General features: G+C 68.6%; 62 protein-coding genes (2 of these 62 running past the window's edge). 33 read left to right on the top strand and 29 right to left on the bottom strand.

Annotated elements, in window-relative coordinates; translation table 11 throughout:
- The 4 genes from ASD62_RS03220 to ASD62_RS03205 form a co-directional block, all read left to right on the top strand.
- Nucleotides 1–374: the end of a hypothetical protein gene (locus ASD62_RS03220; protein ID WP_157581279.1), read on the top strand. The gene continues 565 nt to the left of window position 1, outside the view; 374 of the gene's 939 nt are visible here — the last part of the coding sequence; its start codon lies off the left edge, out of view; its stop codon occupies nt 372–374.
- A gap of 388 nt (nt 375–762) precedes the next feature.
- Complete coding sequence (locus tag ASD62_RS19585; RefSeq protein WP_162246818.1) at nt 763–1,206, top strand: thioredoxin domain-containing protein; 444 nt, start codon at nt 763–765, stop codon at nt 1,204–1,206.
- A gap of 333 nt (nt 1,207–1,539) precedes the next feature.
- A complete protein-coding gene (locus tag ASD62_RS03210; RefSeq protein ID WP_157581277.1) occupies nt 1,540–2,421 on the top strand; it encodes a cytochrome c biogenesis CcdA family protein in 882 nt (293 codons plus the stop codon).
- A 426-nt stretch (nt 2,422–2,847) separates the two neighbouring features.
- Complete coding sequence (locus ASD62_RS03205; RefSeq protein ID WP_157581275.1) at nt 2,848–4,026, top strand: IS110 family transposase; 1,179 nt, start codon at nt 2,848–2,850, stop codon at nt 4,024–4,026.
- 434 nt (nt 4,027–4,460) lie between these two features.
- Here ASD62_RS03205 and ASD62_RS03200 read toward each other — a convergent pair whose 3' ends face one another.
- Nucleotides 4,461–4,664: a hypothetical protein gene (locus tag ASD62_RS03200; protein ID WP_056914727.1), complete on the bottom strand. Its 204-nt coding sequence runs from the start codon at nt 4,662–4,664 to the stop codon at nt 4,461–4,463.
- A gap of 56 nt (nt 4,665–4,720) precedes the next feature.
- On the opposite strand from ASD62_RS03200, the gene ASD62_RS03195 reads away from it, so the two are divergent.
- The 4 genes from ASD62_RS03195 to ASD62_RS03180 all read left to right on the top strand — a co-directional run bounded on the left by ASD62_RS03195 (nt 4,721) and on the right by ASD62_RS03180 (nt 9,346).
- Complete coding sequence (locus ASD62_RS03195) at nt 4,721–5,176, top strand: DUF6153 family protein (protein WP_056914726.1); 456 nt, start codon at nt 4,721–4,723, stop codon at nt 5,174–5,176.
- Nucleotides 5,177–5,264: 88 nt separating this feature from the next.
- Entirely contained in the window at nt 5,265–5,867 is a 603-nt protein-coding gene (locus ASD62_RS03190) for a DUF305 domain-containing protein (protein ID WP_056914725.1), read from the top strand.
- 183 nt (nt 5,868–6,050) lie between these two features.
- Nucleotides 6,051–8,429, top strand: coding sequence for a heavy metal translocating P-type ATPase (locus ASD62_RS03185; protein WP_056914724.1), 2,379 nt, complete (start codon nt 6,051–6,053; stop codon nt 8,427–8,429).
- Nucleotides 8,430–8,515: 86 nt separating this feature from the next.
- Nucleotides 8,516–9,346, top strand: coding sequence for a F510_1955 family glycosylhydrolase (locus tag ASD62_RS03180; RefSeq protein ID WP_056914723.1), 831 nt, complete (start codon nt 8,516–8,518; stop codon nt 9,344–9,346).
- 783 nt (nt 9,347–10,129) lie between these two features.
- On the opposite strand, the gene ASD62_RS03175 is transcribed toward ASD62_RS03180, so the two are convergent.
- From ASD62_RS03175 to ASD62_RS03150, 6 genes are all read right to left on the bottom strand, one after another.
- Nucleotides 10,130–11,368 (bottom strand): ATP-binding protein, encoded by a 1,239-nt coding sequence (locus ASD62_RS03175; RefSeq protein ID WP_082580945.1) that lies wholly within the window; start codon nt 11,366–11,368, stop codon nt 10,130–10,132.
- Nucleotides 11,369–11,613: 245 nt separating this feature from the next.
- Entirely contained in the window at nt 11,614–13,062 is a 1,449-nt protein-coding gene (locus tag ASD62_RS03170) for an SCO6880 family protein (protein WP_056914721.1), read from the bottom strand.
- 21 nt (nt 13,063–13,083) lie between these two features.
- Nucleotides 13,084–14,385: a type IV secretion system protein gene (locus tag ASD62_RS03165; RefSeq protein ID WP_056914720.1), complete on the bottom strand. Its 1,302-nt coding sequence runs from the start codon at nt 14,383–14,385 to the stop codon at nt 13,084–13,086.
- Nucleotides 14,382–15,185: a hypothetical protein gene (locus ASD62_RS03160; protein ID WP_056914719.1), complete on the bottom strand. Its 804-nt coding sequence runs from the start codon at nt 15,183–15,185 to the stop codon at nt 14,382–14,384. Before ASD62_RS03160 ends, ASD62_RS03165 begins: the two co-directional genes overlap by 4 nt.
- Complete coding sequence (locus ASD62_RS03155) at nt 15,182–15,466, bottom strand: DUF6112 family protein (RefSeq protein WP_056917129.1); 285 nt, start codon at nt 15,464–15,466, stop codon at nt 15,182–15,184. The genes ASD62_RS03160 and ASD62_RS03155 overlap by 4 nt, the downstream gene beginning before the upstream one ends.
- Nucleotides 15,467–15,550: 84 nt before the next feature.
- Nucleotides 15,551–16,381, bottom strand: coding sequence for a C40 family peptidase (locus ASD62_RS03150; RefSeq protein WP_235530612.1), 831 nt, complete (start codon nt 16,379–16,381; stop codon nt 15,551–15,553).
- A 342-nt stretch (nt 16,382–16,723) separates the two neighbouring features.
- Between ASD62_RS03150 and ASD62_RS03145 the strand changes: the two genes are divergently transcribed.
- Nucleotides 16,724–17,197 carry a hypothetical protein gene (locus ASD62_RS03145; protein ID WP_157581273.1) on the top strand — a complete coding sequence of 158 codons (474 nt, stop codon included), beginning with the start codon at nt 16,724–16,726 and terminating at the stop codon, nt 17,195–17,197.
- A 351-nt stretch (nt 17,198–17,548) separates the two neighbouring features.
- Here ASD62_RS03145 and ASD62_RS03140 read toward each other — a convergent pair whose 3' ends face one another.
- Nucleotides 17,549–17,965 carry a hypothetical protein gene (locus ASD62_RS03140; protein ID WP_056914717.1) on the bottom strand — a complete coding sequence of 139 codons (417 nt, stop codon included), beginning with the start codon at nt 17,963–17,965 and terminating at the stop codon, nt 17,549–17,551.
- Nucleotides 17,966–18,352: 387 nt separating this feature from the next.
- Here ASD62_RS03140 and ASD62_RS03135 point away from each other — a divergent pair, with 387 nt between their 5' ends.
- Together ASD62_RS03135 and ASD62_RS03130 are read left to right on the top strand one after the other, a co-directional pair.
- Nucleotides 18,353–19,126, top strand: a complete 774-nt coding sequence (locus tag ASD62_RS03135) for a helix-turn-helix domain-containing protein (RefSeq protein ID WP_056914716.1) — start codon at nt 18,353–18,355, stop codon at nt 19,124–19,126.
- Nucleotides 19,127–19,143: 17 nt separating this feature from the next.
- Entirely contained in the window at nt 19,144–19,611 is a 468-nt protein-coding gene (locus ASD62_RS03130; protein WP_056914715.1) for an NUDIX hydrolase, read from the top strand.
- On the opposite strand, the gene ASD62_RS03125 is transcribed toward ASD62_RS03130, so the two are convergent.
- The gene (locus tag ASD62_RS03125; protein ID WP_082580944.1) at nt 19,608–20,159 is read right to left on the bottom strand and encodes an HD domain-containing protein; all 552 of its coding nucleotides are present in this window, start codon (nt 20,157–20,159) and stop codon (nt 19,608–19,610) included. The genes ASD62_RS03130 and ASD62_RS03125 overlap by 4 nt on opposite strands.
- 729 nt (nt 20,160–20,888) lie before the next feature.
- Between ASD62_RS03125 and mobF the strand changes: the two genes are divergently transcribed.
- Nucleotides 20,889–23,798 (top strand): MobF family relaxase, encoded by a 2,910-nt coding sequence (mobF, locus tag ASD62_RS03115; RefSeq protein WP_056914713.1) that lies wholly within the window; start codon nt 20,889–20,891, stop codon nt 23,796–23,798.
- Nucleotides 23,799–23,837: 39 nt separating this feature from the next.
- On the opposite strand, the gene ASD62_RS20430 is transcribed toward mobF, so the two are convergent.
- Nucleotides 23,838–24,128 (bottom strand): hypothetical protein, encoded by a 291-nt coding sequence (locus ASD62_RS20430; protein ID WP_200956845.1) that lies wholly within the window; start codon nt 24,126–24,128, stop codon nt 23,838–23,840.
- Between the two features lie 83 nt (nt 24,129–24,211).
- Here ASD62_RS20430 and ASD62_RS03105 point away from each other — a divergent pair, with 83 nt between their 5' ends.
- The 3 genes from ASD62_RS03105 to ASD62_RS03095 are packed head-to-tail and all read left to right on the top strand — an operon-like array spanning nt 24,212 to nt 26,267.
- A complete protein-coding gene (locus ASD62_RS03105) occupies nt 24,212–24,589 on the top strand; it encodes a helix-turn-helix transcriptional regulator (RefSeq protein WP_056914711.1) in 378 nt (125 codons plus the stop codon).
- Nucleotides 24,586–25,491, top strand: coding sequence for a cation diffusion facilitator family transporter (locus ASD62_RS03100; RefSeq protein ID WP_056914710.1), 906 nt, complete (start codon nt 24,586–24,588; stop codon nt 25,489–25,491). The genes ASD62_RS03105 and ASD62_RS03100 overlap by 4 nt, the downstream gene beginning before the upstream one ends.
- Entirely contained in the window at nt 25,488–26,267 is a 780-nt protein-coding gene (locus ASD62_RS03095) for a cation diffusion facilitator family transporter (RefSeq protein WP_056914709.1), read from the top strand. Before ASD62_RS03100 ends, ASD62_RS03095 begins: the two co-directional genes overlap by 4 nt.
- Before the next feature lie 349 nt (nt 26,268–26,616).
- On the opposite strand, the gene ASD62_RS03090 is transcribed toward ASD62_RS03095, so the two are convergent.
- A complete protein-coding gene (locus ASD62_RS03090) occupies nt 26,617–26,940 on the bottom strand; it encodes a helix-turn-helix transcriptional regulator (RefSeq protein WP_082580942.1) in 324 nt (107 codons plus the stop codon).
- Nucleotides 26,941–26,960: 20 nt separating this feature from the next.
- Entirely contained in the window at nt 26,961–27,893 is a 933-nt protein-coding gene (locus tag ASD62_RS03085; RefSeq protein WP_369818745.1) for a cation diffusion facilitator family transporter, read from the bottom strand.
- 207 nt (nt 27,894–28,100) lie between these two features.
- Here ASD62_RS03085 and ASD62_RS03080 point away from each other — a divergent pair, with 207 nt between their 5' ends.
- Nucleotides 28,101–28,493, top strand: a complete 393-nt coding sequence (locus ASD62_RS03080; protein WP_056914706.1) for a metalloregulator ArsR/SmtB family transcription factor — start codon at nt 28,101–28,103, stop codon at nt 28,491–28,493.
- 65 nt (nt 28,494–28,558) lie between these two features.
- On the opposite strand, the gene ASD62_RS03075 is transcribed toward ASD62_RS03080, so the two are convergent.
- The 3 genes from ASD62_RS03075 to ASD62_RS03065 all read right to left on the bottom strand — a co-directional run bounded on the left by ASD62_RS03075 (nt 28,559) and on the right by ASD62_RS03065 (nt 31,283).
- Entirely contained in the window at nt 28,559–29,179 is a 621-nt protein-coding gene (locus ASD62_RS03075) for a DUF305 domain-containing protein (RefSeq protein WP_056914705.1), read from the bottom strand.
- A 224-nt stretch (nt 29,180–29,403) separates the two neighbouring features.
- Nucleotides 29,404–30,984 carry a multicopper oxidase family protein gene (locus ASD62_RS03070; protein ID WP_056914704.1) on the bottom strand — a complete coding sequence of 527 codons (1,581 nt, stop codon included), beginning with the start codon at nt 30,982–30,984 and terminating at the stop codon, nt 29,404–29,406.
- Nucleotides 30,981–31,283, bottom strand: coding sequence for an SHOCT domain-containing protein (locus tag ASD62_RS03065; RefSeq protein WP_056914703.1), 303 nt, complete (start codon nt 31,281–31,283; stop codon nt 30,981–30,983). Before ASD62_RS03065 ends, ASD62_RS03070 begins: the two co-directional genes overlap by 4 nt.
- Before the next feature lie 138 nt (nt 31,284–31,421).
- On the opposite strand from ASD62_RS03065, the gene ASD62_RS03060 reads away from it, so the two are divergent.
- The 3 genes from ASD62_RS03060 to ASD62_RS03050 all read left to right on the top strand — a co-directional run bounded on the left by ASD62_RS03060 (nt 31,422) and on the right by ASD62_RS03050 (nt 35,831).
- Nucleotides 31,422–32,159, top strand: coding sequence for a response regulator transcription factor (locus ASD62_RS03060; RefSeq protein ID WP_056914702.1), 738 nt, complete (start codon nt 31,422–31,424; stop codon nt 32,157–32,159).
- Nucleotides 32,156–33,364 (top strand): cell wall metabolism sensor histidine kinase WalK, encoded by a 1,209-nt coding sequence (locus ASD62_RS03055; protein WP_082580543.1) that lies wholly within the window; start codon nt 32,156–32,158, stop codon nt 33,362–33,364. Before ASD62_RS03060 ends, ASD62_RS03055 begins: the two co-directional genes overlap by 4 nt.
- A gap of 73 nt (nt 33,365–33,437) precedes the next feature.
- Entirely contained in the window at nt 33,438–35,831 is a 2,394-nt protein-coding gene (locus ASD62_RS03050) for a heavy metal translocating P-type ATPase (protein WP_082580939.1), read from the top strand.
- A gap of 50 nt (nt 35,832–35,881) precedes the next feature.
- On the opposite strand, the gene ASD62_RS03045 is transcribed toward ASD62_RS03050, so the two are convergent.
- The 4 genes from ASD62_RS03045 to trxA are packed head-to-tail and all read right to left on the bottom strand — an operon-like array spanning nt 35,882 to nt 38,314.
- On the bottom strand, nt 35,882–37,168 hold the full coding sequence (locus ASD62_RS03045; protein ID WP_056914701.1) for an MFS transporter: 1,287 nt from the start codon (nt 37,166–37,168) through the stop codon (nt 35,882–35,884).
- A 1-nt stretch (nt 37,169) separates the two neighbouring features.
- The gene (locus tag ASD62_RS03040) at nt 37,170–37,436 is read right to left on the bottom strand and encodes a metal-sensitive transcriptional regulator (RefSeq protein WP_056914700.1); all 267 of its coding nucleotides are present in this window, start codon (nt 37,434–37,436) and stop codon (nt 37,170–37,172) included.
- A 59-nt stretch (nt 37,437–37,495) separates the two neighbouring features.
- A complete protein-coding gene (locus ASD62_RS03035) occupies nt 37,496–37,888 on the bottom strand; it encodes a DUF302 domain-containing protein (RefSeq protein ID WP_056914699.1) in 393 nt (130 codons plus the stop codon).
- 57 nt (nt 37,889–37,945) lie between these two features.
- Nucleotides 37,946–38,314: a thioredoxin gene (trxA, locus tag ASD62_RS03030; RefSeq protein ID WP_056914698.1), complete on the bottom strand. Its 369-nt coding sequence runs from the start codon at nt 38,312–38,314 to the stop codon at nt 37,946–37,948.
- Nucleotides 38,315–38,525: 211 nt separating this feature from the next.
- On the opposite strand from trxA, the gene ASD62_RS03025 reads away from it, so the two are divergent.
- The 5 genes from ASD62_RS03025 (at nt 38,526) to ASD62_RS03005 (ending at nt 42,271) form a co-directional block, all read left to right on the top strand.
- The gene (locus ASD62_RS03025; protein ID WP_056914697.1) at nt 38,526–38,846 is read left to right on the top strand and encodes a rhodanese-like domain-containing protein; all 321 of its coding nucleotides are present in this window, start codon (nt 38,526–38,528) and stop codon (nt 38,844–38,846) included.
- A gap of 43 nt (nt 38,847–38,889) precedes the next feature.
- Nucleotides 38,890–40,302 carry an MBL fold metallo-hydrolase gene (locus ASD62_RS03020; RefSeq protein ID WP_056914696.1) on the top strand — a complete coding sequence of 471 codons (1,413 nt, stop codon included), beginning with the start codon at nt 38,890–38,892 and terminating at the stop codon, nt 40,300–40,302.
- Nucleotides 40,303–40,371: 69 nt separating this feature from the next.
- Entirely contained in the window at nt 40,372–40,551 is a 180-nt protein-coding gene (locus ASD62_RS03015) for a hypothetical protein (protein WP_056914695.1), read from the top strand.
- 168 nt (nt 40,552–40,719) lie between these two features.
- Nucleotides 40,720–41,532, top strand: a complete 813-nt coding sequence (locus ASD62_RS03010) for a sulfite exporter TauE/SafE family protein (protein WP_056914694.1) — start codon at nt 40,720–40,722, stop codon at nt 41,530–41,532.
- Nucleotides 41,533–41,641: 109 nt separating this feature from the next.
- The gene (locus ASD62_RS03005; protein WP_082580542.1) at nt 41,642–42,271 is read left to right on the top strand and encodes a rhodanese-like domain-containing protein; all 630 of its coding nucleotides are present in this window, start codon (nt 41,642–41,644) and stop codon (nt 42,269–42,271) included.
- A 100-nt stretch (nt 42,272–42,371) separates the two neighbouring features.
- Here ASD62_RS03005 and ASD62_RS03000 read toward each other — a convergent pair whose 3' ends face one another.
- The 5 genes from ASD62_RS03000 to ASD62_RS02980 all read right to left on the bottom strand — a co-directional run bounded on the left by ASD62_RS03000 (nt 42,372) and on the right by ASD62_RS02980 (nt 45,280).
- Nucleotides 42,372–42,779, bottom strand: coding sequence for a hypothetical protein (locus ASD62_RS03000; protein ID WP_056914693.1), 408 nt, complete (start codon nt 42,777–42,779; stop codon nt 42,372–42,374).
- Nucleotides 42,780–43,166: 387 nt separating this feature from the next.
- Entirely contained in the window at nt 43,167–43,424 is a 258-nt protein-coding gene (locus ASD62_RS02995) for a hypothetical protein (RefSeq protein WP_056914692.1), read from the bottom strand.
- 66 nt (nt 43,425–43,490) lie between these two features.
- Entirely contained in the window at nt 43,491–43,853 is a 363-nt protein-coding gene (locus ASD62_RS20010) for a hypothetical protein (protein WP_157581267.1), read from the bottom strand.
- 199 nt (nt 43,854–44,052) lie between these two features.
- Complete coding sequence (locus ASD62_RS02985; protein ID WP_056914690.1) at nt 44,053–44,547, bottom strand: RNA polymerase sigma factor; 495 nt, start codon at nt 44,545–44,547, stop codon at nt 44,053–44,055.
- Between the two features lie 67 nt (nt 44,548–44,614).
- Nucleotides 44,615–45,280 carry a hypothetical protein gene (locus ASD62_RS02980; RefSeq protein ID WP_056914689.1) on the bottom strand — a complete coding sequence of 222 codons (666 nt, stop codon included), beginning with the start codon at nt 45,278–45,280 and terminating at the stop codon, nt 44,615–44,617.
- Nucleotides 45,281–45,790: 510 nt separating this feature from the next.
- On the opposite strand from ASD62_RS02980, the gene ASD62_RS20005 reads away from it, so the two are divergent.
- The gene (locus tag ASD62_RS20005; RefSeq protein ID WP_157581264.1) at nt 45,791–46,078 is read left to right on the top strand and encodes a hypothetical protein; all 288 of its coding nucleotides are present in this window, start codon (nt 45,791–45,793) and stop codon (nt 46,076–46,078) included.
- A gap of 19 nt (nt 46,079–46,097) precedes the next feature.
- On the opposite strand, the gene ASD62_RS02975 is transcribed toward ASD62_RS20005, so the two are convergent.
- Nucleotides 46,098–46,724 (bottom strand): ATP-binding protein, encoded by a 627-nt coding sequence (locus tag ASD62_RS02975; RefSeq protein ID WP_157581261.1) that lies wholly within the window; start codon nt 46,722–46,724, stop codon nt 46,098–46,100.
- Nucleotides 46,725–47,156: 432 nt separating this feature from the next.
- Between ASD62_RS02975 and ASD62_RS02970 the strand changes: the two genes are divergently transcribed.
- Nucleotides 47,157–47,486, top strand: a complete 330-nt coding sequence (locus ASD62_RS02970; protein ID WP_157581258.1) for a hypothetical protein — start codon at nt 47,157–47,159, stop codon at nt 47,484–47,486.
- A 104-nt stretch (nt 47,487–47,590) separates the two neighbouring features.
- Nucleotides 47,591–48,259, top strand: coding sequence for a hypothetical protein (locus ASD62_RS02965; RefSeq protein WP_056914686.1), 669 nt, complete (start codon nt 47,591–47,593; stop codon nt 48,257–48,259).
- Between the two features lie 27 nt (nt 48,260–48,286).
- Here the strand turns inward: ASD62_RS02965 and ASD62_RS20000 are convergent, their stop codons facing one another.
- Nucleotides 48,287–48,427 carry a hypothetical protein gene (locus ASD62_RS20000; RefSeq protein ID WP_157581255.1) on the bottom strand — a complete coding sequence of 47 codons (141 nt, stop codon included), beginning with the start codon at nt 48,425–48,427 and terminating at the stop codon, nt 48,287–48,289.
- A 425-nt stretch (nt 48,428–48,852) separates the two neighbouring features.
- The gene (locus ASD62_RS02960; RefSeq protein WP_082580540.1) at nt 48,853–49,194 is read right to left on the bottom strand and encodes a metalloregulator ArsR/SmtB family transcription factor; all 342 of its coding nucleotides are present in this window, start codon (nt 49,192–49,194) and stop codon (nt 48,853–48,855) included.
- A gap of 61 nt (nt 49,195–49,255) precedes the next feature.
- Between ASD62_RS02960 and arsB the strand changes: the two genes are divergently transcribed.
- The 5 genes from arsB to ASD62_RS02935 all read left to right on the top strand — a co-directional run bounded on the left by arsB (nt 49,256) and on the right by ASD62_RS02935 (nt 53,007).
- Nucleotides 49,256–50,428, top strand: coding sequence for an ACR3 family arsenite efflux transporter (gene arsB / locus ASD62_RS02955; protein ID WP_369818743.1), 1,173 nt, complete (start codon nt 49,256–49,258; stop codon nt 50,426–50,428).
- Nucleotides 50,429–50,464: 36 nt separating this feature from the next.
- Nucleotides 50,465–51,109, top strand: coding sequence for an arsenate reductase ArsC (locus tag ASD62_RS02950; protein ID WP_056914685.1), 645 nt, complete (start codon nt 50,465–50,467; stop codon nt 51,107–51,109).
- Nucleotides 51,110–51,142: 33 nt separating this feature from the next.
- Nucleotides 51,143–51,559, top strand: coding sequence for an arsenate reductase ArsC (locus tag ASD62_RS02945; protein ID WP_056914684.1), 417 nt, complete (start codon nt 51,143–51,145; stop codon nt 51,557–51,559).
- Nucleotides 51,560–51,595: 36 nt separating this feature from the next.
- Nucleotides 51,596–52,568 (top strand): thioredoxin-disulfide reductase (gene trxB, locus ASD62_RS02940; RefSeq protein WP_235530611.1); only part of this gene is annotated, 973 nt, incomplete at its 5' end.
- Nucleotides 52,561–53,007, top strand: a complete 447-nt coding sequence (locus ASD62_RS02935) for a low molecular weight phosphatase family protein (protein WP_056914683.1) — start codon at nt 52,561–52,563, stop codon at nt 53,005–53,007. The genes trxB and ASD62_RS02935, both read left to right, overlap by 8 nt.
- Here the strand turns inward: ASD62_RS02935 and ASD62_RS02930 are convergent.
- Both ASD62_RS02930 and ASD62_RS02925 read right to left on the bottom strand, forming a co-directional pair.
- The gene (locus tag ASD62_RS02930; protein WP_235530610.1) at nt 52,993–54,123 is read right to left on the bottom strand and encodes an ArsO family NAD(P)H-dependent flavin-containing monooxygenase; all 1,131 of its coding nucleotides are present in this window, start codon (nt 54,121–54,123) and stop codon (nt 52,993–52,995) included. The genes ASD62_RS02935 and ASD62_RS02930 overlap by 15 nt on opposite strands.
- The gene (locus ASD62_RS02925; protein WP_082580538.1) at nt 54,120–54,485 is read right to left on the bottom strand and encodes a helix-turn-helix transcriptional regulator; all 366 of its coding nucleotides are present in this window, start codon (nt 54,483–54,485) and stop codon (nt 54,120–54,122) included. The genes ASD62_RS02930 and ASD62_RS02925 overlap by 4 nt, the downstream gene beginning before the upstream one ends.
- A gap of 159 nt (nt 54,486–54,644) precedes the next feature.
- On the opposite strand from ASD62_RS02925, the gene ASD62_RS02920 reads away from it, so the two are divergent.
- On the top strand, nt 54,645–54,878 hold the beginning of the coding sequence (locus ASD62_RS02920) for an FAD-dependent oxidoreductase (RefSeq protein WP_082580537.1). The gene runs 1,311 nt beyond the window's last position; only the first 234 of its 1,545 coding nucleotides appear in the window; its start codon is at nt 54,645–54,647; its stop codon lies off the right edge, out of view.

The raw sequence follows: 54,878 nt of genomic DNA, 5'->3' as shown, positions 1-54,878 counted from the left end.
CTTCCTTCGACCGGAAGTCTTCGGCACGGGCGGCCATCATCCCCATCGTGAATGGCCCGCAAGGCGCGAACAACCCGCAGCGGCAGGGACTGCAGTCGGCCGTCGCCGGCCAAGGTGACCCGCTCAACATCACCCAGGTCGTGCCGGGCGACAACGACTACTCGCCCGTTTGGGACGTGACCCCGGCCGTTTGGACCGAGGCTGCGATCACGGCAGGTCAGCGAGTCCGGCTGACCGATCATGATGACGTCGCCAAGCTGTTCTCCGACGGACTGCTCGTCAGCGCTGGTGGTGGACCGGCCAACGCGAGCCTCGACGGTCTACGCGCACTGCCGGGCATCTCGAATTGCCCTGTGGTGGTCGAACTTGGCTGATGTAGCACTCGTCTGGAAGGGCTCGACTCGCGTCGGGCCCTTCCACAGCGCATCGCCTTGACGGACAACTACCCCAGCCCTTGAGGAATCAGCCTGGGTGCCGCCTCCAGCTAGTACCCCCAGAGGCCCGAAAGGCAGGCGACTGAAGAAGCCAGCACACCAGCGACCGGCCCAGCCCTGGACGATGGGGTAGGACCACCACCGCGAGCACCACACCACGGGGCCGGGCTCTACGCCCGCCGCCTTCCTGCTCATTGACAGGACTGTCGTTGAGCGCACCCGGAGGCGGAGGAGGACAATGAATCCTTGGAACGCGGGACCGGCAATGTTGGAAGCCTCGGGCCGGGTCTTTCTGCCGCAATATCTGTGTGCCCCACCGGGAGGTCCCATGGTCACCGACGACCAGCGCTCGTGCGAAGCATTGCCTGGACAGCCCCACAGGGCGCGCAACATGGTCGCCATGACCCGGCGCCGGGCGGTTGCGACGGCATTGTTGCTGCTGCTGACCCTTGTGGCGGTGGGTGGGTGCTCCGTTCCCACGCCGACCACGGGCGGCGGCGGCAGCACCGGTGCGGTGTCACCGTTCGCACACGTCGGCGCCATCCCGGACACGGTGTCCGGTGCCGCGTTCGATGCGGCGACCTTGACCGGCAGACCGGTCGTCCTCTGGTTCTGGGCTCCGTGGTGCACCATCTGCCGCAGCGAAGCACCAGCGGTCACCAAAGTCGCCGCCGAGTTCGCGGGGCAGGTCGACATCATCGGGGTTGCGGGTCAGGGGGGGGCAAGGGCGCCATGGTCGACTTCGTCAAGCAGACCGGCACGTCCGCTCTGACCCATCTCGCTGACACCAACGGCACCGTCTGGCGCGAGTACGGAGTCACCGTCCAGCCCACCTTTGCGTTCATCACCGCCGATGGTCGAGCGGACCTGCGGGTGGGCAGCCTTGACGAGGCGACGTTGCGCGCTCGGGTGGCTGAGGTCGCCGCAGGAGCTGCGACGTCCACGGTGAGCCTGCCGCCGGGACCTACGTGCAGCAAGGCCGCTGACGGCACTCTCCTGTGTGGGTCAGCTGGCCCGGGCCAGCCCACGGGAGCCATCCCCGACCCGTCCTCGACGACGACATTGTGAGCCGTGCCGGGAGTGCCAAGGTGCCGGCGGTGGCTTGGTGACTGCCGCTGTCGCGTTGGCGGTCACGGCCGGCATGCTGGCCGCGTTCAACCCCTGCGGGTTCGCCCTCCTGCCCGGATACCTGGCCTTGTTCGTGGGACAGCCGCACTCGAGGAGCGGGGTCGTGGCTCGCGCCCTGGTCGTCGGAGTGTCGGTGACCGTCGGTTTCGTGGCCGTGTTCGGGGCTGTGGGTGTGGGCATCTCAGCCCTGTCCCTGACGTTGGGCCCGTGGCTGTTCGTGGCGACGTTGGTCGCCGGCGCTGCGCTGCTGGTCGTCGGAGTGCTGCTTCTCCTCGGTCACGACGTGACCGTTCGGACGCCGCGTGCCCGGTCCCGGGTCGATGGTTCGGTGCGCGGCATGGTGGCCTACGGCGTGGTGTACGCGACGGTGTCACTGTCGTGCACGCTGCCGGTGTTCCTGTCGGCGGTGGCGTCGGTGTTCACCAGCGGCGCCGGGGCGTCGTTCGTGGTGGGCGTGTCTGCTGCGGTCGCGTACGCCCTGGCAATGGGACTGGTCATGACCGTGCTGGCAGTCGTCGTCGGACTCCTCGGGCGGGCTGCGATGGCGCGGGCCCGCCCGTGGACCCGCCATGTCGGGCGCGCCTCGGGGGTGGTCGTGACCGTCGCGGCCGGCTACGTCCTCTGGTACGGGTGGGTCGAGCTACAGCTCTACAACGGCAACACGGTCGCATCCGGACCGGTCACGGCTGTCGCCGAGGCTTCCGGTGCCGTGAGCCGAACCTTGACAGCGCTGGGTGCCGGGCGCTTGCTGATCGTTGTGGTGGTCGGGCTGGTCCTGTTCGTGGTGGCGTCCGTGGCGGTGCGGCGGCGCAGTGGGTTACCAGCCCGCTCTGCGGCGTCACGGCGCCGAACTCACTGAGGGTGGTGCGCGAGCAAGGCCTGGCTGTACCCGGCCGCTAGGTTCGCAGCACAGTGCACGTCCCTATCCGGTCCCGGGACTGCGGGCCAAGGTAGCCGATGCCTTCAAATTGGCTGTGAAATGTGACCGGTTCCCCACATCGGCGCTGTCTGCTCCCGACCAGCGCCGACGGCATGACTCGACCTCACGTCCGCTCATCGGCTACTTGTTTCATTGACGTCATGGCCGGGATCTGACGAGGCTCGGTCTAGGCGTTCGGGGTTGTCGCTCTCATTTCGGCTGCTCACCTCGGTGTGGCTCTCATTTGGCCTGCGCATCCCCGGACGTCGCCAGAGCGGAAGTGGCTCAAGAGGGGTTTGCCCTAGCTCGAAGTAGCGTTGCCCTCCCCGCTCGACAACCCCATCAGGTTCGAGTTCGGAGGACAACATGGAAGGCACGCCAGCACGAGTGGTCATAGGGATGGACGCGCACAAACGCTCGGTCACGATCGAAGTCATGACCGGTGGCGAATCCATCGTCGGGAAAGGACGACTCGCGACCGACCGTGACGGTCTTGCCGCGATGCGCCGGTACGTGCAGGCGTGGCCGGAGCATGTCTGGGCGACCGAGGGATGCCAAGGCATCGGCCGGCACGTGGCCAACCGGCTACTGGCCGAAGGCGAGCAGGTCCTCGACGTCCCGCCGAAGCTGTCCGCGCGGGCGCGGGTGTTCGCCACCGGTCAGGGCCGCAAGACCGATGCCACCGATGCGCACTCGGTGGCGCTGGTGGGCACCCGGATGAGTGGGCTGCGCCCGGTCGTCAACGACGAGCAGCTGGCGGTGCTGCGGATTCTGGTCGACCGGCGCCGATCCCTGGGCGAGGAGCACACCCGCAAGATGTCCCAGGTCCACCACCTGCTCCTGGAGTTGATCCCGGGCGGGGCGAAGAAGGAACTGTCCGCGGCACAGGCCAAGGCGCTGCTGGCAACCGTCCGCCCCCGTGACGCTGCGGGCAAGACCCGGCGTCGCGTCGCGGCCGAACTGGTCGTGGACCTCGAGCGGATCTATCAGCGCAAGAAGGCCGCGAACAAGGAACTGACCGCTCTGGTCGCCGCGACCGGCACCACCCTGATGGACCTGAACGGGATCGGCCCGTCCAGCGCGGCCCGGCTGCTGGTCGAGGTCGGTGACATCACCCGGTTCCCGGACAACAACCACTTCGGCTCCTGGACAGGCACCGCAGCCATCGATGCCTCCTCGGGGGACAACGTCCGCCACCGTTTGTCCCGAGGCGGCAACCGTCAGATCAACCGGGTGCTGCACATCATGGCTACCGTGCAGCTGCGTAATCCCACCGAGGGCCGCGCGTACTTCGACCGCTGCAAGGCTCGAGGGAAGACCTCGAACGAGTCGATGCGGCCGCTCAAACGCCGACTGTCCGACATCGTGTATCGGACCATGGTCAACGACGCTGCACGACACATGGCGACGGGCCCGGGAGGGCAACGAGGCAACGACTCTGACTCCAGCGCGGTCGGCTCACAACCTCACACCAACTCTTCGGACAAGCCACTTCCCGGACCCGCCACCACCCACCGTAGAACCCGACTTGCCGCCGCGTCTTGACACAGAGAGGAGCCAAAGTCGGACGGATCGTCGGCCGCAGGACCTGCGTCACATCGCCGCCTGGCGCTCACCTCGGTTGCGACTCCGGCCCTTGGCGGCAATGCCGGTGGCAGCGCAGCGTCCCTGTGTGATGCCGCCCCGGGCTCGGGCGGGTAGGGGCGCGCCTTGGCGTGACTTTCGCGGGACGTTGCCAGCGGCTTGGGAGCGCTCCGGAGGGTCCGTTGTTGATGCGCCGCGACGGATCAAGGGGGCCCCTGGAGGAGGGACGCACTGTTGCATTCAGTTAGTCGATCGCGGGCGAGGTGGTGCCGCTCTGCAAGCTGACGCGGACGGAATGTACGAGGAGCTCGCCGTGCCCTTCGTCAGAGCCGCGGGCAACGATTGCTACGCACAGCCGTCGCTCGGGCGGCGGCACGCGCCACCCCGATGCACGCTCAGCCGGACTTCCTCCACTGCTCGATGGCCGCGCGGCACTTGGCGGCCTGTTCTGGATCGTCGGGCAGGTGGAGGTTGATGGTCATGGAGTCTGGGACGGAGACCCATTCAGCGAACGTGAGCGTTGCGCCGTTGCGACGAAGCGCGTGGATGAGCGGCCCCAGGTCTCGGCCGGGCTCGGGTGCGAACTCTTCGACGGTCATGGTCGGGACGATAGCCCCGGGGTGCGCCTTGGAGCAGCGACGTAGACTCGGGAGTGATGAGCATCCAAGACCGGTCCGGGACCACGGCGCGACGCGCCTTGTGGTTCGGCGGGCTGCTCATCCTCCTCGCGGGGATCGTCGGAATGCATGGCCTGAACAGCCACAACGGTGGCATGGCCCATGACATGGAAGTGGTGTTCCACGAGCCGGTCGACGCGTCGATGCCTACGGCGCCGCTACCCGGGGCCCACGAGGCGATGGTTGCGGCCGCCCACGATGTCGGAGCTGTTGGTGCCACGGTGGTCGACGCCACGACCGGCTGGGACATGGACATGACGGCTATGTGCATGGCTGTGCTGACGATGGCTCTGCTCGTGCTGCTCCGCATGCTGAGTGGCGCCCCCGCGCTGCCCTTGTATCAGCGTGTGGCGGCCCCAGCGAGGGCACCCGGTCCGCACGGGCGTGACCCTGATCCTCCGTCTTTGATTGTTCTGTCGATTCGGCGCTGCTGACCGGCTGCGGAGCCCGTGTGTGACGCGTGGCCGATCCGCGGCTTCAGCATGCCCCCTCTACCCGACAGACCTGATTGGACGACCCGTGATGAAACGACTCTTCAGTGCCCTCGCGCTTGCCGTGGTGGCAGCGCTCGCCTTGACCGGTTGCGGCAACGCCGCAGACACCACCGCCAGTGGCAGCAACAACAGCAGTTCCAGCAGCTCAAAGGCCGACTTCAACGACGCGGACGTCAAGTTCACGCAGTCGATGATTCCTCACCATGAGCAGGCTGTGGTGATGGCGAAGATGGCCGCGACTCATGCTCAGTCAGCCCAGGTGAAGGATCTGGCCGCCAAGATCGAAGCAGCCCAGCGCCCCGAGATCGACACCATGTCCGGCTGGCTCAAGGCCTGGGGGCAGGAGCAGCCCTCCCGCGGCGGCATGGGTATGAGCGGCATGGACCACGGCTCAGATGGCATGGCAGGGATGATGAGCGACGACGACATGAGGTCGCTCGACTCGGCCAAGGGAACGAGCTTCGACCAGATGTTCCTGACGATGATGATCTCGCATCACGAGGGCGCGATCGAGATGGCCAAGACCCAACAGGCGGACGGCAAGAACGCCGACGCGGTCGCACTGGCGAAGAAGATCGAGGCCGACCAGACGGCCGAGCTCGCGCAGATGAAGGACATGTTGAAGTCATGACCCCGGCCGCCCAGGTCGACCGCACGGCCAAATCCACGTCGCGGTCGACCTGGGCCCCTCGGTAGCGCCCGCCTTGACTGGGCGTGCACCACTCTCCGAGTCGAATCCCGCCTGTCAACGCATGCAACGACCCTGTCGTTCGTTGGTTGACCAGATACCCCCAGGGGGTACACGATGAATGACATGAGCGAGCACAGCGAACACGCGCGGGTTGCGACCACGGTGAAGGACCCCGTCTGTGGGATGGACGTCGACCCCGCCTCCAGCGAGCACCACGCGTTGCACGACGGGCGCACTCATTGGTTCTGCTCCAGTCGGTGCCGTAGACGCTTCGAGGAGAACCCTGACGCCTTTCTGCATGCGGTGCCCGCTGACGCGAACGCTGATCACGGCCACGGCCCTATGGAAGGTGCGCCGGGGCAGGAAGCCAGCAGCGGTTCGGCCGGGGACTTACAGGAGTGGACGTGCCCCATGCACCCAGAGATCCGGCGCCCCGGCCCAGGCTCCTGCCCGATCTGTGGGATGGCCCTCGAACCCCTCATGGTGACCGCGGAGAGCGGACCCAGCCCGGAGCTGGCCGACATGACTCGCCGATTCTGGACCGGTGTGGCCCTATCCTTCCCTGTTGTCGTCCTTGGCATGGGCGGCGACTTGATCCCAGCGATCCACGACCTGATCTCTCCACGAGCGTCGACCTGGGTCCAGCTGGTCCTGGCCACCCCGGTGGTGCTGTGGGCGGGGGCCCCTTTCTTCCAGCGCGGCTGGACCTCGGTGCGGACCATGAAGCTGAACATGTTCACCCTCATCGCGATGGGCACGGGCGTCGCTTGGTTGTTCAGCGTGGTCGCCACCGTGGCGCCGGGTATCTTCCCGGAGGCGTTCCGGATGGACGGTGCGGTCGACGTCTACTTCGAAGCCGCCTCGGTCATCACCACACTCGTGCTGCTCGGGCAGGTCCTTGAGCTCCAGGCCCGGGAGCAGACGTCCGGCGCGATCCGGGCGCTGCTCGATCTGACCCCCGACACCGCGCGCCGGATCAACGCGGACGGCACCGAGCATGAGGTGACCCTGGACCAGGTCACGGTGGGTGACCGGTTCCGGGTCCGTCCGGGCGAGAAGGTCCCCGTCGACGGCGTGGTCGAGGATGGTCGTTCCACTCTCGACGAGTCCCTGGTTACCGGTGAGTCGATGCCGGTGACCAAGACCGTTGACGACTCGGTCATCGGCGGCACCATCAACCAGACCGGGTCGCTGGTCGTCCGCGCGGACAAGGTCGGCCGGGACACCATGCTGGCCCGGATCGTGCAGATGGTCGCCGAAGCTCAGCGTTCCCGTGCACCGATCCAGCGAGTGGCGGACAAGGTCGCCGCCTGGTTCGTGCCCATAGTCATCCTCATCGCGATCGTCGCGTTCGTGGTCTGGGCCGTTGCGGGACCAGACCCGCGCCTGGCTCACGCGCTCGTCGTGGCGGTTTCCGTCCTGATCATCGCCTGCCCCTGTGCGCTTGGTCTGGCCACACCGATGTCGATCATGGTCGGTGTCGGACGTGGCGCTGGGCTCGGCGTGCTGATCAAGAACGCCGAGGCCCTCGAACGGATGGAGAAGGTCGACACGGTCGTCGTGGACAAGACCGGGACGCTGACGGAGGGCAAGCCGTCCGTGACGCAGATCGTCACCGCGGCGGGGTTCGAGCAGGACGACCTGTTGCGGCTCGTGGCCGGGGTTGAACGTGCCTCCGAGCACCCACTGGCCACAGCCATCGTCAACGCCGCCACGGACGCTGGTCTGACCATCTCGGCCGCGACCGACTTCGACGCGCCGGTCGGCAAGGGCGTCATTGGCAGCGTCGATCAGCGCAAGGTCCGGGTGGGCAGCGCCTCATTCCTGACCGGTGAAGGACTCGACCCGAGCGCACTGACCGCGCAGGCCGACCGTTTGCGCGCCGACGGGGCCACCGTGATCTTCGCCGGTGTCGACGGCCAGGTCGCGGGGATCATCGCGATTGCCGACCAGGTCAAGGGAACAACCCCTGCGGCCGTGGTAGCCCTGCGCGCCGAAGGGGTTGAGGTTGTCATGCTCACCGGTGACGACCGCCTCACCGCAGAAGCCGTCGCTCGCCGACTTGGCATCGACCGGGTCGAGGCCGAGGTCATGCCGGACCACAAGGCCGACGTCGTCAAGCGACTACGCAGCGAGGGACGCGTCGTGGCAATGGCTGGCGACGGCGTGAACGACGCACCCGCCCTCGCTGCAGCCGACGTGGGCCTGGCCATGGGGTCGGGCACCGACGTCGCCATTGAAAGCGCGGGCATAACCCTCCTTGGCGGTGACCTGACCGGCATCTTGCGTGCACGGAAGCTCTCCGAGGCGACCATGTCGAACATCCGCCAGAACCTCGTGTTCGCGTTCGTGTACAACGTCGGGGGAATCCCCATCGCAGCCGGGGTGCTCTACCCGACCTTCGGGCTCCTGCTCTCTCCCGTCATCGCCGCAGCCGCCATGGCCCTGTCGTCCGTCAGCGTCATCGGCAACGCCCTGCGCCTGCGCGCCCGCCACATATGACCCGGACGGCACGAATGGCCGCATCAGGCCTTGACCTCGTAGGAGCCAACTTGTTCCGCCGCGCAATCACATTGGCAGCATCCTCGATGCTGGTCGCCGCCGTCGCAGCGTGCTCCTCTGGGTCGCCGGAAGGCGTGACCACTGCGCCTCCGGGATCTTCGGCACCCGCGCTGGGCCATGTCCACGGGCTAGGGGTAGACCCCGCCGACGGCACCCTGTACGTCGCCTCCCACACCGGGGTCTACCGGCTGGCAGCCAATGGCAGCGCCGACCGGGTCGCCGACCGGTACCAGGACACCATGGGGTTTGCTGTCGTCGGTCCCGGCAACTTCCTTGCCAGCGGTCACCCGGACCTGCGCGAAGACCTGCCGGGCCAACTGGGGCTGATCGAGTCCAAGGACAGCGCGAAGACGTGGACCGCGGTCTCCCTGCAGGGCAAGGCAGACTTCCACGCCATCGAACCTGCCGGGAGACGAACCTACGCATACGACTCCGTCAACGGAGCACTGATCACCTCAACCAACCGGCGGGACTGGACCGTGATGGAGAACCAAGAGCTGCTGGACCTCGCCGCCGACCCCTCCCACCCCCGCGTCCTGTTCGCCACCACGCCGGAGGGACAGGTACTCCGCTCCGAGGACGGGTCCAAACTGACGCCAGTGACTGGGGCGCCTAGGCTCGGACCGCTGGACTGGCAGACCGACGGGCCGCTCGTGGGCGTCGGTGCCGACGGGACCGTGAGCGTCAGCAGCGACGAAGGCGCCACATGGGCCAAGAAGGGCACGGTGGAGGGTCAGGTCGAGGCGCTTGACGTCATTCCGGGTCGGTGGCACGTGGCAACAGACCGCGGCATCTACGAGTCCACCGACGACGGTCAGACTTGGATGCCAGTGCTTGTGGCCACCACGAACCACTGACCCCGGCAAGCCAGATGATCGGGCTGACTCTCCCGTGCCGGTGGCGGCGGTGTCCTTGCTCCATCCCGGGTTCTACGCCCCGGGATTCCGGATTCTGGTACCTGCCGCAAGAGGTCCAACCGGGACGAAGAGGCCATCCGACCGTTTGACGCAGTGTCTTTGACCTGCTCGCGGACGGCAGCAGCGTTGCAAGCGAGGCGCATGACTTCCACATCAGCGACCAGGCGGGGTACCGGTGGCGTCGCCAGACCGGATCGACCCCGGCCTGCAGCGTGACCTGAACCCTAGAAGGCGAACCGCCACGTGAAGGAGCGGGTCGCGGAGCTGCAGCCTGAGCTTGAGCCTGAGATCGAATCGTCGCACGAGCAGTTTGCTCATACAGGCCAGCCTCGAAGGGCGGTAAGCGGCCGCCGAGGGTCACCGCACACCCTCCCTCTCGACGTCGCGTTCAGGGTTATCGTCTCTGAGTCGGGTACCACCAGCACATCAGGCGCCATCGGAGCGCTCCACTACGAGGGCTCACCCAATCGCGTTTGAACGCAAGGGCAGCAACACCTTGGTATGAGGATCGAACGAAACGCGACTCCTCCGAAACCGGGACAACTGTGGCCGATGACTGGTCCCGGGGCGCGGGATCTGCCATGGCTGGAAGACGATCATGCAACGCCAAAGGCGGCTAGCGGTCTTTCAGGTCCAGCGCGGGAGGCGCGATCCTGACCTGCGTCTTAACGCCGTGAAGATCGGCGGATCCGCCTGGTTCGGTGCCGATTACAGCCGCGTATGTCATGTTTCCGGGAATCCATTGAGCTGAACTGTCATGCGCGATGACGTGTCGAAGAGCCGGAGTTCGTTCTCGGTCGCGACGTGACGGACGACAAAGGCGCGATTGCCAACGCGCCAAAGTCCCTCTCCGACCTGCAGATCCGGGAGTTGTGCTTGCTCAGCACTCGAGAGCCCGAGTTCGAGCGCGGTCCGGGGGCCTTCGGAGATCTCCTGTTGGTAAATGATCTTGGTCGAGCAATCCGCGAGCAGTCCTCGGGCCAAGGCTCGGGCTTCGGAGTTGCTGTTGCCGACGGCGTCGAGGTCGGACAGACGGTGGACGATGAGCAAGTTGGCGATGCCCAGCCCTCGGCAGAGCTTCCACTGTGACTGCATGCGGGCGAGCAACGCCGGCTGCCGCATGAGTCTCCAGGCCTCGTCGTAGACGACCCAGCGTTGTCCACCGTCTGGTGCGGCGAGCGCTGCCTCCATCCAGGCGGAGGCGCAGGTCATGACCATGGCGATGAGCTGGTCGGCGCCTTGGATCTGGGAGAGGTCCAGCGACACCATGGGCAGTGAGGGGTCGAAGACAATCGTCGAGGGCCCGTCGAAGAGTCCTGCAAGATCCCCGGAGACGAGGCGTCGCATGGCGTGGCCGAGGTCGCGCCCGTCACGCGCGAGTTCGGCGCAGGTGGCCCCGGGACGCGAGGACTTGGGCTCCAGGAGCGCGTCAACGACCGATGGCAGTGTCGGCGTGGGGGATTCGGCAATCGTCTCGTCCAGTGCCACGTCAAGCGCGGTGTGCTCCACCGAGCTGAGCGGGCGTCCAAGCGCCGACTCAGACAACGAGCCGAGCAGGGTTCGGCGACGGATTCGGAGCAGGGTCGCCCACTGCAGGTTGTCCATGGTGCCGATTCGCGGACCGGGGTCCATGGGGTTGAGCCGGTTGGCGCTGCCGCCCCCCAGCTGGATGGCCGCCCCACCGACGGTTCGGGCGACGGCGGACCACTCGCCCTTGGGGTCGCCGGGGACGTAGACCCGTCGGCCGAAGGCGATGGAGCGGGTGGCCAGCGACTTGGCCAGGCAGGACTTGCCTTTGCCGACGACGCCAGCGAGGAGGCAGTTCGGGTTGGTGAGAACTCCCTGCCTATAGAGGGCCCAAGGGTCGAAGCAGAAGCCTCCGCCGGACCAGGCGTCCTGCCCGACGTAGACGCCTTCGCCGCCGAGCCCAGCCTCGGCCAGGAACGGGTAGGCGCCGGCCACAGTGTCCGAGGTGGCGCGGTGGGTGGGAACCCGCAGGGGACGGAGAGACCGCAATGCCTCTGGCCCGGTCTCGCCGTGGGCTGGGACCAGGGTGGCCTGGGGCGCCTGCTCCTCACGTCGGTCAACCAACGTGTCGTGCTGCAAGGAGGTGGCCGATCGGCCTCGCCTCTGCGCGCGGCGGCGGCTTCGCGATGCGGCGGCCTCAAGGTAGAACCCTGCTGGTGAGGCCTGTCGGCGGCGCCCTCTCATGCGGAAACTCGCCTGGCCAGGGGGAGTGAGGTTGCCGCGAAAGCCCGCGCCTGCCGACCGTACAGTCGCCTGGTCTCGCAGCCGCTCTGGATGGCGGCGCGTGAGATCTCGGCGACCGCTGCCTCCAGCCCGTCGCGCGTGGCTGCAGTGATGGAAAGCATCCCGGTGAAGCGGATGTCGGCGTGTCCGCTGATGAGTGCGCGTTCGCGTTCGAGGACGTCGTCGCGCTCCACCGAGTCGGACAGGTCGGCGATGGTGCCGAGCTTGGCCTTTTGCGCGGCGTCGGTGGCGTACTCGACCTTGGCCTTGCGGATGTCGCGCAGTGCTGCGTCGGCGGACACTGGCTCGAGGGTGAGGGACAGCGTCTTGCGGATTCCCGGCTGGAACACCAGTGCGTGCAGGAAGAACGGCGGGACGGCGACACGTGGCCACTCGCTGACCCACAGCACTGCGGAGAACCCGGTGTCGTGCCGCAAGTAGTCCCAGTGCTCGTCGACGGCGACCGGGCCGGCAGTGGAGAGGGTGCAGGTGCCAAGATCTTCGCGGTCTACCACCGGGTCGTAGGCCGCCCGCAGCGTCGCAGCGAGTTCCGACTCACCGAGCCATCCGGTCAGCTGCAAGTCGGCCGCGCGCAGGCCCGCCTCGAGCGAAGTCATCTCCTGACGCAGGAACGCGGACGCCCCGGCCGTCCCACGACCCGCCTGCCTGATGTGACGTCTGGCCTTTCGGAGGTCGAGCGAGATCGCGATGAGCGTGCGATGGGTAGAGGCTGCCGGAGCACACGTGCGCATCAGCTCCTCGTACTCTCGTACCGCCCACTGTCGTGGATCCTTGACCCCGTGGGTGTCCCACCACCCGGTGATTCCTCGACCGGAGTCCGGCAGGGACACCTCAAGCACCTGCACCCGCGCACAGGTACCGGTCGCGGAGAGGCCGGCAAGGGCGCGTCCCCAGCCGTGGACGCGGCGCGCCTGCTCCTCCGGTGAGAGGAGCACGTATGCCGGGTGGCGAACGAGCGCCACGGCGGTCAGGGTCTGCGCGTGCGGGTCGTGGAGCATCGCAGCCCCGCTCTCTTCATCGATGTGGAGGCGCAGCGACGCGGTGTCCCCAGGGAGGGCCAGCGTGCCGGCTGGGCGCGGACGGTCTGGCCGCGCGCGGTACCTCGTTTGACCGTGCGCCTTCCGGAACAAGAAGTGACCTGCCGTTGGCGCGAGCTCGGCGGCGGGCTGTCCGCCCCAACGTGCAAAGGCGAGAACGAGGAAGGTGAGCCAGAGCGGCGACGAGGCGGCCGCGCCCGGGGCGCCGGCCACGAACATCATCGGGACGAAGGTCGCGGCCGCGCACGCGATGCAGGCGACTCGGAAGGCGGACAGCCCTAAGAGCAGGCCACGTCGGGGGCGTCGGCCGAAGCGGACGGTGAACTGGGACTGTGCGGCGTCAGTCATGGATGTGATCTCTCGGACTCATCAGGTGCTCCTGGGTGGCTGAGTTGTAACTGGTGGGTCGCCGCGGCCGACGGTCGCAGTGTCGGACGAGGGTGCGGCGGTCTCGACTGCGCCGATGGCCTTCTGCCCGGCGGCCTTCGTGGCTTGTGCCGTGGTGGCTGCGGCGATGGCGGGAGCTGCGGCTGCTGAGATGGCTGCGGCGCCTCCGCTTCCTGCGGCAGCTCCCGCCGCCTCCCGACCGCCTGCAGCCGGGATCGCTGACGGTGCGGGTGTCGCCGGCCGGGTGGTGTTGATGAGTTCCGCCTCGCGGTCCTTCGGCCAGGTAGGCACCGAGGAGCTGCGTGCTGGGGCGCTGGGCATGAGTGCGCGCGCTTGGTACTGCAGGGCGTTGACCTTCTGGGGTGCGCTGATGACGGTCCGGGCTCCCGCGGACGCCTGTCCGGCAGTGGCGTGCGCGGCATACAGGGTGTCGCCCGCGAAGCTGAACATCTTGATGGCGACCCAGGGCGCGAACCCGCCCATGAGCAGGATCAGCGCGCCGCCGGCGAGTTGCGTGCCGGTCTGCGTGGGGCCGCCGCCTTCTTGACCGGCACCGTTGAAGACGGTGATTCCGATGCTGAGGATGATGACGAGCAGGAGCTTCGAGACGATCATCGCGCAGACGAACTCGACCCACTTGCGCACCCAGCCGCGGGTGATGTCGGCAGTTGCGCCGGCGAACGCCAGCGGCGCCAGCACTGCGGCGATCAGGAGCATGACCTTGCGGATCATCATCGCGGCCCACACGACGACTACTGCCGCGAGGATGACGATTGAGAAGATGAGTGTCACCGCGGGGTTCTGCACGTTGGCGAGGCTGGTGAAGGCGAGCTTGGAGCCCAGGCCGTTGATGTTGGTGCCCATCGTGTACTGCACGAGGCCGGCACTGAGCGAGTCCACCGCCCCGAGGAGTACTCGTGTGGCGGTGAGCGCGAGTGCCGACCCGACGAAGCTGATCAGGAGTCCCTGCAAGCCGCGTCCGAGTGCTGCCGGTTCGCGTCGCAGGACGGAGGCGATCATCTGGATGACGAACAGGCCTAGGCAGAGGACCGCGGCGACGCTAGCGGTGGCGGCCATCTCTTTGGCCAGCCGCGGCGAGCTCAGGTCGAGGGTGGTGGCGGTGTCGATCTCCTTCCAGAGCCAACTCGTGGCGTTGGTCGCCGCGAGGCCGAAGTAGCCGGCCATGCGGCTGAAGGCGCTGTCAACGGCTCCGGTCGTCGCGCCCTGTGCGGCTTGCCCGGCCAGGCACATCGGGTTGAGGGCGAAGATGCCAGTGCAGCTCATGGCGCACCAATCGGGATGGACGCGTAGGTCACAGCCGCGACGAAGCCCCACGTTGCCCGATCGGGCGGGCCTTCGAGGTTGAGTGTCATGGCGATGCCGAACCTCTGCGCATGCTCACCGCGCGAGCCCTTGGTATGCCGCGTGACCAGGGCGGCAACCTCGCGCCCGGTGATGCCCGGGTCCGTGATTCGACCGTCGGCGACGGCGTTGGTCCAGGCCAGTGGCTCCGTGACGTGCTGGATCTGGACGGAGGTGTACGAACCGGCAGCGGCTAGTTGCCTCCATTCCTGCTCGGTGGGCACGGGGGATGCTCCGTCGGCAGCGTCGCTGACCGAGTACACGGCGAGCCGATCGCGCAGCTCGGGCGGCACCAGTCCGACCACTAGCGGTTCCTTCGTCTGTGCTGACTCGGTCTGCACCCACGCGAGGTGCGTCTGGCGTGGTGAGCGGTAGTCCTGGGTAAGCAACCGGCGGACGAACTCGGCGGCATACAGGTCGGGCTGTTGCGCTTGCTCGCCCGCGATCCGGCGCGCAGCGCCGTTGGCCTGCTCGGGCTCGACGGCGCGCAGACGCTTCAGGTCCTGCTCTGCCGCCAGCGCGTCGGACGCCGGAGCGATGGACTCGTGCGGTGACACCGACGCTGTGGCGCGGGCCCGCTGATGCGTCTGCAGTCCTTCGCTGCCGACCGTCGTTGGTGAGGTGTGATGCAGAACTGTCCAGCCGGCAAGGGCCAGCAGCCCGATAGCTGCGCAGACCGCGATGGTCACCCTGGTGCGGCCGCTGGCGTGCATCCCGTTCATCGCAGCGAGGAGCCGGCGTTGTTGAAGAAGGTGACCAACGTGTTGGCGGCCCCGATGAGCATCGCCGCAGCACCGGCGACGAGGACGCCGTTCTTGCCCTTGCCGGCGACGTGCGGGTTGGAGGAGTTGGCACCGACGGCCCAGGCGATCGATGAGATGGCGACCCCGGCGACGGCGGCGATCAGACCGAACGTGAGCACGGCACCGACGATGTTCTCGACCGCGCCGATGCCGGGCAGACCAGTGGTGTTGGGCTTGATGTCGATTGCTGGTACGGACATGGTGGACCCCTTCGCAGCACGCGGGCCACTCCCGCGCATGTCCTGGCTACGTCACGCCGGGGGCACCATGCGTCGGGGCGCAGGTCAACCGATGTGCCGCAGCCCCGACACGCCGCTGGTGGTGAAGGCGCTCAGGGTGGTCACCTTGACCACGTCGCCGGTCCTTGGTGCGTGGATGACGAGACCGTGCCCGAGGTACATGCCCATGTGCCCCGGCGCGGCAAGGCTGCCCTGGCTGCCGGGGATCAGGACCAGATCGCCGGGCGCGAGGGCTGCCTCGATGGTCGGCGCACCGTCGCGCAGCTGGTCCCAGGTGGTTCGGCCGATTGGTATGCCGGCCCGCTGCCACGCCGCCTGGGTCAGGCCCGAACAGTCGAAACGGTCTGGCCCGGTCCCTCCCCACAGGTACGGCTTGCCCAGTTGGGCCAGGGCAAAGGCGACCGCGATTGCCGCCTGCTGGCTGGTGTCGGGCGGGAGCGCGTAGCCCTCGGGGAGGCCGTGCGATGCCGGATCGCCGCGAGGCATGACGTCGGAGGCCCCGCAGTCCAGTCTCGATGCGTCGCGTTCGACGACTGCCAGGACTCCTGCGGCGCGGTCTGTCTGGCGTAGATAGTTCTCGCCGACCTCGGCCGAGTAACCGTTGGCGGATGTGGGTCGGCCGTCAAAGGCCGACTTCTGCACCAGTTGTGCAGCGCGCCAGGGCGGTTGCCCTGCCCAGTTGGGGATCGTCAGCAGGGCGTCGACGAAGAGTGTCGTGGATTCGGTGGCGCTCATCCGTTGCGCCGCGCTGCCCCAGTTTCGTCGCTGCTGGAAGAGGCCGAGCGAGTCGTGGTCGTAGCCTGTGCCTTGCGAGGGCAGACCAGCGCCGCTGGGGTCGTTGGGGTTGGCGAGGATTCGCAGGTCCGACTCGGCCATGGCCGTCATCAACGCGATCAGCGCTGCTCCGTGACCCCCGCGTCCCGATGCTGTGCTCACCACGACTCTCGCGTTTTGGGCCTGGACAGCTGAAAGGCCGACGATGGGACCGGAAGTCGTGCAACCCGGCATACGAGGCGCGCTGGGTGAGTCAATGGCGACCGCGGTCGCCAATCCCAGCCCGCCGCAGCCCAACACCGTGGCCGCGACTGCGGCGGCGGCCATCCCGGTCAGCCCCATGGTTGCCAGACGCGCAGCGGGGGGCACCATGCGTCAGGTCGTTGCGCTGTCGGTGCCTGGGGCGACAGTGTGGTGATGATGCGGCAGCTCAAGGAGGGACCCGTGAAGGTGAACAGTCGTCGTGCACCTCGGACCCTGACCGGTCCGGAAGTCGCGGACGCCCGCGCCCTTGCGCTCGAGCTGGTCGGGATGCGTGAGGCTGCACGGATCGACGCCATGGTCCAAGGGCTTGTTCTTGAGCCGGACGAGGTAGGCCGACGAGTTTCGGCGCTGTGGTTGCGAATCCGTGTTGGTGGGCAATGGAGCCCGGCGAGCTGGTCACAGGTTCTCATCAGCGATCATCGGCTGTTGGTTCGACTCAGCGGCGGGGAGCTGGTGTCACTGTGGTGGGGGTCGCTGGTCGGGTTCGAGGTGAACCTGGGCGAGCACTTCGTCATCCTGGATTTCGGCGACGGTCGGCCGCGGGCGCTATCCGGTCCGGGGGTGTCCCTGGTCGCCGTCGCTGGAGTGGCTCGGCTCTACGGTGTGGGGGCTCTGACGACGCATCCGGCGCTGGAGCCGTTGCGCGCCGGATGATGAGGAGCTGACGCCGGACGTAGAGGCGCTCGGCAGGGGTGAGGTCTCGGCTCTGCCCATAGATCGCGAACAGGCCGGCCCAGGTGGACGTGCCAGTCAGCAGTCGATGGACCGCTCGACGCTTGTTTGGGGGAAACCGCAGCTGGTCCAGCATCCGCCGAGTCACGGTTCGGGAGTGCCCGCCTGCCTGCTTGCTCGACGCGGTCACCAGGGGTTGGGCGGCGCCGTACCGACTTGCCATCAGTGCCCTCGAGACCAGGAGGTCCGCTGCGGCCGAAAGGCCCATCTCCTCGAACTCCTCGCAGGACAGCTCCAGACGTGCCGCAGCCCAGGCTTCCCACGGCGTGACGGTCATGACGCCACCGGCTCCTCGGAGTCGAGCGCGCAGAACCGGAGCGGACCGCCGGCGGGCACATGCGTGAATCCGTGCAGGGCGTCGGCCAGGGCGGCTCTGCCAGATCCGTGCATGCCCTTGGTAGCGGCGCACCGCATCTGACGGTAGAGATCGGCCGGAATCATTGCCCGGGCGCACTCTTCGTGGTCGACGACCCACTCCATCGCCGCCAACAGCTCCTGGCTGGCGTAGTCGGCAGTGACGACCACCGGCGCCTTGGAACCTAAGGGAATGACGGTGCGCCGGGTTCTCGTGCACAGGAGTAACTGCACCAGCAGCCAGAGCGCGTTTCGCTCCTCCGACGGCTCGGTGAGCGACGCACACCCGGCGAGCGCCTCGGCGATCTGCACTGCGTGGACTTCATCGGTCTTCATCGCTGCACCCCCGCTTCGTACCCTGCTGCGCCGACCCTCGCGGCGCTTCTGCGATCGAACGACGTGCCGTGTCGCACGGGAACCGTGCGGTCCGCATCTGTGGAAGTCCTGGTCGGCGTTCGCACGTCGTCCACAGGTCGCGGGACCCGGCCCCCGACCATTGGAGCGCCTTGCCCGTGGACCCTGCCTGAGTTATCCACAGCCCTGCAGCGGAGGGTGCCCTCGTCCTTGTGTTTGGCCATTTGCTTCCCTGCCTTTGCGCGTCTCGTTCCCTTCCGATACGCACCAGTCAGCCCGCCCACTGTTGACGTTCACACCGCACGTGGGTGACGCTTGGGACGTTTATGAACGACCGGTGAACGTCCCAACGTCCTGAAGCTGGCGCCGATGAGCAACGAGAGACTTGCCGGAGCGATCGCGCGCGGCCACAAGACGATTGAGCAGATCGCGCGCGAGGTCGACGTCGATCCCAAGACGGTTCAGCGCTGGATGGCCGGTCGGACACCACACCCGCGGCATCGCTACGCACTGGCTCACTTGCTGGGGGAGAGCGAGGAGTTCCTGTGGCCCGGTGTGCATCGCCGGCCGGCCGATGCACTCGGCGCGACGGCCGAGGTGGTCGCGGCCTACCCGCACCGTACCGACCTCAATACTGACCGCTGGTGGGACCTCTTCCAGGGTGCTGCAGCCCAGATCGACCTGCTCGGTTACACGCTCTACTTTCTGCCACACCAGCATCCCGAACTGGTCGAGCTCCTCCTCGAGAAGTGTGCGCAAGGGTGTCGTGTCCGCATCGCCTTGGCCGACCCAGCATCCGAACACGTCCGGCGGCGGGACGAAGAGGAACACGAGGCCATCACCTTGGTGCCGCGGATACGGTCGACACTGGAGGCGTTCGCGCCATTGCTGGAATGCGAGAACGCGGACCTGCGGTTCCAGGACGCCCCGCTGTACAACTCGGTCTTCCGATTCGATGACCAGATGCTCGTGACCCCGCACCTCTACGGGATGCCGGGTCGCTCCGCACCACTGCTCCACCTACGCAGGCTCGGACCGAGCGGGGTCTTCTCCCGGTTCTCGGCCCACTTCGAGGGGATATGGTCGGACAGCCGGGCAATCGACCAAGAGCGTCCCACTACACCGCTTCGATCCGGCACCTGATCCGAGGAGAGGTAGCCATGGGCCGGCGCGACTTCTACGACGACCCTGCCGCACCGCCGGCCAACTCTTTGGTGCCTGCCGCCTCCGCCGTGGTCATCGACAACGACAACCGGATCGTGCTTCAGCGTAGGCGCGACAATGAGATGTGGGCACTGCCGGGCGGGGTGATGGAGCTCGGCGAGTCCGTGGCCGAGTGCGCGGTCCGTGAGACCCGCGAAGAGACGGGCCTCGACGTCGAGGTCACGGGCATCGTCGGCGTCTACAGCGACCCCAAGCACGTCTTCGCATACGACGACGGTGAGGTCCGCCAAGAGTTCTCGATCTGCGTCCTGGCGCGGGTCCGAGGCGGGAACCTCGAGGTCAGTGACGAGTCGCACGAGGTGCAGGCGTTCACAGCCGACGAGATCGCCGAGCTGCCGATGGTCCCATCGATCCGCCTGCGGATCAGCGACTACCTTGCTGGCGGAGCGCCGGCAGTTCGCTAGAGGGAGACTCCGGCTTCTGCGCAATGTCGTCGTACCCGTTCGCGACCGCGCTCGAACCCGGGCATGCCAGCGAGGACGGTGCGAGCCACCACGTGATCGGGGCCGTACCGCTCGACGATCTCCGCCACACGCTCCTCGATGGTCACGATCTGCCCATCGGGACTCGTGCTCAAGTCGCAGAACGTCAAAGCGTCGTCGAGGAGCGTTCCACCAAAAGGGAACTCATCTTCGTAGTTCTCGATCCCGCGCAGTCCCGCCTCATGCCTCGCGTTCGTGTGGTGGGCGACCAGACGAGCCAAGTCCTCCTCCCCAAGCGAGCGAAGGTGTCGGGCGCCGTCGAGGGGATGGAAGCCAGTGGCCGCGAGCTCGGGGGCATATCCGATGTCGTGGAGGTATGCCGCCGCCACCAGTAGTTCCCCATCTGCGCCTTCGAGGCGGATCGACGCAGCACGGGCTGCGACGGCTTGAACGTGCGCCCAACGTCGACCCAAGGTCGACATGAACTGCTCGGCCTGGGCCCGCGCCCAATCGACTCGGTCGCCCCGCATCTGCCTCACCATACGCAGGGACGCGGTTTGGCGCGTATCGGTCACGTCGTCGACGGATGTGCACCTGGCGACGTTCCGGTCCCGGCGGCCGGCCGGGCACCAGGGGGCTTGTCATCACCGGCGGCCTGGGCCGCCAGCTTCACGCGTCGCCTGAGCTCGCGAGGCTGCCTTTCGAGGAGCTGGGCGGCTCGAGACAGTCCGGAGACCGACACGAGGTCGGACTCGGCCATGGCGAGCTCGAGATCGATCGCGTGGAGGCGTCCGACTAGCGAGTCGAGACGGTGGGCCACCTTGCCAACCTCGCGTAGGGCCTGCGACTCGGCCCGCTGCGCCTCCAACAGGCGGAGCCGGGCCTGGTGGTCAACGGTATGGGCGCGACTCATGAGTTCCTCCTCGATCGGTGTGTCAGGTCAACGGCCGCCATGGGGCACCATTCGCGGGAACCTGCCGTACCCGATGGCCAGGCGCTACCTCGGGCCCAAGAAGCGCCTTGCCCCCGCGACTTACGCGGCCGTGCCCCGCACCGCCACGGCCGCCACCCTCTGACCGCCACGCCCGGCAGCCTCTGACCGATGTCACCGGTCTCGTGCCCCCCAGCCCTCCCGCCAGCCCGCGCCGGATCCTGTCCCTCCACCCCGTCCGCGTCAGGCCCAACCTCAGATCCACACGTCTGGCACCAAGGTGGTCGGGTGGGCGCCGATGGTGCCCCTTCGACACCGTTGTCCGACTATGACGATGTCGATCAGGCGCATGACGCTCGGGGCGGGATACCGCTATCTCATGTCGTCGGTGGCCCGGGCCGACGAGGCCACCAAGGTCGCTGGGCTGACGGGGTACTACGCGGCGACAGGTACGCCGCCGGGCTGGTTTCTGGGCGCCGGCCTCGCGGGTCTTGCCGGGGGAGCGGGCGTCGAGCATGGCTCGCTGGTCACCGAGGAGCAGCTGTGGAGGATGCTCGGGATGCTGCAGGACCCGGTCACTGGTGAGCAGCTCGGGCGACCGCCGACCGGTACGGGGATGGTGTTCGTCGACCACCTCGGGCGGGTGCGGAAGGCGAAGCCGTCGGTGGCCGGGTTCGACCTGACGTTCTCCGTCCCGAAGAGCGTGTCGGTGGCGTGGGCGCTTGCGGACGAACCCACGCGGACGCGGATCCACGCCGCGCACCGGCGCGCGTTGCAGGCGGTGATCGCGTACGGGGAGTCGCAGGTGTTCGCAACCCGCACCGGCCATGCCGGCGCGATCAGCGAGGACGTGCGCGGGGTGGTCGCCACCGCTTTCGACCACTGGGACTCCCGCGCGGGGGACCCACAGCTGCACACCCACGTGGTCGTGCTCAACCGGGTTCAGTCGGTGGTGGATGGCCGCTGGCGGACCCTGGACTCCAAGGGGCTGTTCCGCGCCGCGGTCGGCATGTCCGAGCTGTACAACGGTCTCCTGGCGGATGAGCTGACCCGCGACCTGGGATGGACGTGGGTGCCGCAGGAACGAACTCGGTCGACGGAGCCGAAGTGGGAGGTCGACGGGGTCGGCAAGGTGCTGCGGGAGGAGTTCTCGCGGCGTTCGAGTGTGATCGAGCGGGCCAAGGACGAGCTGGTCGAAGCGTTCGTGGCCTCCCATGGTCGGCAACCTTCGGGCAGGGAGGTGATCGGACTGCGGCAGCGGGCGACCCTGGCCACCCGTGAGGCGAAGCAGGTCAAACCGCTGGCCGAACTCATCCAGGGCTGGCGTTTCCGCGCCCGGGACTTCGTCGGCGACGACCAGCCGGCGTGGGTCGTCGCGCTCGCGGGGCGGCATGCCCAGAAGCTCGTCACCGCGCACGACCTGGGGGACGGGATCCTCGCCGCCGCCGCCACGCTGGTGGTGGCGAAGGTCGCGGACAAGCGGGCCACGTTCACCCGGGCGAACCTGTTGGCCGAGGTACACCGGCAGCTCCACGGGGTCCGGTTCGCCACCACGGTCGACCGCATCGACGTAGCCGAACGGACCGCCACCCTGGCTGCGGACCGCGCGGTCATGCTCACCCCCGCCGCGGCCCTGAACGTCCCGGAGCACCTGCGCCGCGCGGACGGGTCCAGCATGCTGCGCGCCCGCAACAGCGAGGTCTACGCCACCCAGGAACTCCTCGACGCCGAAGCCCGACTCTTGGCTGCCGGACAATCCACCGATGGCCCCGCCGTCACCACGCGCGTCACGGCCCGGCTAGGGCGCATGCTCGTGCCCGGCAAGGAGCACGTCCTGTCCGCGGAGCAAGTCCACGCGGTCGCCGCTGTGGTCACCTCCGGTCGCCGGCTCGACGTCCTGGTTGGCGCCGCTGGGACAGGCAAGTCGACTGCCATGGCGGGAGTGCGGGCGGCGTGGGAGGCCGAGCACGGGCCTGGGTCGGTGGTCGGGTTGGCCCCGTCAGCGGCGTCCGCGGAGGTCCTTGCCGACGCGGTCGGGGTCCCCACCGAGAACACGGCCAAGTGGATCAGCGAGAACCAGCGCACCCCCGAACGCGAACAACGCCTGCAAGAGTATGCAGCGCGCCTCTCCGGCGCCTACCCCTCCGTCACCACCCGCCAACTGCAGCAGCGTGCGGCCGTGGCCCGGGCGGCATACGCACGCTGGACCCTGCGGCCCGGGCAGCTGGTCATCATCGACGAAGCGTCCATGGCCGCCACCAAGGACCTCGACCACATCACCGCCGCCGCGACCCGGACCGGTGCGAAGGTGCTGCTGGTGGGGGACTGGGCGCAGCTATCGCCGGTGCAGGCCGGCGGCGCCTTCAAGCTGCTCGCCGACGACCGTGGCGCCGACGTGGCGACCCTGCACGACGTGCGCCGGTTCCGCCACGAATGGGAGCGCGACGCCACCCTCCACCTGCGCGCCGGCAACCCCGAGGTCGCCGATACCTACCTGGCGCACGGGCGCGTCGAATCGGGCGCTCGTGAGGACGTGCTCGACCTGCTCTTCGAGGCTTGGCTGACCGACACCCGAGCGGGGCGGCGGTCACTGATGATCGCCGCTGACGCCCAGACAGTCGCGGATCTCAACGCTCGAGCCAGAGCCCACAGAGTCGCCGGGGGCGCAGTTGCGGACGGTGGTGTCACCACTGCCGACGGCACCGACGTCGGGGTCGGGGACGTAGTCGTCACCCGACTGAACGTCCGCGCACTGTCCACGGGGCGCGGCTGGGTCAAGAACGGGGATGACTGGATCGTTCGCGAGACGCGGGACGACGGATCGGTACGCCTCACCCGCCCGGACAACGGTGAGACGGCGAATCTCCCCGCAACCTATGTTGCTGAGCATCTCGAACTCGGGTACGCCTCCACAGCCCACCGCGCCCAAGGCCGCACCGTCGACACCGCCCACGCCTACGTCACCGCGACCACCACCCGCGAACCGCTGTACGTCATGGCTACCCGCGGCCGGGAATCGAACCGAATGTATGTCGACACCGCCCACGACCCGGACGACGCCACGAGGCACAGCGAACCTGAGCATGCCGATCCTGATGAAGTGCTGCGCAACGTCATCGCCACCACGGGGGCGGAAACCTCCGCCACCCAAACGCGTCGTGCCGAAGCCGCGGCGGCACGGACGCCGTGGCGCACCGAGGGACGAGATGCGACCGGTGTGGCCCTTCGCGATCTTTGAGGGCGGTGTGCGGTCAGTTGTCGGACGGCGCGGAGAGAGTCAGCTGGGCACGGTGGTGGCATCCAACAGGGCCGCAAACCCGCGGCCGACCCAGGCCGGTTGGCTCGATAGCAGGCGCACCAGCGGGAGCAACCTTCGGACGACGAGGAACCCGAAAACCATGTGGAACAGCAAGTGCTCGTTGCTCCACCGGGTTCCGGACGTGCGAGCCCGCAGTCGGGGGGCCTTCGCGGTGGCAAGCAGATACCGAAGGTCGGCGCGACAGGCGATGAGGTCGACCACGATCGCATCCCGATCCACGCCGGGGGGCACCCCTGTCATGTCGTTCATGATGGCCCTCGGATGCATGAAGGGCCAGACGCTGCCTCAAGGGACATTTGTGCCATCATGCTCCACGAGCCTAGGATCGCCACATGACGATGAAATCGCTCGATCACGTTGAGTCGCGGTTAATGGATGAGGAGGCTGCCTTGACCGCAGCGGCGTGCCTGTTCCACGGTTTCTCCGACCGATCCCGCCTTTCCATCGTTCAGCACCTCGCTCTGGGAGAGCACCGCGTGGTCGACCTGACCGGGCACCTGGGGTTGGCGCAGTCCACGGTGAGCAAGCACCTGGCGTGCCTTCTTGACTGCGGCATCGTCACGGTCCGCCCCCAAGGGCGCGCCTCGATGTACTCCCTAGCCCACGCGGAAGCGACGATGAACCTGCTCGCGGCGGCCGAGCAGCTCCTTTCCGCGGCCGGTGACGCCGTCACCTTGTGCCCTCGCTTCGGTGAGCAGGCAACCAGGTGAGCGGACACAGCCACGCCGGTACGGGTCATGCCGGTGGCGCGCACCGATGGCGCCTTCAGCTCTCCTTCGTCCTGGTGGCCGGGTTCTTCGTCGTTGAGCTAGTCACCGCCCTGACGTCCGGGTCGCTGGCGCTGTTGTCCGATGCCGGGCACATGGCCGCCGACGTCGTCGCCCTCGGCGCCGCCCTGGTCGCGACGCGTATCGCGACCCGCAAGGACACCACCGGCATGCGCACCTTCGGCTCCTACCGGGCAGAGGTATTCGCCTCCGGCCTGGCAGTCCTGCTCATGCTCGGGGTGTCAATGTACATCGCTGTCGAGGCGCTTCGACGCATCGGCGGCGCTGCCGAGGTGTCTTCCACCCCGATGCTCGTCGTCGGTGCCATCGGCCTGGTCGTCAACCTCATCGCCCTGCTGCTCCTGCGCGGCGGCGCCGGTGAGTCGTTGAACGTCAAGGGCGCCTACCTCGAGGTCGTCGCCGACACCGCCGGGTCCGTCGGCGTCATCGCCGCCGGCATCCTGGTCGGCGCCACCGGCAACGCGTGGTGGGACACCGGCATCGCATTGGCCATCGCCGCGTTCGTTGCCGTCCGCGCCGTCATGCTCGGCCGGGAGGTCCTGACCGTGCTGGGTCAGCACGCCCCCACCGACATGGCCCCCGAGGACGTCACCACCGCGCTGGCCGCGGTGCCGGGCGTGACCGATGTGCACGACCTGCACGTGTGGACCCTCACGTCGGGGATGAACGTGGCCACCGCGCACCTAATGACCGACGCCGACACCGACGCACACACGGTGTTGGACCAGGCGCGGTCGGTGATGCGGACCCGGTTCGGGGTTGAGCACGCCACCCTCCAGGTCGAACCCGACACCCACACCGGATGCAAGGAGGTCACCTGGTGACCACGTGGACCACCCTGACCAGCCCGGCCCGTCGGGCCACCCTGATGCGTCGCGCGCAGTTGCTCGCCGCGACCTCGGTGACGTACAACGTCATCGAGGCCGTCATCGCCATCACCGCCGGCAACGTCGCCGGGTCGACCGCCCTGGTCGGGTTCGGCCTGGACTCCATCGTCGAGGTGTCCTCCGGCCTGGTCATCCTCTGGCAGTTCCGGCACCCGATGCCCGAGAGCCGCGAGCACGCAGCCCGACGACTCATCGCCGTATCCTTCTTCGCCCTAGCCGCATACCTGCTCGTCGAGGCCGGTCACGCCCTGCTGACCGGCGCTCAAACCGACGACAGCCCCATCGGCATCGGCCTCGCCATCGCCTCCTTGGCGGTGATGCCGTTCCTGAGTCTGTGGCAGCGCCGCACCGGTAGCGAGCTCGGTTCCGGCGCCGTTGAAGGCGACGGAAACCAGACCCTGCTGTGCACGTACTTGTCCGCCGTCCTGCTCGTCGGCCTCGTTCTGAACGCGACCCTCGGCTGGAACTGGGCCGACTCCGTCGCAGCCCTGGTCATCGCCGCCGTCGCGGCCAAGGAAGGTTGGGAGAACTGGCAGGGAGACGACTGCTGCGCCCCGACCGCGCTGGGTGCGGTCAAGGCCAGCGATGGCGCGGCAACGGCCAGCTCCTGCGACGACGATTGCTGCCAAACCACCCCCGGGACCGTGTCAGTGGCACCGGAAGCCTCGCAGCCGGTGCCCGTCGAACTCACCAGCCGCAGCAACGACCACTGAGGGCCGGAGCCTTCCCCGACCACACACGCGCTGCGCCGAATGACCCCCAAGTACCGCCCACTCATACCGACCCAACACCGCCAGGTCGGGCCGATGTCCGAGTGAACACGACCCGGCTCGGCGGGTCGTAGGTGAGGATCGTGCCCACCGGCACTCGGACCGTCCGTGCCGCGGTCGATGATGTGACCTCCGACCCGTGGCTCGAACACGGTCGCCGCGACGTGCACCCCCAGCAGGTCGTGCTCGGCCGGCGTGAAGTCGCCGAACCCGTCGGTGAACAGGGCGAACGCCCGCTCAACCGGGACGTTCACCACCACTTTCCTGCGCACTACCGGCGCAGCGGCCGGGGTCATGACTGCTCCCTTGGTGCTCCTTCGTTGGTGTTCCGCACGTACCTGGTCAGGGTCCGATTCCAGAACGTGTCGAGCTGGTCGCGCATCGCGGCCACACCCTCGGGGTTGAGCCGGTAGATGCGGCGAGTGCCTTCGGCCTGCTCGGTGATCAGGCGGGCGGCCTTGAGGACCTTCAGGTGCTGGGACACCGCCGGTCGGCTCACGGGCAGGACGTCGGCCAGCTCACCCATGGCGCGGGGCCGTTCGGCCAGGCACTCGAAGATGGCGCGCCGCGTAGGGTCCCCGAGGGCGCTGAGCCCATCCACCTGTTGGTCAGCCACCACGAACGGTCAGTTATCACTTACCGATGGAGTTGCCCACCCTCGACCGGTGCCGGGTAGGCGTGGACGACTGCGTGCCGCAGGCGAGGAACTGCGGCGACCATCCGTTGCTGCGCGCGGTGGGCCAGCTCGTGGGCCGCCGCTGCGCTGAGGTGGGGGTCGACGTCGAGCGTGACGTCCGCTTCCAGCACGTGGCCGACCCATCGCATCCGCAGGTCACGGACCGCCACGACCTGCGGCATCGTGGTCAGGGCGTCCTGCGCGGCCTGCACCTTGTCCGGCTCCACGCCGTCCAGCAGGCGCCGGAACACGTCCCGGGCGGCGGTGCGGAGCACCATGACGATGGCGACTGTAATGAGCAGGCCCACCAACGGGTCTGCCCAGTTCCAGCCGACGGCTACACCTCCTGCCCCGACCAGGACCGCCAGGGAGGTCAGGCCGTCGGTGCGCGCGTGGTGGCCGTCCGCGACGAGAGCTGCCGAGCCGATGGCGTTGCCCTCGCGGATCCGGTACGCGGCCACGGCTTCGTTGCCGAGGAAGCCGACGAACCCGGCCAGAGCGACCCAGCCAAGGTTGTGCACCCGTGCCGGGTCGAGGAGCCGGCGGACGGCCTCCCAACCAGCCAGGACTGCGGAGGCGGCAATCATCAGGATGACGAAGAGGCCGGCAAGGTCCTCGGCGCGACCGAACCCGTAGGTGTACCGGCGGGTCGGTGGGCGGCGCCCGAGCCAGAACGCCACCCACAGCGGGATGGCGGTGAACGCGTCGGAGAAGTTGTGAATGGTGTCGGCGAGCAGAGCGACCGACCCTGACGCCAGGAAAACCAGCAGCTGGAGGACAGCGGTGAGAGCCAACCCGACGAGGCTGACCTTGACGGCACGGATGCCGCGGGCGCTGGACTCCAGGGCGTCATCGACGGAGTCCGCCGCATCGTGGGAGTGCGGGGTGAACACGTGGCGAACCCGACCCAGCCACCCGTGGTCGTGGTCGTGGTCATGATCGTGGTCACGCACTCGCTCGCCCTCGTGCGCATGATCGTGGCCGTGCAGGCCATCGACAACCCGTGGCTCGTGAGGCTGGTTCGGCACGTTCGGCGGCGCGGGCATGAGTGCAGCATACCTGCATGTATGTGAAGGTACGCAGGCGGTAGGGTTTGCTGTGTGCACGACGAACTCCCCACCTTGTCCATGCCGCACGACTACCAAGCTCAGCTGGCGGCGGAGACCTTTCGGATGCTGGCTGACCCCACCCGGGTCAAGCTGCTGTGGGCGCTCATGCAGGGCGAGTCCTCGGTGAGCTGCCTGGCCGAGCTGGCCGGTGCCACCCCCACCTCGGTGAGCCAGCACCTGGCCAAGCTGCGCCTCGCCGGACTGGTGCGGGGCCGCCGGGAAGGAACGTTCATCTACTACACGGCCGCCAACACCCATGTGCACGCCTTGTTGGCTGAGGCGCTGTCCCATGCGGAGCATGCCGATTCCGACCTGGGCTCGGAGGGCACGCACCGGCATGCCCTTGGTGCTGGCACCCCGGTCCCTTCTGACGCTGACCCATGACCCCGCTGAGGAACCCTGACCGGGCGAGCTCACGTCACGAACCCTGCGAGGGGCGACGCTGACGTTCAGCTCCCCGAGAGCAGCCCACTCATCGTGGTGATTTCCTTGGTCTGACCGTCGACGATGCTCTGGGCCAGGGTCCGGACCTGCGTGTCTTTCGTGGTGGTCAGGACGTCCTTGGCCATGGTGAGAGCGCCTTGGTGGTGGGCGATCATCATCGTCAGCCACATCCGGTCGAACTGGGCACCGGACGCCTGGCTCAGCTTGGTCATGTCGGCCTGGCTCATCATGCCGTCGCTGCCGTGGTCCATGCCGGCCATACCGTTCATGTCTGCGGAGCCGGTGGGTGCGCCCCACTGGCTGAGCCATCCGTTCATGGTGGCGATCTCGGGGTCCTGAGCGGCCTTGATCTTGGTGGCGAGGGCCTTGACGTCGGCGGAGGAGGCCCGGGTCAGGGCCAGGTTCGCCATCTCGACGGCCTGCTGGTGGTGCGGCACCATCGACTGGGCGAACATCACATCGGCCGGGTCGACCCTCGCCGCGGACGTTGCGCTCGAGCTCGCACTCCCCACCCCGTTCATCCCGGTCATGCCGTTGTGGTCGGTATCTGCCCCGCCGCAGGCGCCCAGGGCGATGGTGCCGGCGAGAGCAGCGGTGACGGACAGGGCACGAGCAGTGGTGCGCACGGCGTGAACTCCTTGCGTTGGGGGCCGGGACGCGGGTGCCGGGCCGTAAGGGGGGACTCGCAGGCCCGGCACCCACACGAACCACTGTCCGGTTCGTCCCCTGAGGGTCTGGTCGGTATCCGATGAAGGTTCGATGAAGGGCCAGCCGGACCGGGTCAGCGGCGCCCTTCCCCTGTGGTCGGGCCACTCGACCTCCGGCTACCGGCGTCGGGGTGGGGTGGGCGTCAGGTGCGGTACGAAAGCGTCGTCATCATCCCGGCCTCACCGTGGTAGGCGTTGTGGCAGTGCGTCATCCACTGGCCCGGGTTCGTTGCGTCGAGATCAACGGTGACCGTACGCATCGGGGCCACGATGACCGTGTCCTTGCGCACCCCGGGCCGTCCGTTGCCGTCCACGACGGCGAAGGTGTGGCCGTGAACGTGCATCGGGTGGAACATCATCGTCGCGTTCTTCAGCCGCAACCTCACTCGTTCCCCCCGGCGCACGTCCAGTGGCCGTTGCCGGTCGAAGGTGCGCCCGTTGATGGTCCACACGTAGCCGTCCGAGGACCCGCCCATGCCGCCACCCATCCCACCCATCGAGCCCCCGAGGACCAGGTCGTGGGTGCGGTCCACGCCGCGGGTGGGCATGGCCGCGGACGCGGCCGGTGCGAGGTCGGCAACGGTCAGGACGCGCCCGTCGAGCTCGGCCAGTCGTCCCGTAGGTGTCGGTGCCGGCCCGGTGGCGGTGCGCACCACAGCCATACCTTGGCCTTGCTTGCCCTCGGCGGACGCGACCAGCGGGAACGCGCCGTCGCCCAGGGTCAGCAGCAGGTCGACACGTTCACCCATGCCGAGTAGGACCGCGTCACCGGACACGGGCACCACGGGGAACCCGTCGGCGTGGGTGAGGCTCAGCTGGTGCCCACCGACCGCGACGCGGAACGCGGTGTCCGAGGCTGCGTTCACCAGGCGTACCCGGACCCTCTCCCCGGGACGACCGGTCAGTGTCACCGGCGCCGCCGGCACGCGGCCATTGACCAGGTAGTGCGGGTAGGCGACATCGCCGGCGCCACCCAGCAGGGGTGACGTCATCGACTCACCACCCATGCCACCTCCACCCATGCCCATGCCCATGCCGCTCATGCCGGACCCGGTGGCGGCCCTGAGCGAGGCCAGGACCTGGTCGGGGGTGCGGCCGGTGCCGTCGACCCAGTCGTCCAGGACCACGACCCACTCCTGGTCGTAGGCTCCGGGTTCGACGGGGTCGTCGACGACGAGGACGCCGTACAGGCCGCGGTCGAGCTGGACCCCGACATGTGGGTGGAAGAAGTACGTGCCCGGGTCCGGGACGGTGAAGTCGTACCGGAACGAGGTGTTCGGGGCGACCGGCGCCTGCGTCATGTCGGGGACGCCGTCCATGTCGTTTCGCAGCGCAATCCCGTGCCAGTGCACCGTCGTGGGCGCCGGAAGGCCGTTGCTCAGGTCGACGACGACGCGGTCACCTGCTCGGGCACGGATCGTGGGCCCCGGCACCGACCCGAACGACCATGTGTCGACCACAGGTCCGCCCAGGTCGACCCGTCCCGGCGCCGCAACCAGTCGGGAGGTCACAGTCCGACCGGTGTGCCGACGGGCACGGTCGACTGCCCCCACCACGGGGGAGCTCGGGCGGACGAGCCGCGACGTCGGGGACCCGCACGCCGCAAGGACTCCCAACCCGGCCAGCCCGGCGCCCCCCGCCAGTACTGCCCGTCGCGCCAGGGACACGGACGGCGGGTCGGTGTACGCGGGGTCGACCCGGTGTCGCGTGCTCGATCGGCTCATGCCCTGCTCATCAGGGCGGCAAGCCGGGACCGGTACTCGGTCTCGTCGATCTCACCTGCGGCGAACCGCTGCTCGAGCAGGGCTCGCGCCGCCGGGGACACCTCGTGCCCGACCGGGGGCGCCGAACCGTTGTCGGTCCTGGCGACCATCGTGCGGTCACGTGCACCCCATGGCCAGCGCATCACGGCCACGATGGCCACAGCCACCAGGACCCATAGCCCGACCATCATCACCGACATGACCACCCAGCTGCCCCAGCCGGTGTCGTAGCCACCCATCATCAGGACCACCCTCTTCATCTTCTTCTCGTTGTGTCCTCCCAGCGTGCGACGGCCCCACTGCACCCCCGGTCGCGCAACGATGAAGGTTCGCTGAAGAAGCACCCGGTATGGCTCTTGGCATCTCGGCCGCACGCGATGGCCTGCGACGATGTCGCCATGAGCACCCCCGACGCCGCCCAACAAGCCAGCCAAGTGCGCGGGCTGCGCGCGCTGGTCGTCGAGGACGACACCCCGATGGCTGACGTCATCGCCAGCTACCTGGACCGCGACGGGTTCGAGGTCCGCACCTGCGGCAACGGCCTCGACGCGGTCGACGTCGCCCGCGAGCTCGACCCTGATGTCGTCGTCCTCGACCTCGGTCTACCGGGCCAGGACGGGCTCGAGGTGTGCCGGCAGCTGCGCACGTTCTCCGACGCGTACGTCGTCATGCTCACCGCCCGCACCGACGAGGTCGACACCCTCGTCGGCCTGTCCGTCGGGGCCGACGACTACATGACCAAACCGTTCAGCCCCCGAGAGCTCGTCGCGAGGTTGCGCGCCATGCTGCGCCGCCCCCGGCCCATCGGTGGGCACGGGACCGCGCAGCCCCAGCTGCGCACCTTCGGCGATTTGTCCATCGACCCGCTGGGTCGCGACGTTTGGATTGGTACCGAGCCGGTCCCCTTGACCCGCACCGAGTTCGACCTCCTCGCTGCCCTGTCAGCCAGGCCGCAGATGGCGTTCAGCCGACGACAGCTCATCGAGGACGTGTGGGGGTCGGGTTGGGTCGGTGACGAGCACCTCGTCGACGTCCACGTGCTCCACCTGCGTCGCAAGCTCGGTGACGACGCCACCACGTCCCGGTTCATCCGCACCGTTCGCGGCATCGGGTACCGGATGGGGACCGGCGCATGACCACCTCGGCGCAGCCGACGCCCCCGCCGTCGCCCGAACCAGCGCGCTCAACGCCGTCGTCAGGAACGCCGGCACCTTCGTCGTCAGGGCGGGAACGGCGGCGTCCCGCGGGGCTGTCGACGCGCCTGCTGCTCGCCCAGGGGCTGCTCCTGGTCGCCGGGGCAGGCACCGCATGGCTCGTCGCCATCGCCATCGGCCCCGGCATTTTCCACCAGCACATGATCGAGGCCGGCGGCACCCACACCCCGGCCGAGCTCGACCACATCGAGCGCGGTTTCCGTGACTCGCTCGTCGTGGCGCTGTCCACCGGCCTGGTCGCTGCCGTCCTCATCGCCCTAGTCGTCACGTGGTGGTTCAGCCGACGGCTGCGCACCTCCACCGCTGCCGTCGCCGCGTCCACCACCCGCATCAGCCACGGCCACTACGACACTCGCGTGCCGACCGTCGGCCTCGGTCAGGAGTTCGACCACCTCGCCGACACCGTGAACGAGCTCGCCACCCGCCTCGGGCACGTCGAACAGACCCGCACCCGGCTGCTGGCCGACCTCGCCCACGAGATGCGCACCCCGCTGGCCAGCATCGACGCCCACCTCGAGGCCATCGAGGACGGGGTCCGCACCACCGACGCAGCCACCATGGCAGTCCTGCGCGGCAACAGCCGGCGCCTGCACCGCCTGGCCAACGACATCACCACCGTCAGCCGCGCCGAGGAAGGACGCCTGGACCTGCGACCGACGCCCACGGCAGCGGCCGACCTCCTGCGCGGCGCCGCCTCTGCTGCCTCGGACGCCTACTGCACCGCTGGTGTCACTCTGCGGACCGAGGTCAACACCCCGGCCACCATCGACGTCGACCCCGACCGCATCAGCCAGGTCCTGACGAACCTGCTCGACAACGCCCTGCACCACACAAGGGCCCCAGGAGCAGTCACCCTCACCGCCCGCCGCGGTCAGGACCACACGGTCGAGCTCGTCGTCACCGACACCGGGACCGGCATCAGCGAAGCCGACCTGCCGCACATTTTCGAACGGTTCTACCGTGCCGACCCGTCCCGCCAGCACCGGGGCGGAAGCGGCATCGGACTGACCATCAGCCGCGCCATCATCGACGCCCACGGCGGCACCCTCGTCGCCACCAGCAACGGACCCGGACGCGGCGCCACCTTCACCGCCACCCTCCCCGAATCCGGACACCACCACCCCTGACCCGCCGTGCGGCGGGGCCGCCCAAGGACCTTCACCTCTTGACGAGATACCCCCTAGGGGTATCTTGGTGGACATGGACACAACCCACGACCACGCGAACCACTCCGACCTGCCGGGGGACGTGCGGGTGTCGTCGGTGAAGGACCCCGTCTGCGGCATGGACGTCGACCCCGCCACCAGCGAGCACCGCACCGACCTCGACGGGCGCACCCATCACTTCTGCTCGCCCGGGTGCAAGGCGAAGTTCGACGCCAACCGCAGCGCCTACCAGGGCGGCGGACCCGAGGCCCACCAACACCACGCCGACCGCACCGCTCACGCCGCCGCCGCTGCCGACTCCGGTGGGGGCGTGGCGGCGGCCGAGTGGACGTGCCCGATGCACCCCGAGATTCGCCGGCCCGGACCCGGCACGTGCCCCATCTGCGGTATGGCGCTCGAACCAGTGACCGTCACCGCCGACAGTGGCCCCAACCCGGAGCTTGCCGACATGATCCGCCGGTTCAAGGTCGCGACCGCGCTGAGCATCCCGGTCCTCATCCTGGGCATGGGCCGCGACCTGGTCCCGGCCCTGCACGACGCCATCTCCACGACAGCGTCGAACTGGGCCCAACTGGCGTTCGCGACACCGGTCGTTCTGTGGGCCGGCGCCCCGTTCTTCGAGCGAGGCTGGACCTCGGTACGCACGATGAAGCTGAACATGTTCACCCTCATCGCCATGGGCACCGGCGTCGCGTGGTTGTTCAGCGTCGTCGCCACGGTGGCGCCGGGGGTGTTCCCGGAGTCGTTCCGCATGGATGGCGGTGTCGCGGTCTACTTCGAAGCGGCCGCCGTCATCACCGCCCTCGTCCTGCTCGGCCAGGTACTCGAGCTCCGCGCCCGAGAGAGCACCTCCGGCGCCATCCGCGCCCTGCTCGACCTGACCCCAAAGACCGCCCGCCGTCTTGAGGAAACCGGCAACGAGACCGACGTGCCGCTGGACCAGGTGGTCGTCGGCGACCTGCTGCGCGTCAGGCCCGGTGAGTCCGTCCCCGTCGACGGGCAGGTCCACGACGGGTCCTCCACCCTGGACGAGTCCATGGTGACCGGCGAGTCGATGCCCGTCACCAAGACCACCGGCGACCCGGTCATCGGTGGCACCGTCAACCAGACCGGTGCCCTGGTCGTGCGTGCCGGCAAGGTCGGCGCCGACACGATGCTGGCCCGCATCGTCCAGATGGTCGCCGACGCGCAACGCTCCCGGGCACCCATCCAGCGCCTGGCCGACCGGGTATCAGCCCTGTTCGTGCCCGCCGTCATCTTCGTCGCGGTCGCAGCATTCATCATCTGGGCCACGCTGGGTCCTGACCCCCGCCTCGCACACGCCTTGGTCATCGCGGTCAGCGTGCTCATCATCGCCTGTCCCTGTGCGCTCGGCCTGGCAACGCCCGTGTCGATCATGGTGGGAGTAGGACGCGGTGCGTCGCTGGGCGTGCTCATCAAGAACGCCGAGGCGCTCGAGCTGCTCGAGAAGGTCGACACCCTCGTCGTCGACAAGACCGGCACCCTCACCCAAGGTAAGCCGTCCCTGACCCACATCACCCCTGCCGACGGGTTCGACAGGAACGACGTGTTGCGCCTTGCGGCCGCGGTCGAACGCCCCTCCCAGCACCCGCTCGGGGCAGCCATCGTCGCCGCGGCGGCCGACGCCGCCCTGACGGTTCCGGACGTGACGGACTTCGACGCCCCCACCGGCAAGGGCGTGCTCGGAACTGTCGAGGGGCGACGGGTCTTGGTCGGCACCGCCTCGTTCCTAGGCGCCAACGACGTTGCCACAGCTGCCCTGGATGAGGAGGCGGACCGGTTGCGCACCGAGGGCGCCAGCGCCGTCTACGTCGCCGTCGACGGCGACCTGGCCGCGGTCCTGGCCATCGCTGACTCCGTCAAGGACACCACCGCAGTCGCGCTGGAAGCGTTGCGCCGAGACGGCATCGAGGTCGTCATGCTCACCGGCGACAACACCAGGACGGCCCAAGCCGTCGCCCGCACGTTGGGCATCGACCGGGTCGAGGCCGAAGTCATGCCCGACCACAAGAGCGATGTCGTCACCCGGCTCCGCGCCGAGGGCAAGGTCGTGGCCATGGCCGGCGACGGCGTCAACGACGCCCCCGCCCTGACCGCAGCCGACGTCGGCATCGCCATGAGCACCGGGACCGACGTGGCCATCGAGAGCGCAGGCGTCACCCTCCTGCGTGGTGACCTCAACGGCATCGTCGCAGCACGCGCCCTGTCCAAGGCGACCATGGGCAACATCCGGCAGAACCTCGTGTTCGCGTTCGTCTACAACGCTGCCGGCATCCCGCTAGCAGCGGGTGTCCTGTACCCGGCGTTCGGGCTGCTCCTGTCACCGATGATTGCCGCCGCAGCGATGGCACTGTCATCGGTCAGCGTCATCGGCAACGCGCTACGGCTACGAACCCGGCGCCTGTAGGCCGGTACCGAACATCCCGGGGCGGCCGCGCCGGCACGACCACCGTGTGGTCAGCGCGTTCGCGCGGGCGAGACGGCTGACGTCATCCGAACAAGCACGACGACACCGGACCCCGCCGTGAGGGCGGCGACGACCCAGATGGCGGGTCGGACGCCCCACAGGTCGGCGATGACGCCGGCCAAGAGGGCGCCGACTGCGAAGCCGCCGTCGCGCCACAGGCGGTAGATGCCGACCGACCGTGCCCGCCAGGCGGGGTGCGCGACGTCGCCGATGGCGGCGAGCAGGGTCGGGTACACCATCGCGGTGCCCGCGCCGAGCAGGACGGCGGCGGCGAACCAGGCCCAGAAGGTGTCGCTGAGGGCGACGAGGGCGAGGGCGACGGCTTGGGTGAGCATGCCGGTGACGATGAATGGTTTGCGCCCCCACCGGTCGGACAGTGCGCCGGTGGCGACCTGCCCGAGCCCCCAGACGGCGGGGTAGGTCGCGGCGAGCCAGCCGATGCGGCTCACGGACAGGCCGGCGGTGGCGAACAGGACGGGGAACAGTCCCCAGGCCAGGCCATCGTTGAGGTTGTTGACCAGGCCCGCTTGGCTGACCGAGGACAGCGTTCGGTCACGCCAGCTGGTGGCCGCGAAGATGTCGCGGTTGGTCAGCGTCGCCGCGCTGGCGTGCGTGGCAGGCGAAGTGGTTGCTTCGTGGTGGGCGTGGCCGCGGGTCTCACGGACGAACAGCACGGAGGCGCCCAGGCCGAGGGCAGCGAAGGCGATGCCGAGGTAGAACGGCTCGGGTCGTAGTCCGGCGTGGGCGGCGATGTACCCGGTGGCCAGTGCTGTCGCCGCGACGGCGCCGTACCCGGCGGTTTCGTTCAGTCCCATGGCGAGACCGCGTCGGGCCGGGCCCGCGAGGTCGATCTTCATGACGACGGTAGTCGACCAGGTCAGGCCCTGGCTGATGCCGAGCAGGATGTTGGCGACGATGACCCATGTCCAGGTGGGAGCCCAGATGAGCAGGAGCGGGACGGGCACTGCGAGCAGCCACCCGGCGACGAGGACGGGCTTGCGCCCGTACCGGTCGGACCAGGTGCCGGCGGCGTAGTTCGCTGCGGCCTTGGACAGCCCGAAGGCGGCGATGAACGTCAGCGCGGCGGTGTGGGCGGTGAGCCCGAACTCGTCTGCTGCGAGCAGGGGTAGGACGGTGCGTTCCTGGCCGAGCATGCCGCCGACGAGGGCGTTGACGGCCACGAGGAGCAGGAACTGCGGGAGGTTCGCGCGCAGGCCCAGGGTGGGCGCGTCGGCGCGGTCCCGACTATCGGCCGTCGGTGCGGTGCGTGTCGGCATGTCAGGCGAGGGTGAGGAAGAGCTTCTCCATCGTGGCCTGGTCCTCGGCGTTGATGCCCTCTGGGGAGGACATGCACTCACGCATCCCGGAGGACACGATGGCGAACCCGGCCCGGTCCAGAGCACGGTTGACGGCAGCGAGCTGGGTGACCACGTCACGGCAGTCACGGCCCTCCTCGATGAGGCGGATGACGCCGCCGAGCTGACCCTGGGCGCGGCGCAGGCGGTTGATGACGGGAGTCATGTCGTCGGTGTTGAGGGTGACCATCGGGATGCTCCTAGGTGGGCGGGAGGGTGCTGAGCGGAAAGTGCGGGGTGGACGGTGGTTCAGGCAGTGAGGGCGGCCAGGGCCGCGGTCAGGCGTTCGCGGGCGTCGGCAGCGACGTCGGTGAGGTTCTCGTTGCGGGTCATGGTGACCATGACCTTGGGGTCCATCGCCTCGACGAGGGTGGTGCTCGCGTCGATGGCGCGGACGACAACGTTGCACGGCAGGAGCAGCCCGATGGATGGTTCGGCCTGGACGGCTGCGTACGCCAGTGGTGGACGGCAGGCGCCGAGGATGACCTGGGCGGGGATGTCGGCGTCGAGCTTGGTCTTGAGGGTGGCGGCGAGGTCGATCTCGGTCAGGACGCCGAAGCCCTGGTCGGCAAGTGCGGACCGCGTCGCCTCCAGCGTGGGCGCGAAGGGCTGGTTCACGGTGGTGCTCAGTGCGTAGCTCACGACGAGGTCTCCTTGGTCAGTGCTGGCGGTGGTCTGGGGCGGAAGCCACTTGGTGCTTCAGGCGGGCTGGCTCTGCTGGGCGAGCTGGGCGGCGATGGCGTCCATGTCCAGGGCGCGAACACCCGCGATGACCTGCTCGAGGCCGGCTGCGGGGAGGGCGCCGGGCTGGGAGAACACCAGGATGCCGTCGCGGAACGCCATCAGGGTGGGGATGGACGTGATCTTGGCAGCAGCGGCCAGGGTCTGCTCGGCCTCGGTGTCGACCTTGCCGAAGACGATGTCCTCGTGCTGGGCCGAGGCCGCCTCGAAGACGGGTGCGAACTGGCGGCACGGGCCGCACCAGGAGGCCCAGAAGTCGACCAGGACGATGTCGCTGGCGGTGATGGTGGACTCGAAGTTCTGCCCGGTCAGGGTCGTGGTGCTCATGGGGTGCTCCTTGGTCTGCTGAGGTGAGGATACCTGCTGGGGTATGCAGCGCCATCTCAGTCTCGCCCATTCCCACCGCCCGAACAGATACCCCGTGGGGTACATCACAGGCCCGGTTCTGGATTTGACGGGAATGCCCCCAGGGGTACTACCGTTGGGTCGGTCAGATACCCCGCTGGGTATCAAAGTCCAAGTCAAGGAGAGCAGTCAGATGTCCGAGGTCAGCCTTGAAGCCTTCGCCGCGGCCCACGACGACGGCGCATGCGTCATCGACGTCCGCGAGCCCGGCGAGTACGTCGGCGGCCACGTCCCCGGCGCCGTGCTCATGCCGATGGGCCAGCTTCCGTCGCGCACCAGCGAGCTCGACCGCGACCGGACCGTCTACGTCATCTGCGCCAGCGGCAACCGCTCCAGCGCCATGACCGACTACCTCGTCCACGCCGGCTTCAACGCCCTGTCCGTGGCGGGTGGCACCTCCGCCTGGGCCACCAGCGGCCGCCCGGTCGTCACTGGTCAGCGCCCCACCGCCTGACCGCAGCGCCTCCCTCACGACCGCGTCCCGGAAAGGACCACCCATGAACACCAGCACGAGCACGACAGTGAGCACCCCGGTCATCGTCCCGATCGACACGCCGACTCTCGGCGACCGCTCCTACCTCGCCCATGACGGGCTGGTCGGCGTCGTCATCGACCCGCAGCGCGACATCGACCGCGTCCTGGCCCTGGCCGCCGACGCCGGCGTGCGAATCAGCGACGTGTTCGAGACCCACATCCACAACGACTACGTGACCGGCGGACTGGCCCTCGCGCAGGCCACCGGGGCGAAGTACCACGTCAACGCGGCGGACGAGGTGTCCTACGAGCGGTCGCCCATCAGCGACGGCGACGTCGTCGAGGTGTCCGCCACGATGCGGGTCCGCGCCATCGCCACCCCCGGCCACACCTACACGCACCTGTCCTACGCCCTCGAGGCGGCGCCCGCTGCCGGGGAGGCGTTCGAGCCGGTCGGGGTCTTCACCGGCGGGTCGCTGCTCTTCGGTGCCACCGGCCGTCCGGACCTGCTCGGGCAGGACCACACGCACGACCTGGTCCACCACCAGTTCGCTTCCGCGCACCGCCTGGCCGACGAGCTGCCCGAGCACACCCACGTCCTTCCCACCCACGGGTTCGGGTCGTTCTGCTCGGCCGGTTCCACCGGCGACACCACCGCCTCGACCATCGGTGACGAGAAGCGTCAGAACCCGGCCCTGACCCAGGAGCAGGAGCGCTGGGTCGCCGACACCCTCGTCGGCCTGGACGCCTACCCGGCGTACTACGCGCACATGGGACCGGCGAACAGCTCCGGTCCCGGGGCGCCGGACCTGAGTGCACCCGAGGCCGCCGACAAGGACACCCTCGCCGCGCGCATCGCCGGAGGCGAGTGGGTGGTCGACCTGCGCACCCGCACCGCATACGCCGCCGGCCACGTCACCGGCACCCTGAACTTCGGCGTCGACGGGCAGTTCGCCACCTACCTGGGCTGGCTCATCCCGTGGGGCACCCCACTGACCCTGCTCGGGGACAGCCCGCAGCAGGTGGCCGAGGCGCAGCGTGAGCTCGTCCGCATCGGCATCGACCACCTCGCCGGCGCCGCCACCGGCACCCCCGAGAACTGGACCGACAACGCCCTCGGCAGCTTCGAGCGCGCCGTGTTCGCCGACCTCGCCCAGGTGCGCCACCACCGCCAGGTCGCCGTCCTGGACGTCCGCCGCGCCTCGGAGTTCGACGACGGCCACATCGACGGGGCCGTGAACATCCCGCTGCACGAGCTGCTCGCCCGCATCGACGACGTCCCGGCAGGTGAGGTCTGGGTGCACTGCGCCGGCGGGTACCGCGCCTCGATCGCTGCCTCGGTGCTTGCCGCCCGGGGTGTCCCGGTGGTCGCCGTGGACGACAGCTTCGGCGAGAACGCCGCCAGCTCCGGCCTGCCCATCACCGCAGCAGCCTGAAACCTCCGACCTCGCACCTCGCAGGACCACCGAGCTCGACCCACACCCCCGTCTGAAGGAGAACCCATCATGTGCCGTCCCGTGAACTGCAAGGTCTGCGGCAAGACCACCTGGGCCGGTTGCGGCCAGCACGTCGACCAGGTCATGGCCGGCGTGGCCCGCGCCGACCGCTGCCCCGGCCACAGCGCCGACGAGAAGGCCGCCGCCAGCAGCGGCTCGTTCCTCGGACGTCTCTTCGGGCGGAACTGAGCCACCCGCTCACCCCACAAAGCTGGGAGTCGCAGTCATCCCCCCTGACGGCGGCGCCCTGACCGGGACGCGCATCCCCCGAACCGCGTCCTGGTCAACCCGTCGGGGGCCGGCGCCCCTGCGCTGGTCCCCGACGGGCCCACGAAAACCTAGGAGAGAACACCCACCGTGTCGCCCCTGGTACTGCCCCTTGGACTGGTCATCGGCCTCGCGCTCGGCGCGCTCGGCGGTGGCGGGTCCATCCTCACCGTCCCCGCCCTCGTCTACCTGCTCGACCAGGACCCCCGGTCGGCCACGACCAGCTCCCTGCTCATCGTCGGCGTCACCTCGCTCATCGCCCTCCTGCCGCACGCCCGCGCAGGCCGGGTCCGGTTCGGTCAGGGCCTGATGTTCGGCGCCCTCGGCACCGCAGGGTCCTTCGCCGGGTCCGCCCTCGCCGCCCGCGTCGACCCGCAGGTCCTGCTGACCGCGTTCGCCGGCCTCATGCTCATCGTCGCCACCCTCATGATCCGCCGCTCACTACGCAGCACCGGCGTCAAGGGCGACCTCGAAGACCCAACGATCGAGCCCATCCTCACCTTCCACCCCATCACCTGCGCGTGCCCGCGCCTGGCCAAGGTCGTCGTCACCGCCACAGCAGTCGGGCTGCTCACCGGGTTCTTCGGCGTCGGTGGTGGCTTCGTCCTCGTCCCAGCCCTCGTGCTGGCCCTGTCGTTCCCCATGCCGGTCGCCGTCGGCACCTCGCTGCTCGTCATCGCCGTCAACAGCGCGACCGCCCTGACCGCGCGCATGACCACCGGCAGCACCGACCTGGACTGGAAGCTCATCGCCGGGTTCACCGCTGCGGCCATCGTCGGCAGCCTGTTCGGCGGACGCATCACCTCCCGCGTCAAGCCGGCACACCTGACCCGCGCGTTCGCCGTCCTGCTCGTCGCCGTCGCGTTGTACACCGCAGCGCGCAGCATCCCTGCCCTGTTCTGACCCGCGGCCACCGCATGCGCCACCCGCAGCTGCGCGAGGTTCGGCGCCGCAACAGGCGCGCCCTCAACACGTTGCCGGGAGTCACCCGGCGCGCCCTCGAAAGGAAACGATGACCCACCCCACCACCACCGACACACCCACCACGGCGACCCTGACCGGCACCCGGCTGCGGCGACCCGCCGCGCTGGACGCCGCAGCCGTCCAGAACTGGCTCACCGCAGCGGATGGGCCTCGCCTGCTTGATGTGCGCAGCCCTGCCGAGTTCACCACCGCGCACATCCCCGGGTCCTACAACGTCCCCCTGGACCTGCTGCGCGAGCACAAGGGTGAGCTGCGCACCCACCTGGGCGACGATGTCGTCCTCGTCTGCCGCTCCGGCGCGCGGGCTGCGCAGGCCGAGACCGTCCTGGCCACCACCGGGCTGGAGAACCTGCACGTCCTGACCGGTGGCATCACCGCCTGGGAAGCCGCGGGTGGACCGCTGACGCGCGGCGCGCAGACGTGGGAGCTCGAGCGGCAGGTGCGCCTCGTCGCCGGCAGCATCGTCCTGGCCGGAGTCCTTGCCAGCACCGTCGCCCCGTGGGCCAAGTGGGTCTCTGCCGGCATCGGCGCCGGCCTGACCGGTGCAGCTGTGACGAACAGCTGCGCCATGGGCATGCTGCTGTCCAAGCTGCCGTACAACCGGCGCAACGCACCCGACATGGCAACCGTCCTGCGCGAGCTGCGCGACGACCGGTAGTTGTCGAAGCGGCGGGGGTAGCGGTCAGCCGAGGCCGCCACCCCCGTTGCGCCGTGCCCCGTGCGACAGCTCACCGGAGTCGAGGCCCATGATTCTGCGCTCAGCCAGATGTGATGAGTCCGTTGATGAAGGCAGCCAGATTGGTCGCGATGAAGCCGCCACCGATGACGCCGCCGACGATGGCAGGAATGCGGCCAGCGCGGCGGCCCAGACGTACCGCAGTGCGTCCGTGGGTGATGGCAAGGATGCCGGGGGTGACGAACACGACCAGGGCGGGAACAGCCGCCAGAGCCCCTTGCCAGAACGCGGCATGCTCGGGGTCGTCGGTGAGCAAGGCCAGGATGCCTTCGCCGAGGCCGAACGCAAGCAGGAACGTGAGCGGGTACAGGGTCAGGGACCACCAGGCGCGACGGTAGGCGCGGGCGGCAGCCGCGTGGTCGTGCCGGCCGCCGTGCGTCGCATAGCCCGTGGGGGCCGCGGGACGTGGGTCGCGAGGTCGGGTAGTCATCAGTGCACCTCCTGGGCGCGCCTCCACGATCGCAGCAACAGGTACCCGCAAGCAGGGTCGTAGGTCACGGTTCGTTCCCGTCAGGCCGGGATGGTCAAGGCGCTCCGAATCGCAGGCAGGGTTGCAGCGAAGTCCTTGACCATGCTTTGCAACGCTGATGGTTGGCCGCCGGCATGAAGTCAGCGTCGCAGGACCCCGTTGCCCGTGACGATGCCGCACCGGAATTCCCTGCGCACCACAGTTTCACCCCGGCCAGCACGCGTGCCCATCAAGCGTGTGGTGGTCTACACGTCGCGGTGAGGACGACGCTGGCGGCAGGCGCAGACACCCCGCGGCGGGCGCCGCAATCCCGGACGTGTCTGCGGCACCCGTTGCAGCTGTCTGGGGTCAGGACTTGGCGGCGGTAGCGACCTTGTCCATGCCGGCCCGGGCGACCTTCGTGACCTCACGGGTCCACGTCCCATCGGGGATTCGAGCCTTGTCCGTCGCCGGCGCGGTGGAGGTCGGCGCGGTGGAGGTCGGCGCGGTGGTGGACGGTGGCGGGGAGGACAACGGCGTCGCTTGCCCGCTGTCCGGTGCGCCACCGCACCCTGCGAGCAGGATGCCGACGGCCAACAGCGTCGCCGCCTCGGTTCGTGTCCTCATGACTGGAGTCCCTTCAGGTCTGCCTACTTGTGTACAGGCCGGCGCCGTCGCTCAGGTTGACGTCGCTCAAGGGGCGACCGTCCAGGCGGTAGCCCCCAGCACGCCCACGCGCGCCGCGCATGGGTCGTCCACCGCCATCAGGGCAAGCCGCGACCCGGTCCGGGTCACGGCGTACCGGCCCAACGGTTGGCCCGCGCACCGGTCTTGGCTGAACAGGTCGGTGCGCATCTCCTGGCCCTGCACGGCGTACAGCACCCCGGACACCACGCCGGAGTAGGTGGGAGGCGCGGTGACGGTGAGCACCCCACCGGCCTTGAACTCGAGCACCCATCGCCCCGCGACCTCCGGAACCGTCGGGAGCGCAGCGACCTGTCCGGCATACCGGCCCTGAATGGCGACCGATGCGGTCGGCGTCTTGGCTGGGAGCACCGGTGCGTCGCGGTCGCTTCCCCACCCGCCGATCACCAGGACGATTGCGGCGGACGCTGCCGCGACTAGCCCGCCCGTAGCGGCACCCCAGCGCAACCACAGTGCACGCCGGTGCGTGGCGAGGGCCGACTCGAGCAAGACCTCAACGTCGGGGTCAAGGCTGCGGGCGTTGCGGACCAAGCCGCTTCGCAGACGCTCGTCAACGGACATCGCCGGTCACCTCCTCGCCAAGGGTCTGAGCAAGCCGGGCCCGGGCCCGGTGCAGATGCTGCTTCACCGTTGACTCCGACACCTGAAGGATGCGGGCAATCTCGAGGACCGGTCTGTCCTCCCAGTAGTAGAGAGCGACCGCCGCGCGCTGCATCGGCGCCAGCGTCGCTACGGCCCGGGCGACGTCCGGGTCAGGCAGCGTCGGGTCCACAGGGGCGGGTTGAGCGCGACGCTCGCGCTGCGGTCGGGACCGTTCACGCCCGACGTAGCGCACCGCCATGCGCACCGCGACCTTGCGCGCCCACGCCTCGGGTCGCTCGTAGTCGGACACCGACGACCACTTCTGGAGCAGCTTGAGGAAGGCGTCCTGGGCGATCTCCTCTGCGACCGCCCGACTTCCCACGATCAGGAACACCGTCCGGGCCACGGAGGTGAACCCATTGCGGTAGACCCACTCGTAGTCCCGCTGCTCGTCGCGCTGCATGGTGTCCCTTCCGCCATCCCCGACACGTGCTCACCAGCGTGGTCCGGGCCGCCCACCGCTGATGCTGTCACTGTCCGGCCGTGGCTGCTGCGCATACAGCAGCGATGAAGGTGTCGTCGCTGAGGACCTCTGAGAGCGGGGCGTTCTCATACCGAATGGTCTGCGACCCAGCGGTCACATGACCGCTGAAAGTGGCGCCCGAGTCAGGGGGCTCGACGAGAGTGCCAACCGCCCGCCACACCGCAGGCCCCGCAACCGGGCGGATGTCCCACAGGACGCCGTCGCTGACGATGGTGCGGGTGGTGTCGTCGCCCGGGACCGCGAACGTCTCGGCAAAGCGGACGTTCGTGCTGATCGTCGCCGTGGCCGGGCCAGTGGGGGAAGTGCGCAGGAAGTCGATGTCACGCGTGCGGAACTCACGGCGGGAGTCCAAGTAGTCGCGGTTGTAGTACCGGGTCTGGTACCGGTCGGACTCGCCACGAGCCCAGATCTGGGTGTCGCCACAGGGGAAATCGGAAAGCTCCCATGCCCCGGAGAAATGACGCTCGCCCTTGCACACTGGGCCGGACTGCGTGGTCCGGCACGACCACGGCGCGAAAGACGGGCTCAGCGACGGCACAAGGCGCGACTGCTCAACCGGCGGCGGCGCGCCCGCCCGCGCGGACGATGGTGCCCCAAGGACGGTGAACGCGAGCACCAAAAGCACGATCAGGGCATGACGTGAACGATTCATGGCGGTTCCTCCATCGTGGTGACGCCGCACCGGCCGCGGGTTGTTCGCCACCCATGTACAGGCCGGCGACGCTCCGAAGGTTTACCCTGCGACGAAACTCTCGCTGCCCGACAGCCGTCTCTTCCGCCCGGGCATCTGGTGTTACTCCAGGGCTGGCCGCCACTCGCCAGCCGAGCAGGCATGGCCACGGCGTCCGCCTGGGCGGGGCGGGGAGGTGGCGCGCTGCTACTCATGGTGCACCCGCAATCTGTGCTGGGCGGCCGGGCCCGTTCAGACGATCACGCCGGGGTTGTCTGGAGGTGAATGCGCTCCAGCTGAGGGCGGCTCACGTTGCAGGGGGTATGAGCTTTCCTTCCGCTGGGCGACACCCACCTCGCCGGCAGGAGGCCACCGTCCTTGAGCGTTTCAACGGACGGGAGGCGCACCGGAGTGTCGCCCAAGTCTGTCCGTCTGGTTGAGGGCGGACCTGTACGGCCAGGTGCGAGCTGGCGCGTGTGCGATGTTTGCGCCGTGTGCATGAAGAAGGCAATTACGGGCGCGACCGGAAATGGCGCGCGGCCTGACGCCACCGGCTGGTGGTACGGCCACCTGCACAAGAACACGTCCGGCCTTGAACACGCGGATGAGCTTGCCCAGGTCGCTGGTGTGGCCTGTTCGCCGTTCGCCACGGCAACCAACACCGCACACCGGTGGGCTCCAGCCGCTCGTCGAGCAACGGCCGCACTTCCGTCAGCAGCTCCGCTGTACAACGCGCTGATTGCCCTGTCCCGACGAGCCGGTGAAGACCTCGCACGCTGACAGTGACCTCAGGCGAGGCTCAGCCGCGAGCTGAAACACCCAGCTCGAGCACGAACCACACACTCATCCCCCCAAGGTCCACCTCCGAACCCCAACCTGTCGCCAGCGCGTCGACCAGCGCCAGCCCACGACCATGCGCCGCCAACGGGTCCTGTTCCACCCTGCTGGGGTCGACAACGACGTTAGAGCCGCCGTCGCGAACGGTTGTAGTCAGGACCTGCTCGTCGAGCAGGAGCTGAACCTCGCACCCAGCTCCGGTGTGAATGACCGCGTTAGTGACCAGTTCGCTGAGGCAAAGCAACGCGTTGTATACGACCGCCTCGTCAACGTCCCACGCGGCCAGCGTCCGCGACGCGAAGTGACGGGCCCCAGCGACGCCATGGGTGTCCGGGGCCACGCTGTGGGTAGCCGCTCGCACCCCACCTGGCACCGCCATCGCCGCAAGCGCCCCCGCCGGGGTCACAGCACGCTGGACCCGGCGCAGCCCCTCCCCGAGCTGAGCCCCCACGCCCTCCAGATCACTGACCTGTGACGGGTCGAAGGACTGCGGACAGTCGTAGAACAGGATGTACCCACCCATCACCTGACCGGCCGCGACAACGGGCACGGTCACCAACGACATCATCTTGGGCAGCTGACGGTCCATGAAGTCCCCGAACCGGCCCGCCAAACTCTCCCGTGAGCCCGCCACAACTTCACCTGTGCGCACAGTGTGCGTCAACGGAACATCCGCAGAGGCGTCGATCTCACACCAAGGGACACTGCTCGTACCGTCACGGTCGCTCGCCGTGAACAACAGCCGCCGCCCGCCACCCTCAACCACAGCCAAACCAGCTCGGTAGGCGCCAGGCACATCAGCCAACACCGCGAGAGCGATCCGCGCCCACGGCTCTCCCTCAGGAACGGGCCTGCTTGCGACGGTATGCGCCACTCGCGCAGGATATCGGCCCTGCCAAGCCCTTTGAGGTGACAGCCAAGAGAGCCGACGAGCGCCACGGCAAGGGTCCGCACCTCAAGAAGCGACACTTCCGGCGCGCCCGTTCGCGTGTAGTGGTCTACACGCATTCGGGTGGTGCGTATGCCTCGTCGTCGTCGTCGTCGTCGTCGCCGTCGCCGTCGCCGTTCCGGGTACCGGGCGGTTCAGCTGTCGCCGCAGCTGCATCAGGCAATCTCGGACGAGGCGCAGTCGTTGGCGGACCTGGCCGATCCGTTGGCGGCCATCGCGGCGGTTGGTGACACGTTCGCCGCGTTGGACGACGCTCTGGCTCAGCTGGCGCTGCCGCGGTTGCGGGCGGTGGCGGAGCTGCGACGGCAGGGGTGGAGCTACGACCGGATTGCTGCGGCCACGAACCTGTCGAAGGGGCGTGTCGCTCAGCTCGCGAAGGAAGCGCGCGCCCGTCGTTTGTGACCCACCGGGGGCAAAAGCTGTGGATGACCGGCGCGCAAGCCGTGCTCGGCACACAATGAGCCACGGCACTGGGCGCACGATGACGGCCGCAAAGGGGGTGAGAAGTGACGACCTCGAACTGCGACGCGGTGAAGGCGTGCGCCTTGCTGGGGTTGGGCGCTGCGTGGGCGCCGGTCCTCGCCGAACACCTGGGGCCCGCGGATGAGGACGGACACTGGGCCGCCCATCAGGTGCACGTGGCCCGGCGCCGACTCCTGACCGGGTTCGACGAGGTGGGCGTTGCCGACCTGCGCGCCATCGCCCGCGCTGCGACGTGGCACCGCGGCGCTGCGGGCAGGCGCATACCTCCCCGGCTGCAGAAGGTGGCGCTGACCGTGGCGCTGGCGGCCGCTGGTGACGATGCCGGCTGGCGCGGCAGCCAAGGCCGCACCACCCGGACCCTGCTGGCCCGTGGTCTGGCCACCAAGAACGACATGGACGCCGCCACCCTTGTCGCGTTCGACGCGTTGTGGGTTGGCGGGTGCTCCCGCACCCACATTGGCGCCGTGCTCATGTTGAGCAACGCGGCGGTCGAACGCCTCGCCAAGCAGGCATCACCGCCGAGGTGGGGGTACCGGGCTGTGACCCGGCACCTTGGCTGGTCACCGGACGACCTGCGGCTGCGACGCAACAACGGCACGTTTCCCGAGCCGGACGGAACCGACCGAGGCAAGGACTGGTGGTGGCCGAACACTATCGATTCCTGGGCCGACCGGGCGGGGCTCGAGAGGTGACCGGTCGGACGCACCTAATGGGCCGTATCAGCAGACCGCGCGCGCCCAGGATGTCCTGCTCGACCTCTTGCCCGAGTTCGGTGACCGGGAGCGCCCGATCTCGCCTTCGAAGAGTCCCACGTCCTTGAACAGCAGGTCGTACTTCACATCCCTCAGGTTGTCGCCCATCCAGCTGTCCTGTCGACACCTCGATCGCCTTCGGCGAGGTCCAGGGCGGGGACGCCCAAGGATGCGCCAAGGGTCAGCAGCCTTGAAGCCGCAGCGAGGTTGTAGGTGGCAAGCGCATTGTCATCGGCATGGGAGTGCATATGGCCGGCGAGGTGGGCGTACCTGTTGGGCGATGGTGCCCCGGCGAATGCGTGGGCAATGTGAGTGCCGTGCGGGCTCTCGTCGGCGACGAGATCAATAGAGGGGGCTTGCTTGACTAACTGTCTGACGACGGGTGCGTGTCCGAGTGGATGCCAGCGGACCGCGGGGGACTGGTTTCGTGCTCAGATGGACGTCCGGGCACGTCCGCGGATGGTGGGGGAATGCCATGCGGGGAAGGAGTCAGTCGGGCGGTTGCGCCTGCACACAACCCTCCTGTCCCTGACCTACCCAAAGATGAGGGCGATCTCCCTTAACCGCTCGGGCACCAGCGTGAACCACGCCCATGTGCCGCGGCGCTCGCGACGAAGTAGGCCTGCCTCGATGAGGACCTTGAGATGGTGGCTCACCGTGGGTTGGGACAGGCCCACCGCATCGGTCATGTCGCAGACGCAAGCCTCCTGGCTGGGTGAGCTGCGGATGAGGTTGAGGATCTGCAGTCGTGCCGGGTCGGCGACGGCCTTGAGCAGGGTCGCCTGTGCAGTGGCCTCGTGCCGGTCGATGGGGACGACACCACCCGGGCGGCAGCTGGGCGCCAGCGTCGGTGTGCTGACTGCGAGGTCCGGCATCGAGTTCACCTTCCGTTCAGATCCATTGATGCACTCCTATATTGACACCGAACAATACAGCGTGGAACCCTCACAGCATCGACGGCTGTCGATGCGTGCCGCACGGCACGTCACCCTGATGAACGCGACGGAAGGCTTCCTCCCCGTGAGCACCCGCTTGACCCCGCCCACAGCGCCGACCCACGACCCGGTCGCCGGCAAGCTGTCAACGCTGGATCGTTTCCTGCCGGTCTGGATCGGCATCGCGATGCTCGTCGGCCTCCTGCTGGGACGCCTCATCCCCGGCTTGGGCGACGCACTGAGCAAGGTTGAGATCGACGGTGTCTCACTCCCGATCGCCATCGGTCTGCTCGTGATGATGTATCCGGTGCTGGCCAAGGTTCGCTATGACCGACTCGACTCGGTCACGGGGGACAAGCGTCTGCTCGTCGGTTCGCTGCTGCTCAACTGGGTCCTTGGCCCGGCGCTGATGTTCGCGCTCGCGTGGATCTTCCTGCCCGACCTGCCCGCCTACCGCACGGGCCTGATCATCGTGGGATTGGCTCGGTGCATCGCCATGGTGATCATCTGGAACGACCTCGCGTGTGGTGACCGTGAGGCTGCTGCCGTCCTGGTCGCGCTCAACTCCATCTTCCAGGTCTTCGCCTTCGCGCTCTTGGGTTGGTTCTACCTTTCCGTGCTCCCCGGCTGGTTGGGTCTGTCGCAGACCGGGATCGACGCGTCGACCTGGGACATTGCCCGCTCGGTGCTGATCTTCCTCGGGGTGCCCCTGGTCCTCGGGTTCCTGTCCCGCCGTCTGGGGGAGCGTCGGCGAGGCCGTGAGTGGTATGAGGCGAAGTTCCTCCCGCGCGTGGGGCCGTGGGCGCTGTACGGCCTCCTCTTCACCATCGTGATTCTCTTCGCGCTGCAGGGCGACGCCATTACTTCCAACCCGCTCGACGTGGTCAGGATCGCTGTGCCCCTCCTGGTGTACTTCGCCGTGATGTGGGGTGGTGGCTTCGCCATGGGCGCGGGACTGGGACTGGGCTACGCCCGCACCACCACGCTCGCGTTCACCGCTGCGGGAAACAACTTCGAACTAGCCATCGCCGTCGCCATCGCGACTTTCGGCGCCGCATCAGGCCAAGCACTCGCTGGGGTGGTCGGTCCGTTGATCGAGGTGCCCGCGTTGGTCGCCTTGGTCTACGTCAGCCTCGCGCTGCGCAAGCGGTTCAGCACCACCTCGCCCACCTGATCGACCACGGTTCCCCCAGAACGAACGGAGCGTCACGTGAGCACTGAACGCAAAGTGCGGACCGTACCCGAGGCCACCTACGAGCAGATCGTGGACGACCTCACGTACCGGTACGCGGGGACGTTCAACCGCGAAACCGTCCAAGCAGCGGTGGCCACGGCCAGGGCCGGTCTGGAACCTGTCTCTACCGTCCCCGACTTCCTGCCGGTGCTGGTCGAGCGCTTCGCCAAGGACCAGCTCCTCGCTGCGGCCAAGGCTCAGGGACGCCTGCCGTCCACGACACCTGAGCTTCTCTTCGTGTGCGTGCACAACGCTGGCCGGTCCCAGATGGGTGCAGCCCTCGCCCACCACCTGTCAGCCGGCCGGGTGCACGTCCGGTCCGCTGGGTCGGCCCCGACCGGACGGATCCTGCCCACCGCCGTGCAAGCCCTGGCCGAGCGGGGCATCGAGATCGCCGACGAGTTCCCCAAACCCCTGACCGACGACGTCGTCCACGCAGCCGACGTCATCATCACCATGGGCTGCGGCGACGCCTGCCCGGTGCTGCCCGGCAAGCGCTACCTCGACTGGGACGTCGCTGATCCGGACGGGCAGCCGATCGAGGTGGTCCGGAGAATCCGTGATGACATCCAGGCGAGGGTGACCGGCCTCCTGGCCGAGGTCCTGGACCGCACTCCTTGAACACCAACAAGAATCTCCACGAGAGGAACCCGAATGTCTGAGAAGCCCAGCGTCCTGTTCGTCTGTGTCCACAACGCAGGCCGGTCCCAGATGGCGGCGGCATACCTCGCCCACCTCTCCGGGGGCGCGGTCGAGGTCCGCTCAGCCGGATCCGCCCCGGGTGACCAGGTGAACCCCGCCGCCGTCACCGCGATGGCGGAAGAAGGCATCGACATCTCGGCCGAGAAGCCGAAGATCCTCACCACCGACGCCGTCAAGGAGTCCGACGTCGTCATCACCATGGGGTGCGGCGACACCTGCCCGATTTTCCCCGGCAAGCGCTACGAGGACTGGGAGCTCGAAGACCCCGCAGGTCAAGGAGTCGACGCAGTCCGACCGATCCGCGACGACATCAAGGGCCGAATTGTCGCCCTCCTCGGCGAGCTGAACGTCCCGGTCGCGATCGCCTGAAACGGCACAACAGTCACAACTCAGCAGGAGATCCANGATCATCATCGGCTCCGGCCCGGCGGGCTACACCGCCGCCGTGTACGCCGCCCGGGCCAACCTCGCACCCCTGCTGTTCGAGGGCGCCGTCACCGCCGGTGGCGCGCTGATGAACACCACCGACGTGGAGAACTTCCCCGGGTTCCGCGACGGCATCATGGGGCCCGACCTCATGGAGAACATGCGGGCCCAGGCCGAGCGGTTCGGCGCGCAGATCATCACCGACGACGTGGAGTCCGTGGACCTCGAGGGCGAGGTCAAGACGGTCGTCGACGCGGAGGGCAACACCTACCGCGCCCACGCCGTGATCCTCGCGATGGGTTCGGCCTACCGCGAGCTCGGCCTGCCCGACGAGAAGCGCCTGTCCGGCCACGGCGTCTCGTGGTGCGCGACGTGCGACGGGTTCTTCTTCCGCGACCAGGACATCGCCGTCGTCGGCGGTGGCGACTCGGCCGTCGAGGAGGCCACCTTCCTCACCAAGTTCGCCAGGTCGGTGACCATCGTCCACCGTCGCGGTGAGCTGCGTGCCTCCAAGATCATGGCCGAGCGCGCCCTGTCCAACGACAAGATCAAGTTCGCCTGGAACTCCGCCGTCGAGGCCATCCACGGCGACGCCAAGCTCACCGGTGTCACCCTGCGCGACACCGAGACCGGCGAGACGCGCGAGCTGCCCGTGACCGGCCTGTTCGTGGCCATCGGGCACGACCCGCGCAACGAGCTCGTCAAGGACGTCGTGTCGCTCGACGACGAGGGCTACGTGCTCGTCGAGGGCCGCACCACCCTCACCAACCTCCCGGGCGTCTTCGCCGCTGGGGACCTCGTCGACCACACCTACCGCCAGGCCATCACCGCCGCCGGCTCGGGCTGCGCCGCTGCGCTGGACGCCGAGCGCTTCCTCGCCGACCGCGACCACGCCGGCGCCCCCGACCAGGACGCGGCCCTTCTGCGCGCGGAGGCGGCGGTAGATGCCTGAGCCTGAAGAGGCTGGCGTACCCGCCCGTCCGTCGGTCATGTTCGTGTGTGTCGGCAACGGCGGGAAGTCGCAGATGGCTGCCGCCCTGATGCGCAGTCTCGTGGGGGACGCCGTAGAGGTCCATTCTGCGGGTACGAAGCCCAAGGATGCACTCAACGCATTGTCTCTTGAGTCCTTGAAGGAGGTAGGCGTGTCCATGGAGGGTGAGTTCCCCAAGTCCGTTGACCGGGATCTGCTGGCGCGTATGGACGTGGTCGTCACCCTCGGCGCAGAAGCGAAGGTCGACCCCGTCGAGGGGCCTGCGTTCGAGACGTGGGTGACTGACGAACCTTCGGAGCGAGGCATTGACGGCATCGAGCGGATGCGCTTGGTCCGTGACGACATCGCCGATCGGGTTCATGACTTGCATGTCCGCCTGACGGGGTCAGCGGACGGGTGAAGCCGGCTCCTTGCCGAGCAGTTGGGCCACCTGCCGAGTGGCGTCCCGGGCAGTCCGGCCCACCCCGATCAGGGTGGCTGAGGCGGGACCGGTCCAGTCGCCATACCCGAGCAGGTGAAGGCGTGGCTCGTCCGCCGCGCGGGTCCCCACTGTCACCGGGTGTCCGTCCTGACGGCGCAGTCCGAGGGGGGACAGGTGGCCCAGGTCGGGGCGGAAGCCGGTGCACCACAGGACGACGTCCACGGGCCGTTCGGTCCCGTCAGCCCAGGCCACGCCGGTGGGTGTGAGGCGGTCGAACATGGCCTCGGCGACAAGCACGCCACGGTCGCGGGCTCGGTGGACGGGCGGGACCATGACGACATCGCCGAGGGAGGTGACCCCGCCGGTGTCGCGCTGTCCAGAGTCCAGCGCCTTGCGGCGAGCCGTGGCCACGTCGAACAGCACCCGACCGTCGACGTCGTCGGGCAGGAAGCGTGGTGGCCGCAGCGTCACCCAGGTCGTGTCAGCCACCAACGACAGCTCGGCCAGCAGCTGAGCACCCGTGTTACCGCCGCCGACCACGACCACGCGCTGTCCTGCGAAGGGCTCAGGCAAGCTGTAGTCGGCGCTGTGCAGCTGACGGCCCGTGAAGGTGTCCATCCCGGGGTAGCGCGGGATGAACGGCCGACCCCACGTCCCTGTCGCCGAAACCACCGCCTGCGCCGACCACGTGCCGACGGTGGTTTCCACGAACAGTCGCCCGGTCGGGTCGTCGTCGGCGCGGCGCACCGCGTCCGCGCGAATGCCGTGGTGCACGGGCAGGCCGTATCGCTGCTCGTAGCGCGACAGGTAGTCCACGACGTGCGCTGCGGGTGGGAAGTCCTCACCCTCGCTCGGCGGCATGAGCCAGCCGGGCAGGGAGGAGTACCCGGCTGGGGAGAACAGGTGCAATGACTCCCACATGTGCTGCCATGAGCCGCCGGGGGAGAGGTTGGCGTCCAGGACGACGTACCCGCTGCCGGGGACGAAGCCGGCACGCTGCAGGTGGTAGCCAGCGGCCAAGCCGGCCTGTCCGCCGCCGATGACAAGAACGTCGACGTCGTACCCGCTCACCTCAGCACCGGTGAGTGCGGTCACGTCCCGAGCGCGAGGGCATCGCCGATGGCGGCCAGCCGTTCGGGAACCGCGCGGTAGTAGACCCAGGTACCGCGCTTCTCTCCCGTGACCAGCCCGGCCTTGCGCAGGATGGACAGGTGGTGGCTGGCAGTCGCCTGGCTCTTGCCGATGCCGTCGGCGATGTCGCAGGCACACACCTCTTCGGCGTTCAGCAGCATCGACATCGCCTTCACCCTGGCCGGGTCGGACAGAGCCTTGAACATGGTGGCAAGCGACTGAGCCGCGTCGTCAGCCACGGCCGAATCCACCGGAGCACAGCAGGCGGTCAGCACGGTCAGTGGGGTGCCTGAGGCCTTAGTGGGCAGTGAGGTCTTGGTCGTCATCACAGCCGATCCTACCTTCGGGCGAGAAATACTTCGACGAAGTTCGATGGAATGCTTCCACATGTCTCGAAGTTATGATTCGATGAACGTCGAAGCGAGACGTGATGTTCCAACGCCGAACCGGGTCCACCCGTAGGCAAGCAGTCGAAGGAGACACCCATGAGCATCACCCAGGCAATCACCCAGAGCGCACCAATCCCCGTAGCCGATCCACCGGTCGTGGTCATCGGCGGTGGCCCCGTCGGCCTCGCCGCGGCCGCGCACCTGGTCGACCGCGGCATGAGCGCCTTGGTCCTGGAGGCGGGTGACCACGTCGGCACCGCGATGACCCAGTGGGGCCACATCCGGACCTTCACCCCGTGGCAGTACATCGTCGACGAGGCCGCAGAGCAA

It is taken from the genome of Phycicoccus sp. Root563 (assembly GCF_001427915.1).
In the GTDB taxonomy this organism is placed as follows: Bacteria; Actinomycetota; Actinomycetes; order Actinomycetales; family Dermatophilaceae; genus Pedococcus.
This window is presented reverse-complemented; position numbering and strand designations above follow the sequence as displayed.

Coding starts and splice junctions, on each gene's coding strand:
- ASD62_RS19585 (WP_162246818.1), top strand. CDS start 763: ATGGTCACCGACGACCAGCGCTCGTGCGAAGCATTGCCTGGACAGCCC.
- ASD62_RS03205 (WP_157581275.1), top strand. CDS start 2,848: ATGGAAGGCACGCCAGCACGAGTGGTCATAGGGATGGACGCGCACAAA.
- ASD62_RS03200 (WP_056914727.1), bottom strand. CDS start 4,664: ATGACCGTCGAAGAGTTCGCACCCGAGCCCGGCCGAGACCTGGGGCCG.
- ASD62_RS03195 (WP_056914726.1), top strand. CDS start 4,721: ATGAGCATCCAAGACCGGTCCGGGACCACGGCGCGACGCGCCTTGTGG.
- ASD62_RS03190 (WP_056914725.1), top strand. CDS start 5,265: ATGAAACGACTCTTCAGTGCCCTCGCGCTTGCCGTGGTGGCAGCGCTC.
- ASD62_RS03185 (WP_056914724.1), top strand. CDS start 6,051: ATGAGCGAGCACAGCGAACACGCGCGGGTTGCGACCACGGTGAAGGAC.
- ASD62_RS03180 (WP_056914723.1), top strand. CDS start 8,516: ATGCTGGTCGCCGCCGTCGCAGCGTGCTCCTCTGGGTCGCCGGAAGGC.
- ASD62_RS03170 (WP_056914721.1), bottom strand. CDS start 13,062: ATGACTGACGCCGCACAGTCCCAGTTCACCGTCCGCTTCGGCCGACGC.
- ASD62_RS03165 (WP_056914720.1), bottom strand. CDS start 14,385: ATGAGCTGCACTGGCATCTTCGCCCTCAACCCGATGTGCCTGGCCGGG.
- ASD62_RS03160 (WP_056914719.1), bottom strand. CDS start 15,185: ATGAACGGGATGCACGCCAGCGGCCGCACCAGGGTGACCATCGCGGTC.
- ASD62_RS03155 (WP_056917129.1), bottom strand. CDS start 15,466: ATGTCCGTACCAGCAATCGACATCAAGCCCAACACCACTGGTCTGCCC.
- ASD62_RS03150 (WP_235530612.1), bottom strand. CDS start 16,381: ATGGCCGAGTCGGACCTGCGAATCCTCGCCAACCCCAACGACCCCAGC.
- ASD62_RS03140 (WP_056914717.1), bottom strand. CDS start 17,965: ATGAAGACCGATGAAGTCCACGCAGTGCAGATCGCCGAGGCGCTCGCC.
- ASD62_RS03135 (WP_056914716.1), top strand. CDS start 18,353: ATGAGCAACGAGAGACTTGCCGGAGCGATCGCGCGCGGCCACAAGACG.
- ASD62_RS03130 (WP_056914715.1), top strand. CDS start 19,144: ATGGGCCGGCGCGACTTCTACGACGACCCTGCCGCACCGCCGGCCAAC.
- ASD62_RS03125 (WP_082580944.1), bottom strand. CDS start 20,159: ATGCGGGGCGACCGAGTCGATTGGGCGCGGGCCCAGGCCGAGCAGTTC.
- mobF (WP_056914713.1), top strand. CDS start 20,889: ATGACGATGTCGATCAGGCGCATGACGCTCGGGGCGGGATACCGCTAT.
- ASD62_RS20430 (WP_200956845.1), bottom strand. CDS start 24,128: ATGAACGACATGACAGGGGTGCCCCCCGGCGTGGATCGGGATGCGATC.
- ASD62_RS03105 (WP_056914711.1), top strand. CDS start 24,212: ATGACGATGAAATCGCTCGATCACGTTGAGTCGCGGTTAATGGATGAG.
- ASD62_RS03070 (WP_056914704.1), bottom strand. CDS start 30,984: ATGAGCCGATCGAGCACGCGACACCGGGTCGACCCCGCGTACACCGAC.
- ASD62_RS03065 (WP_056914703.1), bottom strand. CDS start 31,283: ATGAAGAGGGTGGTCCTGATGATGGGTGGCTACGACACCGGCTGGGGC.
- ASD62_RS03060 (WP_056914702.1), top strand. CDS start 31,422: ATGAGCACCCCCGACGCCGCCCAACAAGCCAGCCAAGTGCGCGGGCTG.
- ASD62_RS03055 (WP_082580543.1), top strand. CDS start 32,156: ATGACCACCTCGGCGCAGCCGACGCCCCCGCCGTCGCCCGAACCAGCG.
- ASD62_RS03050 (WP_082580939.1), top strand. CDS start 33,438: ATGGACACAACCCACGACCACGCGAACCACTCCGACCTGCCGGGGGAC.
- ASD62_RS03045 (WP_056914701.1), bottom strand. CDS start 37,168: ATGCCGACACGCACCGCACCGACGGCCGATAGTCGGGACCGCGCCGAC.
- ASD62_RS03040 (WP_056914700.1), bottom strand. CDS start 37,436: ATGGTCACCCTCAACACCGACGACATGACTCCCGTCATCAACCGCCTG.
- trxA (WP_056914698.1), bottom strand. CDS start 38,314: ATGAGCACCACGACCCTGACCGGGCAGAACTTCGAGTCCACCATCACC.
- ASD62_RS03025 (WP_056914697.1), top strand. CDS start 38,526: ATGTCCGAGGTCAGCCTTGAAGCCTTCGCCGCGGCCCACGACGACGGC.
- ASD62_RS03020 (WP_056914696.1), top strand. CDS start 38,890: ATGAACACCAGCACGAGCACGACAGTGAGCACCCCGGTCATCGTCCCG.
- ASD62_RS03015 (WP_056914695.1), top strand. CDS start 40,372: ATGTGCCGTCCCGTGAACTGCAAGGTCTGCGGCAAGACCACCTGGGCC.
- ASD62_RS03005 (WP_082580542.1), top strand. CDS start 41,642: ATGACCCACCCCACCACCACCGACACACCCACCACGGCGACCCTGACC.
- ASD62_RS03000 (WP_056914693.1), bottom strand. CDS start 42,779: ATGACTACCCGACCTCGCGACCCACGTCCCGCGGCCCCCACGGGCTAT.
- ASD62_RS02995 (WP_056914692.1), bottom strand. CDS start 43,424: ATGAGGACACGAACCGAGGCGGCGACGCTGTTGGCCGTCGGCATCCTG.
- ASD62_RS02985 (WP_056914690.1), bottom strand. CDS start 44,547: ATGCAGCGCGACGAGCAGCGGGACTACGAGTGGGTCTACCGCAATGGG.
- ASD62_RS02980 (WP_056914689.1), bottom strand. CDS start 45,280: ATGAATCGTTCACGTCATGCCCTGATCGTGCTTTTGGTGCTCGCGTTC.
- ASD62_RS02975 (WP_157581261.1), bottom strand. CDS start 46,724: ATGGACCGTCAGCTGCCCAAGATGATGTCGTTGGTGACCGTGCCCGTT.
- ASD62_RS02970 (WP_157581258.1), top strand. CDS start 47,157: ATGCCTCGTCGTCGTCGTCGTCGTCGTCGCCGTCGCCGTCGCCGTTCC.
- ASD62_RS20000 (WP_157581255.1), bottom strand. CDS start 48,427: ATGGGCGACAACCTGAGGGATGTGAAGTACGACCTGCTGTTCAAGGAC.
- ASD62_RS02960 (WP_082580540.1), bottom strand. CDS start 49,194: ATGCCGGACCTCGCAGTCAGCACACCGACGCTGGCGCCCAGCTGCCGC.
- ASD62_RS02945 (WP_056914684.1), top strand. CDS start 51,143: ATGTCTGAGAAGCCCAGCGTCCTGTTCGTCTGTGTCCACAACGCAGGC.
- ASD62_RS02935 (WP_056914683.1), top strand. CDS start 52,561: ATGCCTGAGCCTGAAGAGGCTGGCGTACCCGCCCGTCCGTCGGTCATG.
- ASD62_RS02925 (WP_082580538.1), bottom strand. CDS start 54,485: ATGACGACCAAGACCTCACTGCCCACTAAGGCCTCAGGCACCCCACTG.